40 protein-coding genes and 4 pseudogenes (1 of these 44 running past the window's edge) are annotated in these 51,343 nt (G+C 40.4%); 32 read left to right on the forward strand and 12 right to left on the reverse strand.

Going from position 1 to position 51,343, the window contains the following annotated elements; translation table 11 throughout:
• The 6 genes in view from purL to purD are tightly spaced (at most 45 nt apart) and all read left to right on the forward strand, a layout consistent with a single transcriptional unit that may run on beyond the window.
• Positions 1-1,552 carry the 3' portion of a phosphoribosylformylglycinamidine synthase subunit PurL gene (purL, locus tag AC0KTX_RS05870; RefSeq protein ID WP_474251304.1) on the forward strand. It extends 665 nt beyond the left edge of the window, so 1,552 of the gene's 2,217 nt are visible here — the last part of the coding sequence; its start codon lies beyond the left edge, outside the window; it ends in the stop codon at positions 1,550-1,552.
• Positions 1,537-2,946 (forward strand): amidophosphoribosyltransferase, encoded by a 1,410-nt coding sequence (gene purF, locus AC0KTX_RS05875; protein ID WP_474251305.1) that lies wholly within the window; start codon positions 1,537-1,539, stop codon positions 2,944-2,946. Before purL ends, purF begins: the two co-directional genes overlap by 16 nt.
• A gap of 45 nt (positions 2,947-2,991) precedes the next feature.
• On the forward strand, positions 2,992-4,032 hold the full coding sequence (gene purM, locus AC0KTX_RS05880) for a phosphoribosylformylglycinamidine cyclo-ligase (protein WP_474251306.1): 1,041 nt from the start codon (positions 2,992-2,994) through the stop codon (positions 4,030-4,032).
• Entirely contained in the window at positions 4,029-4,610 is a 582-nt protein-coding gene (gene purN, locus AC0KTX_RS05885) for a phosphoribosylglycinamide formyltransferase (RefSeq protein ID WP_474251307.1), read from the forward strand. The genes purM and purN overlap by 4 nt, the downstream gene beginning before the upstream one ends.
• On the forward strand, positions 4,607-6,145 hold the full coding sequence (gene purH / locus AC0KTX_RS05890; RefSeq protein WP_474251308.1) for a bifunctional phosphoribosylaminoimidazolecarboxamide formyltransferase/IMP cyclohydrolase: 1,539 nt from the start codon (positions 4,607-4,609) through the stop codon (positions 6,143-6,145). The genes purN and purH overlap by 4 nt, the downstream gene beginning before the upstream one ends.
• A gap of 17 nt (positions 6,146-6,162) precedes the next feature.
• Positions 6,163-7,422 carry a phosphoribosylamine--glycine ligase gene (gene purD, locus AC0KTX_RS05895; RefSeq protein ID WP_474251309.1) on the forward strand — a complete coding sequence of 420 codons (1,260 nt, stop codon included), beginning with the start codon at positions 6,163-6,165 and terminating at the stop codon, positions 7,420-7,422.
• Here purD and AC0KTX_RS05900 read toward each other — a convergent pair.
• The gene (locus AC0KTX_RS05900) at positions 7,419-7,529 is read right to left on the reverse strand and encodes an EYxxD motif small membrane protein (protein WP_474251310.1); all 111 of its coding nucleotides are present in this window, start codon (positions 7,527-7,529) and stop codon (positions 7,419-7,421) included. The genes purD and AC0KTX_RS05900 overlap by 4 nt on opposite strands.
• A gap of 278 nt (positions 7,530-7,807) precedes the next feature.
• On the opposite strand from AC0KTX_RS05900, the gene AC0KTX_RS05905 reads away from it, so the two are divergent.
• The 5 genes from AC0KTX_RS05905 to AC0KTX_RS05925 all read left to right on the forward strand — a co-directional run bounded on the left by AC0KTX_RS05905 (position 7,808) and on the right by AC0KTX_RS05925 (position 12,788).
• Positions 7,808-9,547 carry an adenine deaminase C-terminal domain-containing protein gene (locus AC0KTX_RS05905; RefSeq protein ID WP_474251311.1) on the forward strand — a complete coding sequence of 580 codons (1,740 nt, stop codon included), beginning with the start codon at positions 7,808-7,810 and terminating at the stop codon, positions 9,545-9,547.
• A gap of 40 nt (positions 9,548-9,587) precedes the next feature.
• Positions 9,588-10,622: a DUF3048 domain-containing protein gene (locus AC0KTX_RS05910; RefSeq protein ID WP_474251312.1), complete on the forward strand. Its 1,035-nt coding sequence runs from the start codon at positions 9,588-9,590 to the stop codon at positions 10,620-10,622.
• A 4-nt stretch (positions 10,623-10,626) separates the two neighbouring features.
• On the forward strand, positions 10,627-10,932 hold the full coding sequence (locus AC0KTX_RS05915) for a YerC/YecD family TrpR-related protein (RefSeq protein WP_474251313.1): 306 nt from the start codon (positions 10,627-10,629) through the stop codon (positions 10,930-10,932).
• Between the two features lie 85 nt (positions 10,933-11,017).
• Complete coding sequence (locus AC0KTX_RS05920; protein ID WP_474251341.1) at positions 11,018-11,149, forward strand: HEPN domain-containing protein; 132 nt, start codon at positions 11,018-11,020, stop codon at positions 11,147-11,149.
• 340 nt (positions 11,150-11,489) lie between these two features.
• Positions 11,490-12,788 carry a DNA cytosine methyltransferase gene (locus AC0KTX_RS05925; RefSeq protein ID WP_474251314.1) on the forward strand — a complete coding sequence of 433 codons (1,299 nt, stop codon included), beginning with the start codon at positions 11,490-11,492 and terminating at the stop codon, positions 12,786-12,788.
• Between the two features lie 15 nt (positions 12,789-12,803).
• Here the strand turns inward: AC0KTX_RS05925 and AC0KTX_RS05930 are convergent, their stop codons facing one another.
• A complete protein-coding gene (locus tag AC0KTX_RS05930) occupies positions 12,804-13,520 on the reverse strand; it encodes a PmeII family type II restriction endonuclease (RefSeq protein ID WP_474251315.1) in 717 nt (238 codons plus the stop codon).
• Positions 13,521-13,653: 133 nt separating this feature from the next.
• Between AC0KTX_RS05930 and AC0KTX_RS05935 the strand changes: the two are divergent.
• The 8 genes and pseudogenes from AC0KTX_RS05935 to map form a co-directional block, all read left to right on the forward strand.
• Positions 13,654-14,089: pseudogene (locus tag AC0KTX_RS05935) on the forward strand (transposase); the annotation flags it as partial.
• Positions 14,090-14,922: 833 nt separating this feature from the next.
• Complete coding sequence (gene pcrB, locus AC0KTX_RS05940; RefSeq protein ID WP_474251316.1) at positions 14,923-15,609, forward strand: heptaprenylglyceryl phosphate synthase; 687 nt, start codon at positions 14,923-14,925, stop codon at positions 15,607-15,609.
• 37 nt (positions 15,610-15,646) lie between these two features.
• A pseudogene (locus tag AC0KTX_RS05945) lies at positions 15,647-16,330 on the forward strand (UvrD-helicase domain-containing protein); the annotation flags it as partial.
• Positions 16,331-17,028: 698 nt separating this feature from the next.
• Positions 17,029-18,899 (forward strand): annotated as a pseudogene (gene ltrA, locus AC0KTX_RS05950) (group II intron reverse transcriptase/maturase).
• 101 nt (positions 18,900-19,000) lie between these two features.
• Positions 19,001-20,503: pseudogene (locus tag AC0KTX_RS05955) on the forward strand (3'-5' exonuclease); the annotation flags it as partial.
• A 27-nt stretch (positions 20,504-20,530) separates the two neighbouring features.
• The gene (gene ligA, locus AC0KTX_RS05960; protein WP_474251317.1) at positions 20,531-22,534 is read left to right on the forward strand and encodes an NAD-dependent DNA ligase LigA; all 2,004 of its coding nucleotides are present in this window, start codon (positions 20,531-20,533) and stop codon (positions 22,532-22,534) included.
• Positions 22,535-22,549: 15 nt separating this feature from the next.
• Positions 22,550-23,725 carry a CamS family sex pheromone protein gene (locus AC0KTX_RS05965; protein ID WP_474251318.1) on the forward strand — a complete coding sequence of 392 codons (1,176 nt, stop codon included), beginning with the start codon at positions 22,550-22,552 and terminating at the stop codon, positions 23,723-23,725.
• 305 nt (positions 23,726-24,030) lie between these two features.
• Positions 24,031-24,780: a type I methionyl aminopeptidase gene (map, locus tag AC0KTX_RS05970; RefSeq protein ID WP_474251319.1), complete on the forward strand. Its 750-nt coding sequence runs from the start codon at positions 24,031-24,033 to the stop codon at positions 24,778-24,780.
• A gap of 150 nt (positions 24,781-24,930) precedes the next feature.
• On the opposite strand, the gene AC0KTX_RS05975 is transcribed toward map, so the two are convergent.
• On the reverse strand, positions 24,931-25,065 hold the full coding sequence (locus tag AC0KTX_RS05975; protein WP_474251320.1) for a YjcZ family sporulation protein: 135 nt from the start codon (positions 25,063-25,065) through the stop codon (positions 24,931-24,933).
• A gap of 170 nt (positions 25,066-25,235) precedes the next feature.
• Here AC0KTX_RS05975 and AC0KTX_RS05980 point away from each other — a divergent pair, with 170 nt between their 5' ends.
• The 5 genes from AC0KTX_RS05980 (at position 25,236) to AC0KTX_RS06000 (ending at position 30,119) form a co-directional block, all read left to right on the forward strand.
• Positions 25,236-25,646, forward strand: a complete 411-nt coding sequence (locus tag AC0KTX_RS05980; RefSeq protein WP_474251321.1) for an Hsp20/alpha crystallin family protein — start codon at positions 25,236-25,238, stop codon at positions 25,644-25,646.
• A 141-nt stretch (positions 25,647-25,787) separates the two neighbouring features.
• A complete protein-coding gene (gene gatC / locus AC0KTX_RS05985; RefSeq protein ID WP_474251322.1) occupies positions 25,788-26,078 on the forward strand; it encodes an Asp-tRNA(Asn)/Glu-tRNA(Gln) amidotransferase subunit GatC in 291 nt (96 codons plus the stop codon).
• Positions 26,079-26,095: 17 nt separating this feature from the next.
• Positions 26,096-27,553 carry an Asp-tRNA(Asn)/Glu-tRNA(Gln) amidotransferase subunit GatA gene (gatA, locus tag AC0KTX_RS05990; protein ID WP_474251323.1) on the forward strand — a complete coding sequence of 486 codons (1,458 nt, stop codon included), beginning with the start codon at positions 26,096-26,098 and terminating at the stop codon, positions 27,551-27,553.
• Between the two features lie 13 nt (positions 27,554-27,566).
• The gene (gene gatB, locus AC0KTX_RS05995; protein ID WP_474251324.1) at positions 27,567-28,997 is read left to right on the forward strand and encodes an Asp-tRNA(Asn)/Glu-tRNA(Gln) amidotransferase subunit GatB; all 1,431 of its coding nucleotides are present in this window, start codon (positions 27,567-27,569) and stop codon (positions 28,995-28,997) included.
• A gap of 192 nt (positions 28,998-29,189) precedes the next feature.
• Complete coding sequence (locus AC0KTX_RS06000) at positions 29,190-30,119, forward strand: diacylglycerol kinase (RefSeq protein ID WP_474251325.1); 930 nt, start codon at positions 29,190-29,192, stop codon at positions 30,117-30,119.
• A 267-nt stretch (positions 30,120-30,386) separates the two neighbouring features.
• Here the strand turns inward: AC0KTX_RS06000 and AC0KTX_RS06005 are convergent, their stop codons facing one another.
• Positions 30,387-30,542: a Fur-regulated basic protein FbpA gene (locus AC0KTX_RS06005; RefSeq protein ID WP_474251326.1), complete on the reverse strand. Its 156-nt coding sequence runs from the start codon at positions 30,540-30,542 to the stop codon at positions 30,387-30,389.
• Positions 30,543-30,710: 168 nt separating this feature from the next.
• On the opposite strand from AC0KTX_RS06005, the gene rlmD reads away from it, so the two are divergent.
• Complete coding sequence (gene rlmD / locus AC0KTX_RS06010; protein WP_474251342.1) at positions 30,711-32,087, forward strand: 23S rRNA (uracil(1939)-C(5))-methyltransferase RlmD; 1,377 nt, start codon at positions 30,711-30,713, stop codon at positions 32,085-32,087.
• Positions 32,088-32,142: 55 nt separating this feature from the next.
• Here rlmD and AC0KTX_RS06015 read toward each other — a convergent pair whose 3' ends face one another.
• From AC0KTX_RS06015 to AC0KTX_RS06025, 3 genes are all read right to left on the reverse strand, one after another.
• A complete protein-coding gene (locus AC0KTX_RS06015) occupies positions 32,143-33,699 on the reverse strand; it encodes a recombinase family protein (protein ID WP_474251327.1) in 1,557 nt (518 codons plus the stop codon).
• The gene (locus AC0KTX_RS06020; RefSeq protein ID WP_008881298.1) at positions 33,696-33,845 is read right to left on the reverse strand and encodes a hypothetical protein; all 150 of its coding nucleotides are present in this window, start codon (positions 33,843-33,845) and stop codon (positions 33,696-33,698) included. Before AC0KTX_RS06020 ends, AC0KTX_RS06015 begins: the two co-directional genes overlap by 4 nt.
• A 526-nt stretch (positions 33,846-34,371) precedes the next feature.
• A complete protein-coding gene (locus AC0KTX_RS06025; RefSeq protein WP_327862854.1) occupies positions 34,372-35,316 on the reverse strand; it encodes an SDR family oxidoreductase in 945 nt (314 codons plus the stop codon).
• Between the two features lie 604 nt (positions 35,317-35,920).
• Here AC0KTX_RS06025 and AC0KTX_RS06030 point away from each other — a divergent pair.
• Positions 35,921-36,100 (forward strand): hypothetical protein, encoded by a 180-nt coding sequence (locus AC0KTX_RS06030; RefSeq protein WP_327862853.1) that lies wholly within the window; start codon positions 35,921-35,923, stop codon positions 36,098-36,100.
• A gap of 129 nt (positions 36,101-36,229) precedes the next feature.
• On the opposite strand, the gene AC0KTX_RS06035 is transcribed toward AC0KTX_RS06030, so the two are convergent.
• From AC0KTX_RS06035 to AC0KTX_RS06055, 5 genes are all read right to left on the reverse strand, one after another.
• On the reverse strand, positions 36,230-37,708 hold the full coding sequence (locus tag AC0KTX_RS06035; protein WP_474251328.1) for a recombinase family protein: 1,479 nt from the start codon (positions 37,706-37,708) through the stop codon (positions 36,230-36,232).
• Positions 37,705-37,875, reverse strand: coding sequence for a hypothetical protein (locus tag AC0KTX_RS06040; protein ID WP_474251329.1), 171 nt, complete (start codon positions 37,873-37,875; stop codon positions 37,705-37,707). The genes AC0KTX_RS06035 and AC0KTX_RS06040 overlap by 4 nt, the downstream gene beginning before the upstream one ends.
• A 178-nt stretch (positions 37,876-38,053) precedes the next feature.
• A complete protein-coding gene (locus AC0KTX_RS06045; RefSeq protein WP_474251330.1) occupies positions 38,054-39,565 on the reverse strand; it encodes a recombinase family protein in 1,512 nt (503 codons plus the stop codon).
• Complete coding sequence (locus AC0KTX_RS06050; protein WP_474251331.1) at positions 39,562-40,950, reverse strand: recombinase family protein; 1,389 nt, start codon at positions 40,948-40,950, stop codon at positions 39,562-39,564. The genes AC0KTX_RS06045 and AC0KTX_RS06050 overlap by 4 nt, the downstream gene beginning before the upstream one ends.
• A gap of 3 nt (positions 40,951-40,953) precedes the next feature.
• The gene (locus AC0KTX_RS06055) at positions 40,954-41,142 is read right to left on the reverse strand and encodes a hypothetical protein (RefSeq protein ID WP_285756242.1); all 189 of its coding nucleotides are present in this window, start codon (positions 41,140-41,142) and stop codon (positions 40,954-40,956) included.
• Between the two features lie 817 nt (positions 41,143-41,959).
• Between AC0KTX_RS06055 and AC0KTX_RS06060 the strand changes: the two genes are divergently transcribed.
• The 6 genes from AC0KTX_RS06060 (at position 41,960) to AC0KTX_RS06085 (ending at position 51,271) form a co-directional block, all read left to right on the forward strand.
• Positions 41,960-42,151, forward strand: a complete 192-nt coding sequence (locus AC0KTX_RS06060; protein ID WP_474251332.1) for a hypothetical protein — start codon at positions 41,960-41,962, stop codon at positions 42,149-42,151.
• 314 nt (positions 42,152-42,465) lie between these two features.
• A complete protein-coding gene (locus AC0KTX_RS06065; RefSeq protein ID WP_474251333.1) occupies positions 42,466-43,923 on the forward strand; it encodes a type I restriction-modification system subunit M in 1,458 nt (485 codons plus the stop codon).
• A gap of 8 nt (positions 43,924-43,931) precedes the next feature.
• Entirely contained in the window at positions 43,932-45,125 is a 1,194-nt protein-coding gene (locus AC0KTX_RS06070) for a restriction endonuclease subunit S (protein ID WP_474251334.1), read from the forward strand.
• A 42-nt stretch (positions 45,126-45,167) separates the two neighbouring features.
• Entirely contained in the window at positions 45,168-48,509 is a 3,342-nt protein-coding gene (locus tag AC0KTX_RS06075) for a DEAD/DEAH box helicase family protein (RefSeq protein WP_474251335.1), read from the forward strand.
• Between the two features lie 402 nt (positions 48,510-48,911).
• On the forward strand, positions 48,912-50,375 hold the full coding sequence (locus tag AC0KTX_RS06080; RefSeq protein WP_474251336.1) for a DUF5677 domain-containing protein: 1,464 nt from the start codon (positions 48,912-48,914) through the stop codon (positions 50,373-50,375).
• Positions 50,372-51,271 (forward strand): hypothetical protein, encoded by a 900-nt coding sequence (locus AC0KTX_RS06085; RefSeq protein WP_474251337.1) that lies wholly within the window; start codon positions 50,372-50,374, stop codon positions 51,269-51,271. The genes AC0KTX_RS06080 and AC0KTX_RS06085 overlap by 4 nt, the downstream gene beginning before the upstream one ends.
• Positions 51,272-51,343 lie beyond the last annotated feature (72 nt).

The following is a 51,343-nucleotide window of genomic DNA, read 5'->3' on the forward strand; positions in this document are numbered from 1 at the left end:
AATTCACGGCGCCACATTTGCTTCTGAAGAGCTGACAGAAGCCTCTGATGAAAAACGGCCGGCTGTTCAAGTCGGAGATCCTTTCATGGAAAAGCTTCTTTTGGAGGCTTGTTTAGAAGTGATTAAGTCAGATGCCCTTGTGGGTATCCAAGACATGGGGGCAGCGGGGCTTACAAGTTCTGCTGCGGAAATGGCGAGCAAAGCCGGTTCAGGCATTGAAATGAATCTGGATCTTGTTCCGCAGCGGGAATCAGGGATGACTCCATATGAAATGATGTTGTCCGAATCGCAGGAAAGAATGCTGCTCGTCATTCAAAAAGGCCGGGAGCAGGAAATCATTGACTTGTTTAAAAAATACGGGCTTGAGGCGGCGCCAGTCGGCCGGGTAACGGATGACAAGATGCTTCGTCTGTACCATAAAGGCGAGGTTGTAGCGGAAATTCCTGTCGATGCGCTTGCAGAGGATGCGCCCGTTTATCATAAACCGTCTAAAGAACCTGAATATTACCGCCAGTTCCAAAACATGGCGCCATATGTTCCGGATGTAAAAGATTATAAGCAAACTCTTTTGACGCTGTTGAAGCAGCCGACAATCGCCAGCAAAGAATGGGTATATGACCAATACGACTACATGGTGCGGACAAACACTGTCGTGGCTCCGGGTTCTGATGCGGCTGTTTTAAGAATCAGAGGAACGAGAAAGGCGCTTGCGATGACAACTGATTGCAACTCTCGCTATTTATATTTGGATCCGGAAGTAGGGGGGAAAATTGCCGTTGCCGAAGCGGCAAGAAATATCGTTTGTTCCGGAGCCGTTCCGCTGGCCATCACCGATTGTTTAAATTTCGGCAGTCCAGAAAAACCGGAGATCTTTTGGCAGCTTGAAAAAGCGGTGGATGGCATGAGTGAAGCCTGTCTAGTTCTCAATACACCTGTCATTGGCGGAAATGTTTCCTTGTACAATGAAACGAACGGCATGGCCATTTACCCAACTCCGGTAGTCGGCATGGTTGGTCTTATTGAAGATACCGATCATATTACGACCCAATCATTTAAGGAAGCGGGAAGCATTATTTATTTACTTGGAAAAACGAAGCCGGAATTCTCTGGAAGCGAATTGCAAAAATTGCTGGAAGGGAGAATTTTCGGAAAAGCGCCGGAAATTGACCTTGAGGAGGAGAAGGAGCGCTTGGAACAGCTGCTTGCCGCTATTCGCAGCGGGCTTGTACAATCGGCGCATGATGTTTCGGAAGGCGGTCTGGCAGTCGCTATTAGCGAATGTTTGATGGGAACAGACTTGGGAGCGGACATTTCAGTAAGCGGAGATGCCGCGGTGGAGCTTTTTAGTGAATCCCAGTCAAGAATCATTGTTTCTGTTAAACCGGAACATCAAGAGGCGTTTGAAAAAATCGTTCAAGCATCCATCATCGGAACGGTGACAAGCACAGGAATTTTGAAAATTACACACGAGAACGGGGAAGAGCTTGTTCAAGCTTCCGTTCAAGAACTTGAACAAGCATGGAAAGGAGCTATCCCATGCTTGCTGAAATAAAAGGCTTAAATGAAGAATGCGGAGTTTTCGGCATATGGGGGCATAAGGACGCCGCTCAAATTACTTATTACGGCTTGCACAGCCTTCAGCACCGAGGACAAGAAGGTGCGGGAATTGTCGTTACTGATGGCGAAAAACTGACTGGTTACAAAGGTGAAGGGCTTGTAACAGAAGTATTTGCTCAAGGTTTGGGAAATTTAAAGGGAAAAGGAGCTATTGGCCATGTCCGCTATGCAACGGCCGGCGGCGGCGGTTATGAAAACGTCCAGCCGTTCCTTTTCCGCTCCAGTCAAGGCGGACTTGCTTTGGCTCATAACGGAAATTTAGTCAATGCCGGCGGATTGAAGCATCAGCTGGAAAGCCAAGGGAGCATCTTTCAAACAACATCAGATACTGAAGTTCTTGCCCACTTGATTAAAAGAAGCGGGTACCAACAACTAAAAGATAAAGTGAAAAATGCTTTGACCATGATTAAAGGCGCCTACGCTTTCCTCATCATGACGGAAACAGAGCTGATGATTGCGCTGGATCCCCATGGACTTCGTCCTTTGTCGCTTGGCCGTCTCGGCGAAGCTTATGTTGTTGCTTCGGAAACTTGCGCCTTCGATGTGGTTGGTGCGGTGTTTGAAAGAGACATTGAACCGGGTGAGCTTTTAATCATCAATGACGAAGGATTAAAAAGCGAGCGTTTTTCCAAAACGATCAACCGCGCCATCTGTACAATGGAGTATGTTTATTTTTCACGCCCCGATAGCAATTTAGAGGGCATAAATGTTCATACGGCCAGAAAAAATCTCGGCAAACAGCTTGCACTGGAATCCCCTATAGAAGCCGATGTTGTGACAGGGGTGCCGGATTCAAGCATTTCAGCAGCAATCGGCTATGCAGAAGAATCAGGCATTCCGTATGAGCTTGGATTGATCAAAAACCGCTACGTCGGTCGTACGTTTATTCAGCCTTCTCAGTCACTGCGCGAGCAAGGGGTGAAAATGAAGCTGTCCCCTGTTCGCGGTGTCGTCGAAGGAAAACGTGTTGTGATGGTTGATGATTCGATTGTGCGTGGGACAACTTCAAGACGTATTGTCAATATGCTTCGTGAAGCAGGGGCGGCAGAAGTGCATGTCCGCATCAGCTCGCCGCCAATTGTGAACCCGTGCTACTATGGAATCGATACGTCGACGCACGAGGAACTGATCGCTTCCTCTCACACTGTTGAAGAGATTCGCGAGATTATTGGCGCCGACACTCTGGCTTTCTTAAGTCCAGAAGGAATGTTAAAGGCAATCGGCCGCAAATATGAAGGAGAATATCACGGACAATGCATGGCATGTTTTACAGGGAAATATCCGACGGACATCTACGAAGATACGATTCTCCCTCATGAGAAATGTTAAGCTAACATGCCGTACAATATTCAAAAAACTGAAGGAGGATTATGCATGTCCAAAGCGTATAAAGATGCAGGTGTTGATATTCATGCTGGATATGAAGCTGTCCGCCGCATGAAAAAGCATGTGGAGAAGACGAAGCGGCCGGGTGTTCTAGGGGGAATCGGAAGTTTTGGCGGCATGTTTGATTTGGCAAGTTTAGGCTATAAAGAGCCGGTTCTCGTTTCAGGAACGGATGGCGTTGGCACCAAATTGAAACTTGCCTTTATGATGAAAAAGCATGATACCATTGGAATAGATGCGGTGGCCATGTGTGTGAACGATATTTTGGCGCAAGGCGCCGAACCCCTTTTCTTTTTGGATTATATAGCCTTGGGAAAAGCTGATCCGGTAAAAATTGAAGAGATTGTAAAAGGAGTTGCCGATGGCTGCGCTCAGGCCGGCTGTGCTTTGATTGGCGGAGAAACAGCAGAAATGCCCGGAGTTTACGATGAAGAGGAATACGATATTGCCGGTTTTGCTGTAGGTGTAGTTGAAAAAGATCGGATCGTCACGGGAGATCGGATTCAACCCGGACATCTTCTGATCGGTCTTCCATCCAGCGGCATTCATTCAAACGGTTATTCTTTAGTCCGTAAAGCGCTTTTAGAGGACAAAAAGCTTGATTTGAACGAAATTTATCAACCTCTTACAGAAAAGCTTGGCGAAGAATTATTAAAACCGACGAAAATCTATGTTTCATCCGTCATGCCGCTTTTGAAAACTTATGAAATTGACGGCATGGCTCACATTACAGGAGGAGGGTTTGTCGAAAACATCCCGAGAATGCTTCCTGAAGGGCTGGGGGCGGAAATTGATCTAGGGTCGTGGCCAATCCACCCGATTTTTACCTTTCTTCAAGAAGAAGGAAAGATAAATTCATATGACATGTTTGAAGTATTCAACATGGGAATCGGATATGTTTTGGCTGTAAAAGAGGACGATGTTCAGACGTGCCTCGACGAGCTGGAAAAAAACGGGGAGAAAGCTTTTCTGATTGGTCGTGTGAAAGAAGGAAGCGGAATCAGCTTTAGAGGGGGATCTTTTTCATGAAGCGGATTGCGGTGTTTGCATCAGGGAACGGATCCAATTTCCAATCAATCGTCGACCATGTGAAAAGCGGCCGGTTAAAAGCGGAAGTGGTTTTGCTTGTTTGCGACAAACCTGGTGCGAAGGTGGTGGAGCGTGCTCTGAAGGAGCAAATTCCAACGTTTGTATTTAACCCGAAGGAATATGAATCAAAAGAAAAATTTGAAAAAGAGATTTTAATGCAGTTAACGCTCCATCAAGTTGATTTTATTGTTCTGGCAGGTTATATGAGGCTCATCGGCAGCACCCTGCTTGGAGCATTTGCGGGAAAAATCATCAATATTCATCCTTCCTTGCTTCCTGCTTTTCCAGGTAAACAGGCAATTGAACAAGCTCTTCATGCTGGAGTCAAGATTACAGGGGTGACCATTCATTTTGTTGATGAAGGAATGGATACAGGTCCGATCATTGCCCAACGGGCGGTTGAAATCAGAGAAGAGGATGATCTTCAATCACTTTCAGAAAAAATCCATAAAATTGAGCATACCTTTTATCCGGAGACGATCGGGCGCATTTTAGAAAAGTTAGAGGTGAAAGCATGATGATAAATCGAGCAATTATCAGTGTATCCAATAAAGACCATATTGTTTCTTTTGCACAAGAGCTTGTTGGCCTTGGAGTGGAAATTATCTCAACCGGTGGAACAAAAAAACTGCTGCAAGAACACGGGGTTGATGTCATTGGAATTTCAGATGTCACAGGATTTCCGGAAATTATGGACGGACGCGTTAAAACACTTCATCCAGCCATTCACGGAGGTCTTTTGGCCGTTCGCAGCAATGAAGCACATATAAAACAAATGGAGGAAAACGGCATAAAGCCGATTGACCTTGTGGTTGTCAATTTATATCCTTTTAAAGAAACAATTGCCAAAGAAGGCGTTTCTTTTGCAGAGGCGATCGAAAACATCGATATCGGCGGTCCAACCATGCTCAGGGCAGCTGCAAAAAACCACCAAGATGTTGCAGTTGTTGTCGATCCGGCCGATTATGAGACGATTTTAGAGGAACTAAAAGCGAATGGGGAAGTAAGCCAAGAAACGAAACGGAAGCTGGCAGCCAAAGTGTTCCGCCATACAGCCGCCTATGATGCGCTTATCGCTGAATATTTGACAAAGCAGGCGGGAGAGGAAGACCCCGAATCGATTACGTTGACATATGAGAAAAAACAATCCCTTCGTTACGGGGAAAATCCTCATCAGCGGGCGACGTTCTATAAAAAGCCGATTACACCTCCTTCTTCAATAGCAGAAGCGCTTCAACTCCATGGAAAAGAATTGTCGTACAACAATATTAAAGATGCTGATGCAGCGCTCGGCATCGTCAAAGAATTTGCCGATCCTGCGGCGGTTGCCGTAAAGCATATGAATCCGTGCGGAGTTGGGACAGGAGCTACCATTTTGGAAGCTTATGAGCGAGCGTATGAAGCGGATCCGACTTCAATCTTCGGCGGCATTGTCGCACTGAACCGCGAAGTGGATCGGGAAACAGCGGAAAAAATGAGCCAAATTTTTTTAGAAATCATCATAGCTCCTTCCTTCAGTCAAGAAGCATTGGATATATTGACGAAAAAGAAAAACATCCGCCTGTTGACAGTTGATTTAGTGAAAAAGGCGGAGCCGGAGAAGCAGCTTGCGTCCATTTACGGAGGACTGCTTGTTCAAGATCAGGATCTTTATTCGCTTGATGATGCCAATATTTCGATTCCGACGAAAAGAAAACCGACGGAACAAGAATGGGAAGACTTGAAGTTGGGCTGGAAAGTCGTGAAGCACGTGAAATCAAACGCCATTGTTTTAGCGAAAGATGGAATGACCATTGGCGTTGGTGCAGGGCAGATGAACAGGGTAGGAGCGGCGAAAATTGCCATCGACCAAGCAGGAGAAAAAGCGAAAGGAAGCGCACTTGCTTCCGATGCATTCTTCCCGATGCCGGATACGGTTGAGGAAGCGGCAAAGGCTGGAGTTACGGCGATCATTCAGCCGGGCGGATCGATTCGTGATCAAGATTCCATTCAAAAAGCAGATGAATACGGCATCGCCATGGTCTTTACGGGCGTTCGCCATTTCAAACATTAAGAAGGGAGACCGCGACGATGAAAGTGCTGATTATTGGAAAAGGAGGGCGGGAGCATGCCATCGCATGGAAAGCGGCTCAAAGCCCTCTTGTGGAAAAAGTCTATGCCGCGCCTGGAAACGACGGCATGAAAGATGTGGCTCAAACAGTTCCAATTTCAGAAGAGAACACAAGTGAGCTGATCCAATTTGCCAAAACTGAAAAAATTGATTTAACGATCGTTGGCCCGGAAGCCCCGTTAATGAACGGCATTGTCGATGAATTTCAAAAGGCAGGCTTGCTGGTGTTCGGGCCGACAAAACATGCGGCATTGGTTGAAGGAAGCAAATCTTTTGCCAAAAACATTATGAAGCGCTACGGCATCCCGACGGCGGATTATGAAATCTTTACGGATTTCCGCAAAGCGAAACAATATGTAGAAGAAAAAGGTGCGCCAATTGTCATTAAGGCAGATGGACTTGCGGCAGGAAAAGGTGTAGTTGTTGCGATGTCGCAAGAAGAAGCGATTGAAACTCTCTCTGACTACTTAGAGCGCGATCGGCTTGGGGAAGCCGGAAAATCAGTGGTCATCGAACAATTTCTAACTGGGGAAGAATTTTCGCTCATGGCCTTTGTAAACGGGGAACATGTTTATCCGATGGTTATTGCCCAAGATCATAAGCGCGCCTATGATGGAGACAAAGGGCCGAACACAGGGGGGATGGGTGCATATTCCCCTGTTCCACAAATCTCTGATGAGGTGGTTCTTGAGTCAATCGAAACGATAGTAAAACCAATGGCTAGAGCATTAAAGGAGGAAGGTGCGCCGTTCACCGGCGTTCTTTATGCCGGTTTGATGTTGACAAAAGACGGTCCTAGAGTGATTGAATTCAACGCCCGTTTTGGCGATCCGGAAACGCAGGTCGTCCTTCCTCGGTTAAAATCAGACCTTGTCGACGTGATTTTAAAAGTATTAAAAGCGGAGCCGGCTGAACTTGAATGGACAGATCAAGCATTGCTTGGCGTTGTGGTGGCGGCGGAAGGATATCCTAGAAATTATCAAAAAGGAACGCCAATCGGTTCATTAACTGTTGGGGAGGATACCCTTCTGTTCCATGCGGGAACAAAAGAGGAAGGCGGCCAATTTGTAACAGACGGGGGCCGTGTATATCTTGTTGCATCTTTTGGGAAAAATTTGCAAGAAGCGCAAGAAAAAGTTTACAAGCAATTAAAGGAGCTTGACACAGAAGGATTGTTTTATCGGAAAGATATTGGCTACCGAGCTTTAATAAAATATTAGCTCTGAGACCTTCTTTTTTTTCTGACAAACACATACAACAAGGCAATAATGCTTCCGATCATGACAAATAATACAAATGACATATCCGTGAAGTATTCCATCATCATTTTGCATCTCTCCTTAAAAAATAGGGCAGCTTTGGCTGCTCTTTTTTATTTGGCAGTTTATGATGGCAAAAACTGCCGCGGAATCCAAACCGGTTTGTGCAGGCGGCAATCGAAAGGAACAGAAGGTTTGATCGTGTTAGGCCTCCTGTACCCTTCAAAATACGTTCCGCCAACGAATTCAAAATTTTGTAAAAAACTTTAGTGCTTTAACATTTTTCATATGTTAAAATGTAAAGCAAAAGAGTATTTTAAGTTTCTTTGAGGAGGACTGATGGATCATGCGCTGCCGTGCTTTTTGGAAAGCGAACGAATTACGCGAACATGTCGATGTCGCTTCAAATAGATTGTCACCTACTTTGCTTTTGAAAAACGCGAAATTTTTGCAGCCTTATTTAAATCAATGGGTAAAGGCCAATATTTGGATTTACGAAGATCGCATTGTTTATGTTGGCAGTGAAGAGCCTGAACAAACAACAAATACAGAAATATTTGATTGTAAAGGACTTTATTTAGTTCCGGGATATATTGAACCGCATGCTCACCCGTTTCAGTTATATAATCCCCACTCGCTTGCCCAATATGTATCGAAAACTGGAACAACAACCTTGATTTGCGATAACTTATATTTCCTTTTACAATTCGACAAAAAGAAAGCGTTTTCTTTTGTGGAGGATTTGCAATCTTTCCCTGTTCAATTTTTCTGGTGGGCGCGATATGACTTGCAAACAGAATCGAAAGAGGAAGTTCGGCTGCTGCCTCCTGATATAGTCAAACAATGGATTGAACATCCTGCCGTTATTCAAGGAGGAGAGTTGACAGGATGGCCGAAGCTGATCGGTGGGGACGATTTGTTTTTGCATTGGATCCATGAAACAAAAAAGGTTGGCAAGCGGGTTGAAGGGCATTTTCCAGGAGCGTCTTTAAACACATTAACGAAAATGAAATTGTTTGGAGCGGATTCAGACCATGAAGCCATTAATGGGCAGGAAGTATACAACCGTTTATTATGCGGCTATACCGTTCCGCTCCGCCATTCTTCCATTCGCCCGGATTTGCCACAGTTATTGAAAGAAATGAAGGAGTTGGGGATCGGTCGATTCGATGAGATGTTTTTTACAACTGATGGTTCAGCACCTTCGTTTTATGAGGAAGGTATGATCAACCGAACGATTCAAATTGCACTTGAAGCCGGAATTTCTGAGTTTGAAGCGTATAAAATGGCAACATATAATGTTGCACGTTATTACATGCTTGATTCGAAATTGGGTGTTATTGGACCCGGCCGCCTAGCTTCCATTAATTTCTTGGAGTCGGTAAACAATCCAAATCCCGTCCATGTTTTGGCGAAAGGGAAATGGATTCGCAAACATAATCAATGGTTCAATCATTTTCCGAATCTCGATTGGACCAAGTACGGGTTGAAGCCCCTTGAAATTGATTGGGATTTAACCATCGATGACCTGCAATTTTCCATGCCATTGGGGTTGAAAATGAGAAATGCCGTGATTATTGAGCCGTATTCGATTACGATTGATAATTCGGTCGACGAGCTTTCCGCTGAACATGATGAAAGCTTTCTCGTGATGATCGATCAAAACGGGGAATGGCGGATTAACACGATGCTGAAAGGTTTTGCAAATCGCATAAAAGGATTTGCCAGCACCTATACAACAACGGGAGACATTGTGTTAATCGGAAAAAACAAGCAAGATATCATGAAAGCGTTCTCTAAATTAAAGGAGATCGGCGGAGGAATGGTTGTTGCGGAAAACGGCAAGGTTATTTTTGAGATGCCTCTTCATATCAATGGAACGGCCTCAGGAAAACCGTTTGAAGAGGTCATGAAGGAAGAAAAGGAATTGGTTGGCTTGTTGAGGGAAAGGGGCTATCGATATTTAGATCCGATTTACAGCCTTTTGTTTTTATCATCTACCCATTTGCCTTATATCCGTATCACACCGGAAGGAATTTATGATGTGATGAAAAAAACAATACTCTTTCCGTCAATAATACGTTAAAATATAAAAGGGATCATGATCAAGTTAAGGTTGTGAATGAATGAAAAAATTACTCTTAATATCATCTCTCCTGCTCTTTTTCACAACAGCCTGTTCGCAAGGAACCGAAAAAGAAGAAACAAAAGATAAGACGCTTCCGGCAAAGGAACCGGTAGCTGAGGAGCCGGCGGCAACAAGCCCATTGACGGGAATGCCGGTTTCAGGCGGGATTGATAATAGGCCGATTGCCGTCATGATTAATAATCATCCGCAAGCGAGGCCTCAATCAGGTTTGTCCAAAGCGGATATCGTATATGAGGTTTTGGCGGAGGGAATGATTACCCGTTTTTTGGCCATTTACCAGAGCGAAAAGCCTGAGGTGATCGGCCCTGTCCGCAGCGCACGCGAATATTTTGTCGATTTAAGCAAAGGTTACGGGGCGCTTTACATTAGCCATGGCTGGAGTCCGACTGCCAAAGAAAAGTTGGAGTCGGAACATCTCGATTATTTAAACGGCCTGTTTTACGATGGCACGCTTTTTTGGCGGGATCAGACAAGAAAGGCGCCCCACAATTCCTATATTTCTTATGAAAATATCGTAAAAGGTGCTGACGAAAACGGCTATTTATTAAAGATGGAAGTCGAACCTTTGCCTTTTCTTTCAAAAGAAGAACTGAACAGCATTACAGGAGAAGAACTTTCGGAAGGCGTCGTCTCTTACGGTTCCACACAACAATGGCAAATTAAATACGTATATGATAAGGATTTGGGATGCTATCGGCGGTTTTCCGGAGATGAATTGACGGTGGATCGGGAAACGAAAGAACCCGTTCTGTTAGACAATGTGTTTATTGTGCAAATGGATCATGAATTTCTTGACAATTATGGCCGCAGGAAAATCGATTTAAATTCCGGCGGCGAGGCGATCCTTTTGCAAAAAGGAATCATGAAACGAGTCGAGTGGCAAAACGTGGACGGGCGCATCCTTCCTTATGAAAACGGAGTACCGGTAAAACTTGTTCCCGGACACACTTGGATCAACATAGTCCCGGATTTAAATGAAGCTTTTCAATATGAAGAAGAGAAAGGAGAATAAAATCATGCAAATCGACAAGTTGCGGGGAAGAGAACTTGACCAATTGTTCCGAGCGATCCTTTCTTTAAGAGATTTAGAAGAATGCTACCGTTTTTTTGATGACCTTTGCACTGTCAATGAAATTCAATCGCTTTCCCAGCGATTTGAGGTAGCCCGAATGCTTCGGGAAGGTTATACTTATCACAAAATTGAAACAGAGACTGGTGCGTCAACGGCAACGATCTCCCGTGTCAAGCGCTGCTTGAATTACGGAAATGATGCTTATGCCATGGCGCTTGATCGGATTAAAAACGATGAGGCCTCTTCGTAAACGGAGCTGCAACTGAACCGGGCAGCTCTTTATTTTTTGTCCCAAAAGTTATTTACTCAACTTTCGCAGCTATTTTCCAAGGGTAATATCACAAACCAGAAACTATTATACGCATTATAATGAACGGAAAAAAGATAAGGCACTTAAAGGTGCTGAGTTAAGCGAAGCGTACCATATACTTCAAAATATGCTTGAATATTATCTATTAAAAGAGTGAGATTCAATGAAGACTTTATACAAGAAAGAATAAGAGAAAGGATAAAACCTATCGTAATTAGTAATGACTTAAGAAAAGCAGAAGCCGACAAATATAATAATTAATAGTCATAAAAGGGTTGATCCAGATTTTATGTTATTTAAAGTTGCATAATGAAAAAGATTCATTTTACAGTACACGAGAATAATTATTGGCTGAAATTGTTTTTGGCAATTATGAATCTATGGGAATTTGTATTCATTACTTATTAAATATCATTGACTATTGGACAAGTGTTCTATAAAATAACCCTATAAAAAGTTAAAGTATTTATTTAACTTATGATGGGGGTTTATCATTAATGTACACAATAAGCAAGGAAAAAGTAAGAAAACACATGAAAAAATCAGGAATAAAAACACAAAAGGAACTAGCTGAAAAAATGAACATTACTAAAAATCAATTATCTATGGTACTTAGTCCAAAATACAACCCTATTAAGTCTAATGTAAGCCTTCTTTGTGAAACATTGGGTGTTTCTTTTAATGATATTATTGAAACTGAACAAATGGAACTAGACTTAGATGTTGATAAAAATGATAGATTTATAGAAGTTAGAGAAATTAAACCCCTTAGAGAATATAACGATGTTGAATTCTTTGCAGGGGCAGGGGGGCTTGCATTAGGTCTTGAAATGGCAGGTTTTAATACTTTAGGTGCCGTAGAGATAGATAAATATGCCTGTCAAACATTAAGGAAAAATAGACCTGAATGGAACATTATTGAAGATGATATTTTTAAGGTTGCCGAACAAGGAATAAAGAATTTTATAGACACTTCCAAAGAAATAGACCTTGTTTCAGGAGGGTATCCTTGTCAGGCTTTTAGTTATGCAGGCATGAAGAAAGGGCTTCAAGACACGAGGGGCACATTATTTTATCCATTTGCAAAAATCATTGAAGAACTACAACCAAAAATGTTTCTTGCTGAAAATGTAAAGGGTCTTGTAAATCATGATGGTGGAAAAACATTAGAAACAATGCTTAATGCATTTTCTGAAATTGGTTATAAGGTTGATTGGGAAGTATTAAATGCATTGAATTATGATGTTGCCCAAAAGAGAGAAAGAATTGTAATTGTAGGAATTAGAAATGACTTAGTTGAAAAATATAATGTATCTTATAAGTTTCCAAAACCTTATGGTTATAAATTAACATTAAAAGATGTTCTTAAAGATGTCCCTAAATCTGAAGGAGCCAAATATCCAGAATCTAAAAGAAAAGTATTAGAATTGGTTCCACCAGGTGGGTATTGGAGAGATTTGCCTGAAGATATAGCAAAAGAGTATATGGGCAAAAGCTATTATTCAAGTGGAGGTAGAACAGGAATGGCAAGAAGATTGTCATGGGATGAACCTTCATTAACACTAACATGTTCCCCTGCACAAAAACAAACTGAACGTTGCCACCCTGAAGAAACTAGACCGTTTACTGTTAGGGAATATGCAAGAATTCAAAGCTTTCCTGATGATTGGGAATTTGAGGGATCAATGAATAATGCTTATAAGCAAATAGGTAATGCGGTTCCAGTGAATATGGCAAAGGCTATTGGACTTTCAATCATTCACACATTGAACCAAATAGAAAATGGGGGTGCTTAATAGCCACCTCCCCCTTTAATATTCCATATCCATGGCTTCTCTTATTTGTGGTGTAAGTGCTTTAATTGCATTGTTAATAAGTTCAGTTCCATCATATTCTTTTGCAACTTCACCAATACCTTTAATTAGCTTTTCATAAAAGTCTTCTTCACCAGTAAGTCTATGCCAAAACTCTGCTCCTACAATTACTGGATATTGTTCATTTATTTTTTTATAACTGCTATTTAGTTCTTCAGGTGTACCATAGAAAACACCAACTACTAGGTCATTTAACCCAATATCCAAATGGTTTGTTCTTGCAAGATTTTTAATACCTTTAAAGTGCCCAATTATGGTTTCAATATCATCTTTGTTTATTGTATTTGGACCGGATTTTATTTGACAATACTTCTTTCTACCGTCCAGTTGGTCTATGTATTCAATATCAATACCTGATGTAGTAGAAGCAAACCCTTCCAATACAGTGCTGCAAAATTTTTGCATCTGATTACCAAAGGTTGTATCAATTGATGAACCTAATGCCCTGGCATAAACCAAAGCTTTAGCAACACTTTCAGGATTGCCATTTCCAGTTAGAAAATGGGCTTTATAAGACGCTAGAAATGGATTCAAATTAAATTCTTTTAACCTAACTAATTTTGCAGTATTTCTTGCATGGTTCTTTGCAATTTCATTTCTGAAAAAATCTTTTGCCTTTTCAATAATTACATTAGGTCGAGTTTCATTTGCCATAAATCTAAAAGCCCCCTTTACTATATAGTCTATAACAATATTTCTTTATTTTCTATAAAAACAAAAATAGTAGATTATGTGGAAACGCTCAAAAATTGCAGGATATGCCCGTATAAGTACGAGATGAAAAGTTGTCCGTAACACGCTCGCATCTTGTGCGGAAAAAAGACCAGTTGGACGTAGCAGAGGATTGAAAACGGATATATCGTGAACCATACAAGGATTAGGCGTTGTTACTGATGTTTGAAGGGTTTCGAAACATGTGGTCAAGCAAGTACCCGAGAGAAGTGCAATCGTGGGAGAACGACTTGGATGTCCTCCTGACGTTGATGGTCTATCCAAGCAATATTCGGAGTGTGATTAATACGACCAATGCAATCGAGCGGACGATCAAGGAGATTCGGTAACATTTGAAGCCGATTAGCAGTTTAAGCAGCTTAGAAGTCGCAGAAAAAACGTGTATTGAACAATTAAGGATTTTAATGAGAAATAGGTCGGAAAGGAGGCTGCGAGGATTTGTCGAGGCGCATGAAGCCCTTCAACGAATGTTTAAAGAACGTTATCATTAACTTAGTGATCCAATGCGATGACTAATACAATGTCACTTTTGATAGTGGATCTGACTGTTCAATTTGTAGTGCCATTTATTTTAAAACAGTTGAGAATGAAACTAGTATAGACTAATTTAAAAATGTATATCCACGGAAGTTACAATAAGAAAAGAATAAACTGAATCTAGTAGTCTTTGTGATGGAGGAAAGGATTGAATAACGTTAATACCTAATTCAGTCCTTTTGTTACTTTTATAGTGAAACTGTTACCATTCTCCATGATGGATGACTGGGTAAATTATAACGCCTAAAATGAGTTTTCCATTTTAAATTAATTCATGTAAAACAAGAAAAGAGGATGACAAAATGATAACGCAATCTCGTAAAAGGTCATAATTTTTTGTGTTGTACAGTTAAGGCTGAAGATGTCGATATATAGATCTTTCAGGCACTAATGTGAAATATGTTCCAGTCAATTAGAATATTGTGTTGACAGGGACTAGGGCTCTGTTGTTAATGATTCCAACGTGAATTGAACACGTTTATACAAATGATGTCCTCACACCTAAGTTAAAAAATTTTAAAACATTAATTTCGATATTTTCCCCTAAATAATAGGATAAATAAATTCAGCCTCTGTCCGCCATTTATTTTCCAAAAAAGTTGTCCCAAAAGTTGCCCCACTTTCTTCAAGGAAACGTTTTTACATTATTTTTCAACACAGAAGATAGTAAACAAACTTCAAAAACTTTATTTATCAAGAATTTCAGGGTTTTAGTATACTGCGTTTTACGTAACAGTTCTATTATTTGATATAATAAGGAAATGGTATATGGAATGGAGGCTACTGTATGTATGATGTGAACGAGTGGAAACATGTGTTTAAACTTGATCCCGATAAATCGATTTCTGATGAACAGCTTGAGAAAATTTGCGAATCAAAGACAGATGCCATTATTGTCGGCGGCAGCGACAATGTAACGGAGGATAATGTTCTATCTCTTCTATCGCGAATCCGCCGCTATCTCGTTCCATGCGTTTTGGAAGTGTCCAATTTGGAATCTATTGTGCCGGGGTTTGATTTGTATTTCATCCCGACGGTTCTTAACAGCCGAAACACAACATGGATTACTGATCTGCACCACAAGGCCATTAAAGAGTTCGGCGAGATCATGAACTGGGATGAAATCATAGCAGAAGGCTACTGTATTTTAAATCCTGAGTGCAAAGCAGCTAAATTGACAGAAGCAAAAACGGATCTCAATTTGGAAGATATCAAAGCATATGCGAGAATGGCGGAAAAACTGTTTCGCCTCCCTCTCTTTTATTTAGAGTATAGCGGTGCATTCGGTGACCCGGAGATCGTGAAAGCGGCTAAGTCGGTGTTAACGAATACAAGGATTATCTATGGAGGCGGCATTCAAAATGGCAAACAAGCCGAAGAAATGGCGCAATACGCCGATATTATCGTTGTTGGCAATGTGATTTATGAAAACCTCGAGGCAGCCCTTGAAACGGTTGCTGCTGTCAAAGGCTAAAGATCAAATCAAACGTGAAAATGAGGTGAGCGATGCAATGCATTTTTTGACAGAGCAGCTGCTGTCAGGATTAAATGAGCAGCAACAAAAAGCGGCAAAAACGACGGAAGGCCCGCTTTTGATTATGGCTGGTGCAGGGAGCGGGAAAACGCGCGTCCTCACCCACCGAATTGCCTATTTAATGGCGGAAAAGGGAGTGGCGCCTTGGAATATACTGGCCATTACATTCACGAACAAAGCAGCAAGGGAAATGAAAGATCGGATCGAACAGCTGCTTGGGCCGGGCGCAGAAGAAATTTGGATTTCGACGTTTCACTCAATGTGTGTTCGGATACTGCGGCGGGATATTGAGCGAATCGGTATTCATCGAAACTTCACCATTTTGGACACATCTGATCAGCTGTCGGTGATAAAGAGTGTTTTAAAGGAGCGGAACATTGATCCGAAAAAATACGATCCCAGATCCATACTCGGCACGATCAGCAGTGCCAAAAACGAACTGATTTCCCCCGAAGAGTTTGCGCAAAGCGCCGGCAGCGTGTGGGAGCAGATGGTCAGCGATATTTACACCGATTATCAGAAAAAATTATTAAAAAACCAGGCTCTTGATTTTGATGACCTTATCATGTCAACCATTCAGTTGTTCCGGCGCGTTCCGGAAGTCCTTGAATATTATCAGAGGAAATTTCAATATATTCATGTTGATGAATATCAAGATAGTGCGACACGTTCCTAACTGAAAAGGTTAGGCACTAGCTTTGAAGCTAGGAGAACTGATGGTTCGAAGAGTCGAATGAGAGGGTAACGCCTCGAAAGGCTCTCCCTAATACTCCGAATAGCGACAAGATGGGTAAGCATCTTGTGGTTATAAGCTCGGTGAAGTCGGCTGAACGCTGCCGTAACAAGTAAGGTTGACGAAAGCTCTCCAGAGGTGGAGGGTGCAGCGGATAGGCCGGGGGTCTATAAAGCACTCATGGTGAGAATGTTGGTGCACAAAAACCAACTGACGAAAATCCGAATGTACGGCTCTAGAGGTATAGGTACCAGAAATGGTATCGCCACGGTTCGTGGTGCTGGTGAGGTGGAGTAAGAATTGTCTTTATGAAACACCTTACAGCGTTACAGGCGCTGTCCAGCCAGCAGGGCCAGAGGATTCACCTAAAAGTGCATATGTACAGATAGAACCATCGGAACGTGGAAAGCTGGCAACGTGGAGGTCTTACCCACCAATGAAACGGTGATGAGGAAAGGCGGAAAGCTATAACTCATCTTTATGCCAGTGAGAGCGGTGGCACAGTACCGAAGAAGTGATGGAAACATCATGGAGGGATAGCCACTAGTCAATCGGTTGCCATAGCTACATTCATCGTCTTATCAGGTTCGAGTATGACTAAGAGAAACGAAACCTACCATTTTATCATGAATGGTGGTGATTCGTTGACTGATAACAACCAACGTAGGAAGAAGAAACAGAAACTAAGGAACAATGAATATTATGACTTTCAAGAAGTATTAGATACTTTGTATGCCCGAAGTAAAAGCGGTTATCGATTTCACCGTTTATATGAACTCATCATCGACGAAAGGAACATAAAGTTAGCTTATCGAAATATCAAGAAAAACCATGGAAGTAAAACGAGTGGAACAAATGGAAATACCATTCTTGATATGGCAGAAAGGAATCCACAACATCTTATTAACTACGTAAGATATAGACTAGCTAACTTTCAACCACATTCCATTCGTCGTGTGGAAATTCCAAAACAAGATGGTTCGATGAGACCTCTAGGAATACCAACCATCGAAGACCGAATCATACAACAATGCATAAAGCAAATTTTAGAGCCAATTTGCGAAGCAAAGTTTCATAAACATAGTTACGGTTTTCGTCCTAACAGAAGTGCAAGTCATGCATTATCAAGAGCCGTTAGCCTAGTGAATAAAAACAAACTACATTACGTTGTTGATATTGATATTAAAGGCTTCTTTGACAATGTGAATCATGGTAAACTGCTCAAGCAGATGTGGACACTAGGTATACGGGATAAGAGAGTATTAAGTATCATATCAAAAATGCTTAAAGCAGAAATTAAGGGTGTTGGTATTCCACAAAGAGGAACTCCACAAGGCGGAATTATCTCGCCATTGTTATCTAATATCGTTCTAAACGAATTGGATTGGTGGATTAGTAGTCAATGGGAGACTTTCAAGACAAAAAAGAACTATAACCGTGAGAGGCTCATTGGTGGAAGGTTAGTCTACGACCAAAGCGCAAAATACAGAGCACTAAAACAGACAAAACTAAAAGAAATGTTTATTGTAAGATATGCCGATGATTTTAAAATCTTCTGCCGAAATCATAAAGACGCCTTTTTGATATTCGAAGCCGTTAAGAAATGGTTAAAAGAACGACTAGGTCTTGAAATTAACCATGAAAAATCAAAAGTCATCAACTTACGAAAAAGACACTCAGAATTTCTCGGTTTTAAAATAAAGCAATAGCCAAGAAGAAAAAATTTGTCGCCAAAACCAACATAAGCGACAAAGCGAAAAAGAAAGCCGTTCAAAAACTGCGGGAACAAATCAAGAAATTAGAACATGGGCAAAACGAAGTATCTAAACTCAATGCCATGATTGTCGGTATTCAAAATTACTACCAATACGCAACGCATGTTCAGCTAGATTTTAGACAAATCGGTTTCTCGGTCAGAAGAACCTTATATAACCGAACAAAAACCATCCTGAGCTATAAAGGTACAAAATCAACCACTTTTAAAAGATTATATCCTAAATACACAGGAAAAGTGGTTTTTATACATGGAATTAATGTATTTCCTATTGACCATATAAGAACAAAGCCACCGTCGAATTTTAGTCAAAATATTTGTCCTTATACGTCAGAAGGAAGAAAGCAAGTTCATGATGCATTAAAAGGATATAATCAGACCGTTATGTACCATCTCATACGCAACCCTGTACCTAATCAAAGTATGGAATACAACGACAATCGAATTTCGTTGTACGTGGGGCAGTATGGGCGATGTGGAGTAACAAATGTACCATTAGAAATTGGAGATATGGAGGTTCACCATAAAATCCCGAAAAAACTAGGCGGGAGCGATGAATACAACAATCTAATCTTTGTGAGGAAAGATGTTCACAAGTTGATTCACGCAGTAGAAGAACAAACCATTCAGACATATCTCCAAAAATTGAATTTAGATAAGGATGGTTTAGATAAAATCAACAAACTTCGCAAGTTGGTTGGAAACGATGAAATAGTAGCTTAGATGACAACCGATTGATGGAACGCCGTATGAGGGGAAACTCTCACGTACGGTGTGAATGGGGGGAAAAGCTGGAGATAACTTCAAAGGCTTACCTATCCATATCAAACCGCGCCCAATATATGCTTGTAAAGATGCTTGCTGCCCGTTTTCAAAACATCTGCGTTGTGGGGGATTCGGATCAATCCATTTATCGTTGGCGCGGAGCGGATATTTCAAACATTCTGTCTTTTGAAAAAGACTATCCGAGTGCTAAGGTCATTCTGCTTGAACAAAACTATCGATCAACGAAACGAATTTTGCAGGCGGCCAATGAAGTGATCAAGAACAATATCAACCGGAAGCCGAAAAACTTATGGACAGAAAACGCTGAAGGGCAAAAAATCGTTTACTACCGAGCAGAGAACGAAACGGGAGAGGCGCAATTTGTTGCAAAGAAAATTCAAGAACTCGTCCAATCCGGGAAAAGAAAGCTGTCCGATATTGCCATTTTATACCGGACGAATGCCCAGTCCCGCGTCATGGAAGAAGTGCTGATCAAGTCAAATATCGATTATGTCATTGTCGGCGGGATCAAGTTCTACGAACGTAAAGAAATTAAAGATCTCTTGGCTTACATGCGGCTTGTGGCGAACCCTGACGATGATATTAGCTTAATGAGGATTATTAATGTGCCAAAGCGGGGAATCGGTGCTTCAACGGTTGAAAAAATGGAGCGTTTTGCAGCACAACAAGGGATTTCGATGTTTGCCGCCCTCGATGAAATCGAACATATTGGTGTCAGCGCCCGCGCCGCCAAACTCTTGATCGAATTTCGCGCAATGATTGACCAACTGTCACAAATGCAAGATTATTTGTCCGTAACCGAGCTTGTGGAAGAAATTTTAAAGCGGACAGGCTACAGGGAAATGCTTCACCGGGAGAAAACGCTGGAAGCGCAAAGTCGTCTGGAAAATATTGATGAATTTTTATCCGTTACGCAAAATTTTGAAAAGCAAAATGAGGATAAAAGCTTAATTGCTTTCTTAACCGATTTGGCATTGATCGCCGACATTGACCGCTTAGATGAGGATGATGCCAAACCGGACGACTCTGTCCTTTTAATGACGCTGCATTCCGCCAAAGGTTTAGAATTTCCGGTTGTGTTTATCATAGGAATGGAAGAAGGTGTTTTTCCACATAGCCGGTCGCTGATGGAAGAAGCGGAAATGGAAGAAGAGCGCCGTCTTGCCTATGTCGGCATTACAAGAGCTGAGGAAGAATTATATGTTACGAATGCGAAAATGCGAACCCTTTTTGGACGGACGAACTTAAACCCTGAATCACGGTTTATAGAAGAAATTCCGCAGGAGCTTTTGGAGAAAGTCCATGAGCAAAATACCCCGTTTAGGAAGCCAAATAGATCTTTTAAAGAGCTTTCTTCAACGGGAGGAGGTACAAAAAGCTATTCAGTCGGAGAGAAAGTCCGGCACGGAAAATGGGGAGTCGGCGTGGTCGTCCGCGTGAAAGGCGATGGGGAAGACCAAGAGATTGATATTGCTTTCCCGAGTCCAACCGGCATTAAACGATTGCTGGCCAAATTTGCGCCAATCGAAAAAGTTCAATAATGATTGAAAAGAAAGGGTTTGACAGATATGGACAAACAATCGGCGGAAAAACGTGTGCAGGAATTGCATGAACTTTTGAACCAATATAATTATGAATACCATGTCCTTGACAATCCGTCTGTCCCTGATGCTGAATATGACCGTCTCATGAGGGAACTGATCGAGCTGGAGGAGCAATTTCCGGAGCTGAAAACAGCAGACTCCCCGTCCCAACGGGTGGGGGGCGCTGTATTGGAAGCTTTTGAGAAAGTCGAACATCGCGTGCCGATGCTCAGTTTAGCCAATGCTTTTAATGAGCAGGATTTACGCGATTTTGACAGGAGGGTTCGGCAGGCGGTCGGTGATGTCGAATATGTCGTCGAACTGAAAATTGACGGACTAGCCGTTTCCCTTCGCTACGAAAACGGTTTGTTTGTGCAAGGATCGACAAGAGGCGATGGCGTCACCGGCGAGGACATTACCGAAAATTTAAAAACGATCCGCTCCATCCCGCTTCGCCTAAAGAAAAATTTATCAATGGAAGTTCGCGGAGAGGCTTATATGCCGAAAGCTTCTTTTGAACAATTAAATAAGAAACGGATGGAAAAAGGGGAGGTGCCATTTGCCAACCCCCGCAATGCCGCTGCCGGCTCTTTGCGGCAGCTTGACCCAAAAATTGCCGCGAAACGAAATCTCGATATTTTCGTCTATAGTATTGCGGAGTTAGGCGAGACAGGGGTGACGTCGCATAGCGAAGGCTTAGACTTGCTTGATCAGCTTGGTTTTAAAACAAATCATGAACGAAAGAAATGCCGCAATATCGACGAGGTCATTCAGTTGCTCGATCAGCTTTTGGCAAAGCGCCCGCATCTTCCTTACGATATTGACGGTGTCGTCATAAAAGTAGACAATTTACGGCAGCAAGAAATACTGGGAGCAACTGCGAAGAGCCCGAGATGGGCGATCGCCTACAAATTTCCGGCTGAAGAAGTATTGACAAAGCTTTTGGATATTGAACTGACGGTGGGAAGAACAGGGGTCATTACACCAACAGCTATTCTCGAGCCGGTTAAAGTGGCGGGAACGACGGTCAAGAGAGCCTCTTTGCACAATGAAGACTTAATTCGCGAGAAAGATATTAAGCTCGGGGATTTTGTTGTTGTAAAAAAAGCAGGAGACATCATTCCGGAAATTGTGAATGTGCTTGTCGATAAAAGAACGGGTGAAGAAAAAGATTTCCAAATGCCTTCACATTGTCCTGAGTGCGGAAGCGAGCTTGTTCGCTTGGAAGGGGAGGTTGCTCTCCGCTGCATCAACCCGAAATGTCCGGCGCAAATCCGCGAAGGCCTCATCCATTTTGTTTCCCGCAATGCCATGAATATTGACGGGTTGGGGGAACGGGTGATTACCCAGCTGTTTACAGAAGGATTGGTGGAAGACGTTGCCGACTTGTATAAATTGACAAAGGAACAGCTTCTTCAGCTTGAGCGAATGGGTGAAAAATCAACCGAAAATTTGCTGAAGGCGATCGAGCGGTCAAAGGATAACTCTTTAGAGCGTCTTTTGTTCGGACTCGGCATAAGATATGTTGGCGAAAAAGCCGCCAAAATTCTCTCACAGCACTTTGAAACGATGGAACGCCTGCAAAGGGCGACAAAAGAAGAGCTGATGGCCGTGCCTGAAATTGGCGAAAAAATGGCTGATTCCATTGCAACATACTTTGAACAGCCGGAAGTAAAAGAATTGATCAAGGAGCTGGAAACATTTGGAGTTAATATGACATATAAAGGTCCGAAACGCGCCGATCCGGAAGAAAGCGACTCATATTTTGCAGGAAAAACAATCGTTCTGACCGGCAAGTTAACCGAAATGTCCCGCAATGAAGCGAAAGAACTCATTGAAGCAAGGGGCGGAAAAGTGACCGGAAGCGTCAGCAAAAAAACAGATCTTGTCATTGCCGGTGAGGATGCCGGAAGCAAGCTGGAAAAAGCGCAGCAATTGAATATCGAAATTTGGGATGAGTCCCGCTTCCTTGAAAAATTACGAAAATAAGAGAGGGAAGATGCCTTGAAAAAAATTTTCATGTTCATAGCAGCGTGCGCAGTGATATTAAGCGCATGTTCGCAAAATATCGGAGAACCGGAGGAAATTGTTCAAGAGACGGAGGAATCCTCACAGGAAAAAGCCATTATTCCAAAATACAGCATATCGGATGAATATTATAAAATGCTCATTCCTTTTAAAACGAGCGAAGCAAGAGGGCTTGTCGCAAGCAACTTAAATACAAGATTTGATATTGATGAATTTGAAACAGGTTTAATGAGAATGGCAAGCGACAAGTTTCCAACAGATAAATATGTGTTCCAAGAAGGGCAATATTTGGATAAGGAAACCGTTCAGAACTGGCTAAGACGCAAACTGGCAGGAAAGGATTTAGAAGAAGCAAGAAAACAAAATAAATCTTTTAAAAATGAAGGGTTGAACCCTCCAAAATCAAATGAAGGTTCTGAACAAGAGCAAAATGAAAAAAGCCCGATTTATTTGGTCCATATTCAGGAACATGATTATTTGGTGAAAAAAGATGAAAAAACGCTTGAGCTTGGAGGAATATCCATCGGATTAGCGCTCAATTCCGTTCATTATTACCGGACGGAAGACGGAATTCAACAGGAAGTGAAATTAAAGAAAAGCGACATTGAGGCAAAGGGGAAGGAAATGGCCCAAGAAATTGTCAACAGGCTGCGGAAAATGGATGGGCTGGGAAGCGTTCCGATTGTCGTTTCCCTTTATGTTCAAGCACCGAAAAATTCGATAGTCCCCGGCCATTTTTTTGCTAGGGCGTTCGTAGATAACGGCAGTTCCCAAATCGGAAAATGGGAAGCGGTCGATGAAGCGTATTACTTTTTCCCGTCTGAAGAAGCATCAAAGGAAAAACAAGACGATGCCAACAACTTTAATCGGCTGAAAGCCGATATAGAAGACTTTTTCCCGAATTACACAGGAATTATCGGCAAAGCTTTTTACCAAAACGGTGAAATGAAACAGATGAGAATTGAAATTCCCATGCAATTCTATGGAAAAACGGAAGTGATTGCCTTTACGCAATTTTTAACTGGAAAAGTGCTGGAATACTATAAAGATTACATTTCGGTTGAAGTGAACATTACATCGTCAAGAGGCCAAGAAGCGCTGATTGTGAGAAAACCTGGGCAGGACGAGCCGACTGTTCATATTTATCAATAAAATCTAATATTTATTAAAAAAACAAACGTTCTTGCGAATGAAAAGAACGTTTGTTTTGATTTTTTTAGAAATGCGAATGGCAGATGTTTGCAGACTTGCCGATTCCCGATATAGGCTCACTTGTTGATAATGGCGCAATAGAATATATAAACATTTCTTGAGCCAATAAAATAGAATCCCTTTCTCAAAGAATACGATATGAAAAAATAAGGAAAAAACAAACGTTTAAAGGAAGGCTTGCGAATATCGGCAAATGCTGTTGGGAGGTTCAGTTCATAACGTTATTTTATGAAAGGGAGATGACAATGGTTACTTTAAAATCGGAAAGAGAAATTCAACAGATGCACGAAGCAGGAAAATTGCTGGCTTCTTGCCACAAAGAAATTGCGAAAATTATCAAACCGGGCATTACAACATTGCAAATCGATCGATTTGTTGAAAATTATTTGAGCAAACACGGGGCAACGCCAGAACAGAAAGGGTACAACGGTTATCAATATGCTACTTGCGCCTCCGTAAATGATGAAATTTGCCATGGTTTTCCCCGAAACACCCCTTTAAAAAACGGCGATATCGTTACCATTGATATGGTTGTGAATTTAAACGGCAGTTTGGCAGATTCCGCCTGGACTTATGCAGTAGGAAACGTTTCCGATAAAACAAAGCGTTTATTGGAAGTGACGCTCAACTCCCTATATAAAGGGATTGAAATGGCTTGTGTCGGAAATAGAATCGGAGATATCGGGCATGCTATTCAGTCATATGCCGAATCGGAAGGTTTTTCAGTAGTTCGTGACTTTACAGGTCATGGTATCGGCCCAAGAATACATGAGGAACCGCAAATTCCTCATTTCGGTTCTCCGGGAAAAGGTCCTAGATTAAAAGAGGGCATGGTAATAACGATAGAACCGATGATCAATGAGGGAACGTGGTTAAGCCAAATGGATGCAAATGGGTGGACAGCAAGAACTGTCGACGGCAAGTTGTCAGCGCAGTACGAACATACAGTGGCCATCACCAAAAATGGACCATTGATTTTAACGGAACAGTCATAACAATTGAAAAAAAGAAATACGGAATCGGATGGCTGATGATCATCGCAAAACAAAGCCGCTAAGACAAAAAGGCGATTTCAAAGCTAACCTTTGAAACCGCCTTTTTGTTTTAAATCCTTGAAAACCGGACGTTTTTTCGCCCGGTTTTTCTTACCATCCGACAAATGCAGTACCAACAATAATCAGCAATATAAACAACACAACGATGAGCGCAAAACCAGCGCCGTATCCGTAGCCCCCATATCCGTAGCCGCCGTAAAATGGAGAATGGCAACCGAAGCCCATGTATTTCACCTCCAAAATTGTGACATTCATTAATGTTATATTCATGAAAAAAATTGACGTTTGGACGATTGTGGCATTTATAAAATATTTAGGCACAAGTCCAATAACTTTTTCAGCAGCGGTCATAGGATGCGAATGGGGCTGATCTCAGGAAGGGGGAGAAAAAAATAATGGAAGGAGACAACCAAAAGAAATATTCCGAAAAGCCTTTGGACGGACCGATGAAATTGATTAATGAATTTTTTGAACGGCATCCCAAACAGTCCATATTTGACAGCATGGATGATTTTTTTCGCAAAACGTTCATCATGCCGGCGTTCCGCATCTATACCGAAGAAAAAGGCGATACTTTCATCATCTATGCCGAGCTGCCGGGTGTGGAAAAAGAAGCAATTCGCTTGAAGCTTTCCGGCGACGATCTGATCATCTCGGTCAAACAAAAGGAAAATGCGCCTGACAGATCCCGCACTGTCCGTCTTCCATCTTATGTCATCAAAAGAAATATGAAAGCGTCTTTCCAAAACGGCTTGTTAACGGTTCGTCTGCCGAAACAAAAAGAAGAATGGATTGAAATTGAATAACCGCTCTATGCGGTTTTGTTTTTTATCCAGAATATCACGAACCCCCTTAGCAAATAGTGCCAAGAAGGTTGCTTTATCAGGCTAAATTTTGATATTATCAGAGTATTGTGGTGTGTTCGAAAATAGTGGAGGTGAATTGGGATGTCACGTATTTCGAAAGAACAAGTAAAACATGTTGCTCATCTTGCCCGCTTGGCGATAACGGAAGAAGAGGCAGAAATGTTTACCAATCAGCTTGATGCAATCATCACTTTCGCTGAGCAGTTGAATGAACTGAATACTGATAACGTACAGCCGACTTCCCACGTATTGGACATGAAAAACGTGATGCGCGAAGATCAACCGGAACCAGGGCTTCCGCGGGAAGTTGTGTTGAAAAATGCTCCTGACCAAAAAGACGGACTATTCCGTGTACCTGCCATTCTTGATTAAGGAGGAAATGAGACAACATGGCTTTATTTGATCATAAAATATCCGAATTAAAGCAAATGCTCCATCAAAAGGAAATATCCGTATCCGACTTGGTCGATGAGGCTTATAAACGGATACAAGAGGTTGATGGAAAAGTAGAGGCTTTTTTAGCCCTCGATGAGGAACGGGCTCGGGCAAAAGCGAAGCAAATGGATGAAGAAATCGGCCAAAAGGATGAATTCGGCCTATTATTCGGCATGCCGATTGGGATTAAAGACAACATTGTAACGAAAGATTTGCGGACAACTTGTGCGAGCAAAATATTGGAAAATTTTGATCCGATTTATGATGCCACAGTGATGAAAAAGCTTCAAGAAGCGGAAGCAATTACGATTGGCAAATTAAATATGGACGAGTTTGCCATGGGTTCTTCAACCGAAACATCGGCATTTAAAAAGACGAAAAACCCTTGGAATTTAGAAATGGTTCCCGGAGGTTCCAGCGGCGGAAGCGCGGCTGCTGTCAGCGCAGGGGAAGTACCGTTTGCATTAGGTTCAGACACAGGGGGATCCATTCGCCAGCCGGCGGCATTTTGCGGAGTGGTCGGCTTAAAACCTACATATGGACGAGTTTCCCGTTTCGGTTTAGTAGCGTTCGCTTCTTCTCTCGACCAAATCGGACCGATTACAAGAACAGTAGAAGACAATGCTTATCTTCTCCAAGTTCTTGCAGGTGTGGACCCAATGGATTCGACAAGTGCCAACGTGGACGTTCCGGATTATATATCCGCATTAACCGGAGATGTAAAAGGGCTCAAAATCGCCGTTCCGAAAGAATATTTAGGCGAAGGTGTGAGCAAAGAGGCGAGAGAGTCGGTTCTTGCTGCACTCAAAGTGCTCGAACAGTTAGGCGCAACTTGGGAAGAAGTATCCCTGCCGCATTCGAAATACGGCATTGCCACTTATTATTTGCTGGCTTCATCGGAAGCATCTGCAAACCTCGCCCGCTTTGACGGAGTCCGCTACGGCTACCGTTCCGATAATGCCGATAACCTGATCGATATGTATAAACAAACTCGGGCGGAAGGGTTTGGCAATGAAGTGAAGCGGCGCATCATGCTCGGCACCTTTGCTTTAAGTTCAGGCTACTATGATGCTTACTACAAAAAAGCGCAGCAAGTCCGCACGCTCATCAAGAAAGATTTTGAAGATGTTTTTGAAAAGTACGATGTCATCATTGGGCCGACAACCCCAACGCCTGCATTTAAAATCGGCGAAAAAATCGATGATCCGCTCACAATGTATGCGAACGATATTTTAACGATCAACGTGAACCTTGCCGGAGTTCCTGCGATTTCGGTTCCGTGCGGGTTTGCCGACGGACTTCCGCTTGGTTTGCAAATCATCGGCAAGCATTTTGACGAGAGCACCGTTTATCGTGTGGCTCATGCATACGAACAAGCGACAGACTTCCATAAACAAAAACCGGAACTGTAAGGGGTGAGAACAAATGAACTTTGAAACGGTCATCGGACTTGAAGTACATGTGGAATTGAAAACGAAATCGAAGATCTTTTCAAGTGCGCCAAATGCGTTCGGCGCCGAACCGAATACCAATACAACGGTCATTGACCTCGGCTACCCGGGCGTTTTGCCCGTTTTGAATAAAGAAGCCGTTGAATTCGCCATGAAAGCTGCGATGGCGCTTAACTGCGAAGTGGCTACCTATACAAAGTTTGACCGGAAAAACTATTTTTATCCGGATAATCCGAAAGCATACCAAATCTCCCAATATGATCAGCCGATCGGACAAAACGGCTGGATTGAAATCGAAGTAAACGGAAAGAAGAAAAAAATCGGGATCACGCGCCTCCATTTGGAAGAAGACGCCGGCAAATTGATGCACAGCGGTGATGGATATTCCCTTGTAGATTTTAACCGCCAAGGGACTCCATTAATTGAAATTGTATCAGAACCTGACATCCGTTCTCCGGAAGAAGCTTATGCCTATTTGGAAAAACTGAAATCGATCATCCAATACACGGGCGTATCGGATTGCAAAATGGAGGAAGGCTCCCTGCGCTGCGATGCCAACATTTCACTCCGTCCAGTAGGACAAAGGGAATTTGGCACAAAAACGGAGCTTAAAAATTTAAATTCCTTTGCCTTTGTGAAAAACGGGCTTGAATATGAACAAAAGCGGCAAGAGCAAATTTTGCTGTCCGGAGGCGTCATTCAACAGGAAACACGCCGTTATGACGAAGCGACTAAAACGACGATTTTAATGCGTGTGAAAGAAGGATCAGAAGATTACCGTTATTTCCCTGAACCCGATTTAGTGACACTGTATATAGATGATGAATGGAAAGAACGGGTTCGGTCATCCATCCCGGAACTTCCCGATGCCCGCCAAAAACGATATGTCGAAGAGCTGGGACTTCCTGCTTATGACGCCAAGGTGCTGACAATGACAAAAGAAATGTCCGATTTCTTTGAAGCAACAGTCAGCGCCGGAGCCGATGCCAAACAAGCTTCCAACTGGCTGATGGGGGAAGTGTCGGCCTATTTAAATGCAGAACAAAAAGAGCTGTCGGAAGTGGCGCTTACTCCGGAAAGTTTAGCAGGCATGATCAAACTGATCGAAAACGGAACCATTTCTTCTAAAATTGCCAAAAAAGTGTTTAAAGAACTGATTGAAAAAGGCGGAGACCCTGAAAAAATTGTAAAAGAAAAGGGACTCGTGCAAATCTCCGATGAAGGAACGATTTTGAAGCTTGTTACGGAAACATTGGATGAAAACAAGCAATCCGTCGAAGACTTTAAAAACGGAAAAGATAAAGCGATTGGCTTTTTGGTCGGCCAAATTATGAAGAAGACGAAAGGACAAGCCAATCCGCAATTGGTGAACAAATTATTATTGGAAGAAATCAAGAAGCGATAAGGGGCGATATCGAAACACTCAGCTTTTTAGCTGGGTGTTTTTCCATGAGGGAGACTTTATTAAAAAAAGAAATGACAAATTGGTGAAAAAAACTTGTTTGTTTGATTGAAAAAGCATAATCTATTATTGGTTCTACTTTTCATGTTCAACATAAGTTCGATAGATATTTCATGCTGGTATAGGATGATGTAGATGAAACGAGCAAGAATTATTTATAACCCGACATCTGGACGCGAAGCTTTTAAGAAGCAGCTTCCCGAAGTTTTAGCTAAGTTTGAACAGGCCGGGTACGAAACGTCGTGCCACGCAACAACAGGGGAAGGCGATGCGACGAATGCGGCGAAACAGGCGGCTGAACGGGGCTTCGATCTCATTGTAGCTGCGGGCGGCGATGGGACGGTTAATGAAGTGGTCAACGGTCTTGCGGTCATGGAAACCCGCCCGACCCTTGGGATTATCCCAGTTGGCACAACGAACGATTTCGCCCGTGCCATCGGCATTCCCCGCGATAATATTTTGAATGCGGTTGACACATTGCTGAACGGCGTGAAAAGAAAAATTGATATCGGCAAAGTCAACAATCAATTTTTTATCAATATTGCGGGCGGCGGAAAGTTGACCGAGTTGACGTATGACGTGCCAAGCAAATTAAAAACGGTTCTCGGACAACTCGCATACTATTTAAAGGGAATTGAAATGCTTCCTTCCATCCATCCGACAAAAGTGGAAATCGAATATGACGGAAAGCTGTTCCAAGGTGAAATTATGCTTTTTTTAGTCAGCTTGACGAACTCGGTCGGCGGGTTTGAAAAGCTTGCTCCAAACTCTATTTTAAATGACGGCATGTTTGATCTGCTGATTTTGAAAAAAGTCAATCTCGCTGAATTTATCAGGCTGGCTAGCTTGGCATTAAAGGGAGAGCATATTCACAGTGAACATGTCATCTATACGAAAGCGAACAGGGTCAAAGTCAGAACGGAAGACAAAATGCTGTTGAATTTAGACGGCGAGTACGGGGGAGAGCTTCCGGGCGAATTTGAAAACTTATATCAACATATAGAAGTTATCATGTCAAAAGAAAAAGCGGAAAAAAATGCGCCGATTGAAGGGACTGTCTCATAATTCCGGTTTTTGCGGCCGAGGCGAGAGCCGTTCCCTTTTTTATTTTATAAAATCCTCTTTTCGGACGGAGCATTTTAAAAGAGCAGCGAATCGGCTGCTCTTTTTCATAAGGCAAAGGAGGATGCGGCGGTTGATCAAGTCCTGAACTTTGTGTAAAAAGGAATCGTTTAAGTTTGCCAAGAATCTAGGTTTCTGGGCGGGGAGTGAGATTTTACACAATAATTAGGACTTGACCCGGCGGTTTCAACATTCTTTCCTCCTGTAGTTTCATTCCCCGTAATGGTATTTGTTGTTTTCCGTTTTATTCATAAGCTTTAACAGCTCAATAACGTTTAACTCATATAATTGTTGGCCTTCTTCTCCCTTATAGACACCTTTTGCAATAAGCTGTTCGATGAGTGAATCTTTAAAGCTTTGTTCCATTTTTTTCACTCCTTCAGCTAATACTGACGCTTTTTTGCATGCTCAAGTTACGAAAGTTTCTTTATATTTTCATTACAATAGTATTTCCCAATATGACATTTTCAATCTATTGGTACTTTTGGTTGGATATGATACAATCTTGTCAGCAAAAGACGAAAGGAAAGCGGCATAAAAATGGAAGCACCAGTGAAGAAAAATCACATTTACGATGTTGTCTTTGAAGATTTAACTCATGAGGGGGCGGGCGTTGCGAAAATCAACGGTTTCCCGCTGTTTGTCCCGAACGCATTGCCGGGGGAGCAAGGAACCGTTAAAGTTGTGAAAGTAAAGAAAGGCTACGGATACGGACGTTTAATGGAATTAACGAAAACAAGCCCCGATCGGACGGAGGCGCCATGCCCGATTTATAAGCAATGCGGGGGCTGCCAGCTTCAGCATTTAAGCTACGAAGGCCAGCTGCGTCATAAACAAAAAGTGGTCAAGGAAGCCCTAGCCCGCATTGGGAAAGTAGATGTAACAAAAACGACCATTCATCCGACGATTGGAATGAGCGATCCTTGGAATTACAGAAACAAAGCCCAAGTACCGGTTGGCGAACGTGAAGGCGGATTGATTGCCGGCTTTTTTCAGAAGCGCACACATGAGATCATCGATATGGAGCGATGCCTCATTCAACAGTCTGAAAATGATCAAATTGTCCAAGCGGTGAAGGCGATTTGCCGCCGCTACGGCATCCGTGCTTATGATGAACAAGCACATAAAGGCTGGCTTCGCCATATTGTCGTTCGATACGGGGACATGACGAAGCAGGCAATGGTTGTCTTTATTACCCGAACCGCTGATTTCCCGCATAAAAAGCGGATTTTAGCTGAAATCACCGCAAAATTTCCAAGCGTCCAATCGATTGTCCAAAACATAAACCCGAAGCGGACAAATGTCATTTTTGGCGATGAAACGAAAGTTCTATGGGGATCGGAATATATTTATGATTGCATCGGCTCCATTCAATTTGCTATTTCCGCCCGCTCCTTTTATCAAGTAAATCCCGTCCAAACGAAAGTGCTTTACGATAAAGCGCTTGAATATGCGAACCTTACCGGAGAAGAAACGGTGATTGACGCCTATTGCGGAATCGGCACCATTTCCCTGTTCCTTGCGCAAAAAGCGAAAAAAGTGTACGGCGTTGAAGTCGTTTCCGATGCGGTGGAAGATGCAAAAAGAAATGCAAAATTAAACGGAATGGAAAATGTTGAATTCGCTGTCGGCGAAGCGGAAACATTGATCCCGAAATGGCACGAACAAGGAATCAAAGCCGACATCATCGTCGTCGACCCGCCGCGCAAAGGCTGCGGCGAATCTCTGCTCCAGACGATCATCGCCATGAAACCGAAAAAAGTCGTCTACGTTTCCTGCAACCCGGCAACCCTTGCACGCGACATCGCCATCCTCGAACAAGGCGGCTACGAAACAAAAGAAGTCCAGCCAGTCGACATGTTCCCGCATACGATGCACGTTGAGTGTTGCGCGTTGCTTATAAAAAAATAAATATTTGGAAAAGCGCGTTTCTGAAAATCAATGAAACGGGCTTTTCCTATATCCTTTATTCATTTAAAAAATCATTTGCAAACCGATAATAAATTTTCGGTGAACCGTCTTCTTTTATTTCGATTCGATCAACCAAACGGTGAAGCATCTCAGGGGTTAATTTATTGAAATGTATATATTCTTTTAATTCATTTTTTAGTTGTTTCATATTCTTTCGTTCCCGTTTGGATTGATCTTTAGATTTTTCTAGCTTCAGTTTATCGGACATCAAATCATCAATTTTTTTATTGATTTCTTCAATTGTTAAGCGGTATTCTTCAATATCAATACTGTTATCTGCAAGCAATGAGGTTAACTGCACTTTCTGCTTTTTGAGCTTTTCAATATTTTGCTCAACTTGGCTTAAACGGTTTGTATTATTTTTTGTATTTGATTCTAGCTGCTTTATCACTCGGTCGATAAGGCCATCCAGATCCATCTGTTGCGCAATACTCTTTATATCATTCAGGATTATTTCTTCTAACTCTGTTTCTTTAATAAAATGGTCAGAACATGCTTTGCTGCCATGTTTGTTAAAGTTTCCGCATACATATCCTTTACGGTTCTTTTTAAAATGCATCCCCCGGCCACAATCTGCACAGAAAATGGTATTCGTAAAAAGATGAACCTCTGCTTGAGGACGAATTCTACTTCTTGAGATGATTAACTCCTGTACTGTATTAAACATTTCAATAGAAATAAGCGGCTCATGTGCATTTTCAATAATTACATATTCTGACTCAGGTAGAGGTTGTCGTTTGTCAGTAACTGAAGGTTTCGTATCCCGGCATTGTACCAATGTGCCGGTGTAATGCGGATTTGTTAATATAACCTTAATTGTTGAACCGTGCCATTTATCGCTTGCGTTGGATTTACGTTTAAGCTGTGCTGGTGTCGGGATGGATTCATTGTATAATTGCCGAGCGATTGCATCAAATCCTTTTCCCTGTAGATACATATTGAATATACGTTTGACCACTTCATAATCATCTCGTACATATAGCTTTTTATCTTTTAAATAATATCCGTACGGAGGCTCTGATCCGTTAAATTCTCCTTCTTTGGCTCTTGCTCTAAATGTTTGTTTGAGACGATTGCTTGTTTTTTGTGATTCCTGTTCGTATATCCACGCATATAAACCGAATTTGTCCAGATCACCGTTCAAAGTATCAATTGCCCCATCCAGCGTTTTTAAGTGGACTTTGTGCTTATTTAAAATTTCCCGTAATTGATACGCCAGCGGTACATTACGAGCAAGCCGGGATAATTCTTTTGCTAAAATTAGATTAAATTTACCTTCTTTAGCATCGTTAATCAACTGATTCAGACCTTTGCGGTTAGTGTGTGTCCCAGATTCTACTTCTTCGTAGATATCGTATATTTCCCAATTATTCTCTTCACACATGCGTGTGAATATTTTTTTCTGCGTATCTAAAGAAGATTTTTGCTCTTCTTTTGCGGTAGATACCCGAACGAGAATGGCAACTTTTAAATTTTTTGAACACCGTGTTTCAATGGATGAATTTTCGTTAGTCTTCTGTTTGTTCAAATTATTTGCAAATACCAATCTCATGATTTATCACCTTCATAATCATGAGATGCAGTGGTGTCATTATTAACATATACGCTTTTTAAGGCATCGTCAATTTGGTTTTTAAATAGCTCAGTTAAAATGTATTCTAGTTTAACTTCATTTAGATAAATTCTCTCAATTTTCATTTCCGTCGTTGCCTCCATTTAGTTTTTTACATTAATGGGGCTAGACGTTTCAGCCGGCTTACTAATCTAGCTGAAATATGATACTTTCGGATTCTTAATATTTTAATAGGGGTAAAAAAGTTTAAATTTTCTGATATCTAAAAAGAGAATTAGTGACATTCTTAAAATAATAACTGTAGTGAAAGGAATTTGACGCAATAATTATAGAGATAAGCTAACAGATACTAACCAAAAATACTCTTCTACCATTAAAATTCCCAACAACAGCGTAATTTCATTTTGGAAATCGTTCTTGAGGAAATATTTTTCTTTTTGTGTATTTGAAAAAATAAAAGAAGGAGCATTCCTGTTAGAAGTTTTTCCGGGGACTTGAATAAAAAAAGCCCTCTTGGTATGATTCGGGGGTGTCAATCTGTGAATTGACCCCTAATTTGAATACCAAGGAGGACTATACATGCATTCTATCTCAAACAAGAAGATTAATCAAGTCACCGATCAAAACTAATCTTACTGGTTGAATAGTTTCTTATGATGATGTCAGCTCTCCACCATTAACATGAATGGTTTGGCCAGTAACAAATCTGGAATCGTCAGAGGCAAGATAGACGTACGCTGGCGCAAGCTCAAATGGTTGGGCCATTCTCTGCATCGGATTACTGGAACCTAATATAGCGACCTGATCTGCAGAATATGTTGACGGCTGGAGCGGAGTCCAGGTTGATCCTGGTGCTACAGCATTGACCCGAATTCCCTTATCTATAAGATTATTGGCCAAAGCACGAGTAAAGCCAATATTCGCTGCCTTCGTTGTTGTGTAATCAATCAATTGTGAATGACCTTTAAAAGCCACAACCGAAGATGTATTAATAATTGAGCTACCTGGTTTCAAATAGGGAAGCGCCGCTCTAGTTGTGTAAAAATGAGAATAGATATTAACTTTCAAGGTGTCATCGAATTGCTCGTCTGTGATATCGAGTAAACTTGGCTGCTGGAACTGGATACCCACGTGGTTAACAAGAATATCCAATCGTCCGAACGATTGGATCGTTTGTTCCACGATGGAGATACATTGAATTTTGTCTCGGACATCACCTGGCAATAAAATGCTGCGCTGGCCGAGTTGTTCGATCCGTGCTTTTGTTCTGTTTGCATCTTCATGTTCATCCAAGTAGGAAATAGCAACACTAGCGCCTTCTTTAGCAAACGCAATCGCTACAGCTGCTCCGATCCCGCTGTCTCCACCTGTGATGAGGGCGACTTTCCCTGTTAATTTCCCGCTTCCCCTGTACTCTGGATTTTCAATAATAGGCCGGGGAACCATCAGTCTTTCCACGCCCGGTTGTCGAAGTTGACGTTGTTCAGGGACATTAATCGGAATTTCCTCATAGCGAGTTATTAACCCGTAATTTGGATATATTGGATAATTTCCATCGGTGATTCTCTTCTGATTTTTTTGCTCATCCTGTTGCATTTGGAGACCTCCCTGCATTAATAGAAAATACCCTTTTACATTATGTTGCATGGGCGTACCTAGTGCATGTTCCAATCCAAAATTGTTTAAAGCTTGATGAAAGAAGTACTTGCTCTTTATTAGAAGTTGCTGAATAAGGTGTATTAGGAAATGTAAGAGGAGGTTATTCGCTTGTTTCAATATAGTCCTGAAGTCAAATTATTACTAGTGAATTTTTCTGATGAAAAAGTAGAGATGCTCTATAATTACAACCCCTACACGTGGTCAATGCCGTTAATAGGACCTAGACCGCCCTATTATTGTAATCCTCGTTACGTACAAACCTATCCCATCCTCTAAAAAGATTGATGAAAAAGATGTAAAATACCAAAGGCTTTTGGTGATCGGGAAATAGATTATGGCGGTTTTGATGTTATATATTACACAGAAGATACAATAGAACTATTTTTAATTTGAGGCAAAGTGTTTCTCTGACTCATTAAACTCAAGCCGAATGGTTACAGATTATAAAAAGCTATTCGAGAAAGATGGGTATTATGATCGTTATAGGCGGAGATATGACCTTATACTTTCAGAACCTAAGAAAGTACAGGAATTTATCGGTGTGGATGAGGATATAAAAGTGCATTTGATTTTCCTTTCGTCAAAGTCAATAGAATTGGAAATTCAAGATAATGACGGAGTTGTTACATTTCTTTCTCTTGGAATATTTGATAAATATTTAGAAGGAAAATTGATTAATGATGGAGATGACAGTGTGGTTCGTCCAGTGAAGGAAATTTAACTGAGTGGATATGTTCCCGAGAACGGACACACTCAAATGACATTCGTTCTGTCCTCTCGAGCCACGTTGAGTGTGTCTCGCAGATCGTTTTGAGAAAAAATTAAGCAGGAAACGCTTTTGTTTCCTGCTTTATTCAATTTTTGGAGCGGAGAATCGATAAAAAATTTTTGGAGTTCCATCCGCTTTAATTTCAATACGATCAATGAGACGATGCAGAATTTCCGGTGTTAATTCATCAAAGTTTAAAAATTGGGCCAATTCCTGTTTCAACTTTTGGATGTTCTCGACAACTTTATGGCTTGATAACAAAGATTCAAGTTCTTTTTTTGAAACGACAAGCTCGTTAGTTTCTTTGCTATTTGTCTCAATCATATCTTGATAATCCTCTTGGGTGATTTTTTCATCGGCGAGCAGCTCGATATATTTGCGTTTTCGTGCTTTTAAAGCGTCAATTTTCTTGTTTATTTTATCCAGTTTCTTTTGGACGGAAAGTTGAGATTGTTTTGCTTTTTCTTCGAGTTGTTTTAAATAATATTCCTTATCAATTTGCTGCATGAGAGACTGGATGTCATGAATGATGGTTTGTTTAAGCACTTCCTCTTTGATGACATGGCTGCTGCAAGCTTTTTTGCCGAATCTGGCATATCCACCGCACACATAACCTTTACGATTTGAGCGATACCACATGCCTTTGCCGCAATCAGCGCAATAGGCAATATTCGTAAATAGGTGCCGTTTTGGAGCAGGAATGGTTTTTGAACGTAATTTCATCTGATGTTGTACAGCTTCAAATACGTCTCTTGGAATAATCGGCTCATGAGCGTTTGGAATAATAATTAGCTCCTCATCAGACGCCTTTTTCCGTTTGTTGCTTGTAACACTCACAGTCGTTGTACGTCCTTGGACCAAATCGCCTGTATAGTGCGGGTTGGTTAAAATGAGTTTGATGGTGGAATCGTTCCATTTGTCGCCCGCATTCTTTTTTCCAGCCACTTCAGATGGTGTTGGTATCCCTTCGTTATAGAGTCTTCTTGCTATTGAATCGCGTCCATAGCCTGCCAGATATTCATTGAAAATTCTGCGAACAATGTTTGGGGTTTCATCATCTCGTATGTGCAATTTTCCATCTTTGATTGTATATCCGTAAGGGGGCGTACTTCCTTTAAAAAGCCCTTTTTTAGCACGGGTCTTGAGAGTTTCTTTTACTCGTTCACTGGTGCGTTGAGCTTCTTGTTCATACATCCAAGCATAAAGACCGAACATGTGTGTATTTCCTTGTAAGGCGTTAATAGCTCCATCTAGCGTAATGATGTGAACCCCGTGATTTTCACAAAGATTTTTGATTTGATAAGATAGTTCTCCGTTTCTCGCTAAACGCGAAAGCTCTTTGGCTAGAATAACATCGATTTTTTTGTTCATTGCATCGTCAATTAATCGCTGCAGATTTTTGCGCTTTGCTGTAGTTCCTGATTCAACATCGATGTAAACTTCATACAAATCCCAGCCCTTATCTGCGATGTAGTTGTAGAACAATTCTTTTTGATACTGCAAAGAAGCTTGTTGTTCTAACTTATCAGAAGAAACTCGTACATAAACGCCACATCTCATTTCGCATTCAATCCTTCCTTGCTAAATTGAGATGTAGCAGTGTTCACCTTTTTATTATTATTGACAATTTCGTCAATTTTATTATTAATAATGGATTTAATAAGTTCAGAAAAGGTTACTTTAGGGTCACTGTAAATGCGTTCTATAGAATTTAATTGTTTCTTCATGATAGTTGGCTCCTTTCATTTAAAAGTAAGTCTAAAAATAAAAACCGCAGAGTACCCAGCCACATCCACATACATTAAGTGGCTTAGTAACCTCTGCGGTTTTCGCTTTTTGTCGGGTTACGGAGTCAGTATTTAATTTTTTGTTTGGAGATCTTTTTAAGGATTAATTTTGAATACATTATATCTTTGTTTTTTTATATTTTAAGGTTTTTCTAAAAAAATTGGTGGTTTCATTTTTCGGTTTTTTACCCATCAAGCAAATGGAGGGTTCGGTTAGTTCCCTGTCTAGGTATAGTGTCCGTTTCTCAATATCACTGAACTGGTCGAAAGAGGTTAAATATTCAAAGCGTTGAAATACCTTGTCAATCTCATCGTTATTCAACAGTAAATCAATTTGTTCCATAGCGGAATGTAGTTGTGCAAGTTTTTTCTGCATTGTTTCTTTTGCAGAAGAAATATGTTTTAAAAACGCGCGTTTCTCATTGTTCCCCTCAATCATTCGTTCATTGTATAATAGCATCTCTTTCTGTTTTTTTAACGACTCTTCCTCTGTACGTAAGATTTTTTTCCATTGAAGAAGTAGTCTCTGAGCATGGCTTCTCATCTTATAAAACTGTTGAGTCCATTGAGTAGAGAAGCGTTTAAATACAATTTCATGAACGGCATCCATATCGATTTTTTGTTTACAGTTCGGACAAACATATTTCATATATTTTTTAGCTGACTTGCTAGGTGTGTCAACTTTAGTCTTTAAAGAAATCCCACAATTTTTACAATAAGCAATCCCCCGTAAATAAAATGGCGTATCAAATTGTTTCGTTTGTTTTTTGAGTTTCCTCATTTCATTGACGAGATGCCAAAGATGGGGCGGCACAATAGGTTCATATACATTTTCAATGAAAGTGATTTCTTCTTTTGGTTTACGAGAACTGGAATGAGCGCTTTTTCGGACGTTCCAAGTTAAATGGCCAGCATAGATATAACGATGTAAGATTGCATCGATTGTATTTTCATGCCATCCATTTCCCGATGGCGAAGGAACATTGCATTCGTTTAGAAGGTTTGCGATTTTTTCATTGCTATACCCCCAAGAAGATAGATAAAAAATGAGCAAAACAATAGGGGCATTTTCGTCAGGAATCAATGTTTTGTAACCGGTTTGTTCGTCAACAGTGACTTTTTTATAACCAAACGGTGTTCGGCTGCCCGGACGGATTTTTTTAGCTAGCAAACCATCTTGGGTATCTTTAGTCCGTTTGGACTTAATGATAGATTCCTGTCCGGCAAATAACAATTTCATTTCCGTAATCGTATTGTGTGCGTCCCATTCGCCAGAAACGGTGGTGCAAAAGAACTTACAATTTGGTTTGAGAGACTTAATGGGGTTGTAAATTTGTGTTACAAAACTGTTGAATGTACGATCTATTCGGCTTTCTTCATAGAAGAACACAGCATCAGCTTCGTTATTGATAAAATACATAAAAAGCTCCCGCATGCCCGGTCGATCTGTAGCGGTTTTTCGATAGGCGCTGACTGCGTCATCAATACACCAGTGAATAATTTCGTAACCTTCCGCTTTTGCCTTTATTTCAATCTCGCGTTTTTGAATCTCAATTGAATGGTTATCCAGTTGCTTATGACTGGAGCGGCGAATATAACCGACTCCTTTATTTAATTTGGGTATTGTCATGTTAAAACCTCCGATTTGAAAAATTCGTGGAAAAATAACTCACAAATTACATAATCATGGTGGACAATTAAGTTTTTAATCATCATTTTTGCTAGTAAGCGGCGCTCATGGTCTTCTAGATTTTCCCGCAGCATTACTTGAATGAGCCGCACCAATTCATTGATCTCCCGTAAGCATTCATTTATTTTTTGTTCTTTTTGCACGATATTGTTCAATTTCGACTCTAATGCACGTATTTCTTCTAAAAGTTTTTGGGCTTCATTGCAAGGTTTGGATAGGTTGTATGTGGTGCATAGTTTGTATTCAATATGTCGAATGGCTTGTAAACAAGCTGTTTTATCTTGATCATTGGCTTTTTTTAATGAAGTGAGAAACGAAAGGCATTTCTTTTCCAATTCGTTTGTATTCAGGTTGTTTAATGCTTCTGTTACAATTTCATCAATCACTTTGTTAAGTTGTTGAATTGAAATATCGACCAATTCATGGTTTCTGTTGCATAAAAAGTATCCTTCAGTTCCCACTGTGTTCATTTTCAATGACATTTCGCTGTTACAGATGAAGCATATAGGTCGAATGAATACATTGTCTTGCGTTTTCGCTTTAAGTTCATAATATTGCTTTTCTAATTGTTCCAATTTTTTATTTGCACTCTTGTATTCATCGAGTGTGATAATTGCAGGAACATGCGGCAAACGATGATATTCGTTCTGAGTCATATAGTAACCGGCGTAGAATGGTTGTTTTAATATCTTTAGCACATCTTCCACTTTTCGTTTCATTAATTTTTTATATTTGGTCAATAAGGACAGAAATTCTTCAAGGGTTTCAACATTTGCAGCTTCAGAAAATAGCTGTTTAACCAGTTCGCCGCGCTGTTCATTGATTGAATAAGAACGACCATTCTCTGTTTTGGTAACATCGTATCCGAATATGCGATGGGGAGCTTGTTTTCTTGCGTCAGATGTGCGTTTATTAATCAGATGGCCCTCATGTTGGGCAAAAATAGCATATGCCCCTTCTAAAACAATATCTTTATTAAATTGTGGTGAATTAGAAGCTGTAAAAATCACATTTACGTCATGTTTGATTAGTTCTGAGATAATCGTTAAATACTCGTAGAAATCACGAGCTAAGCGATCACGTTGGTAAACAAGCAGTGTGTCCACTTTGTCCTCTCGTACTAAATCAAGCAATTTGACCAGTTGTGGACGTTTGTGGAGAGGAAGCTTGGTTGCTGATATACCGTGATCGCAAAGGATTAGCACCTCATCAGGGTTATATTGCTCTAAATAACGTTTTGCGGCATTGAGCTGCATTTCTTCACTCTGGTTCTCTGAACTAACGCGCATATATAACACTTTTAATTGTGCTGGTGAATCCGGCATGAATTAACTGCCCTCCTTCTCCAAAATTTTTTTGTTTTCCATGCTTCTTGACAACAAGGAAGCCTGTAATAGAACATCTGTGCTTATTTCATTTAAAAGAATCTTTTCGATTAAGCGTTCTAACCATAATCTCGACTCTTTCGGCAATTCCTCGCTAAACGTTACTTTCCCGATTTTTAAATCCGTTTTCATCAGAGATCCTCCCGTCAATTTTTGTTAACAATCATTGACGGGAGCATTCGGTTTTATACACTATTTCATATTTTTTGAGGCGTTATTTCCTTCTAAATGGAATTGCAGTTGTACACTGAGAGTTTTTTCTTTTGCATGTGGACGTTTCTTAATCATAATCCTTGTCTTATGCCCCGGAACTTTCAATTCAGTAAAAGATGGCTTCATTTGTCCTCCACCTCCAGATATAAAACTTTAAAAAGTTCTATGATCCTTTGGGAAAATCCATATTTTGTACAATTTTTCAGGCATTCTTCAAGCCAACTGTAACATTGATTTTCCTCATTCATTGATGCTTTTTACTCCTTTCGCCAATGTAAAGCATTAAAAATAAGAAATCCGCAGAACATGTGCATCAATAAATTGACAGCAACATGCAACCTGCGGATCTCGCTTGTTAGTGGTTAACATGTTATTTAGTTGCTAGGTTCTTTAACGATGTGATAACCATTTTGTCTTATAATTAAGTTGTCTTCATAGAGAATCATCCTTTCTAAGTGAGTGAAATGCTCGGGGTTTTAATCATTAATCATCCTACTTTTAAGAAATTAATATTCTTATAGGTAAAAAGAACTATTTCTGAATGCGAAAAAAAAGCGCTCTATTTAGAGCGATCTTATTGTTGTGTTATTTGTATTTTGCAGACGTTCTCTTCTTCTTTGGCGTTTTAATCGCTGGTTGTAGGTGTTTTCACAGGTACTGCGTTTTCTATTAGGAAGAAATGCCACTTCAAGAGACAAACCGAACCAAATCCAATAAGCGAAGGACGTGAACTAACATGGATGATCATAAAGAATACTGCCCGTATTGTGGCACAGATTTGCAAGGGGATCCGATTCCAAAAGAACTTCAGCATCATTATGGAAATGCCACACATTTCAGCAGAAAAATCGGCATATCCAGTTTGGAAGCAGACCGGGTCATTCGGTGGCAATGTCCTGATTGTAAGGGAGAATGGGAGCGGGAGTAATAGAGAATAAATATAAATCATATATAAGGCGTATTCGCTAGTCTGACATATGGAAGTAGTGATGGGACGAAAACGGAAAGTAGCTGCCCGGATTGCGGAGCTGGCTAACCATTTACCTTAATAACTTTTATTTTTTATACAACCCCTGTATTGAGTCTGAATTTGAATACAAGATGATGCATTAGCGTTATCATAATATCTTTGCAGTCATTATTTTTCTTTTTTGACAGTTGATTGAATCCAGCGAAATCAAAGTTTCTAACGCCGATAAAACTATGTATAATTAAGTTTGGAAATAATAAGGAGGCAGCTATATGATTACTGGAGAATTAAAGAACAAAGTCGACAAAATATGGGAAACGTTTTGGACGGGCGGAATTACGAACCCGCTGACGGTCATTGAACAATTTACATACCTTTTATTTATTAAAGGACTCGATGAAGCAGAAACTCAAAGAGAACAAGAGGCTGCTCTGTTAGGAATTGAGTTTGAACGAATCTTTCCTGAAGATAAACAACACTTGCGTTGGAGTAAGTTTAAAAATCTAGAAGCTTCACAAATGTATGAAATTGTATCTAAGGAAGTATTCCCTTTCATTAAAAGCTTGCATGGCAATAAAAAATCTGCATATGCAAAGTACATGAGCGATGCGATTTTTATGATTCCTACGCCGCAAATGCTTTCCAAAATTGTGGACGGTATTGATAAACTCCCAATGAAGGACCGCGATTTACAAGGGGATTTATATGAATATTTGTTATCCAAAATCGCGACTGCTGGAACAAATGGGCAATTCCGTACGCCGCGTCATATTATCAAGATGATGGTAGAGTTAGTCAAACCAACACCGGAAGATATTATTGTCGATCCGGCCGCCGGTTCCGCAGGTTTCTTAGTAGCGGCAGGAGAGTATTTGCGTAAACATCGCAGTGACTTGTTTTTAGTGCAAAGTTTAAAAGAACATTTTAATAACCATATGTTCTACGGTTTTGACATGGACCGCACGATGCTGCGGATTGGCGCGATGAACATGATGCTCCATGGCATTGAAAATCCGAATATCGAATATCGCGACTCCTTGTCGGAACAAAACAAAGATAAGGACAAATACACCCTTGTCCTTGCCAATCCGCCTTTTAAAGGTTCATTAGATTATGATGCAGTTTCAAATGATTTGTTAAAAGTTGTAAAGACAAAGAAAACCGAGCTTTTATTCTTGGCCTTATTCTTGCGAATTTTAAAAACGGGCGGACGCTGCGCCTGCATCGTTCCGGACGGGGTATTGTTCGGCAGCTCGAAGGCGCATAAAGATATCCGCAAAGAAATTGTGGAAAATCATAAGTTAGAAGCGATTATTTCCATGCCAAGCGGCGTATTTAAACCATATGCTGGGGTTTCTACGGCGATCATGATTTTTACAAAAACAGGCGTCGGCGGTACGGATCAAGTATGGTTTTATGACATGAAAGCCGATGGCTACTCTTTGGACGACAAGCGCACCCCGATTGAAGAAAACGATATTCCGGACATCATTGAACGATTCCATAACCGTGAAGCGGAAAAAGAACGGAAGCGCACGGAGCAGTCGTTCTTCGTGCCGGTGGAAGAAATTCGTGAAAACGACTATGACCTATCGATTAACAAGTACAAAGAGATTGAGTATGAAGAAGTGGAGTATGAAGCGCCAAGCGTGATTCTTGAAAAAGTGGAAGCGTTGGAAAAAGAGATTATGCAAGGATTACGAGAGTTGAAAGAAATGATTAGAGGGTAGTGAGAAGTATGTTATCTAAGTATAAGACTTATCCCTTAGGAAATTTTATAGAACAGATTAGGGGTGTATCTTATAAAAAAAGTGATGTGTCGGAAGTGCCGAAAGAAGGCTATATACCACTTTTAAGAGCAAATAATATTCAAGCAGGAAAATTAGTTTTTTCGGATGTAATCTATGTCAAAAAAGAATTAGTTAGGGATAGTCAATTAATTAAAAAAGGTGATATTGTAATTGCTGCATCTAGTGGAAGTAAAGAGGTAGTAGGTAAGTCAGGTCAAGCACACTCAGACTATGATTGTTCTTTCGGAGCTTTTTGCAAGTTGATACGAGCGAAAGAAAATATTAATCCGAGGTTTTTAGGGTATTTTTTTAAGACCGATTATTATTCTAGCTCTATTTCAAATAGCGTAAACGGCGCGAATATAAACAATCTTCGAAACGAACATATTGATAATTTATTAATTCCTATTCCTTCAGTCAGCACTCAGGAAAAAATAGCTAATGTATTAGACAAAGCCCAAGAACTTATCGACAAACGAAAAGCTCAAATTGAAGCGCTAGATCAGTTAACAAAAAGTGTGTTTTTGGAAATGTTTGGCGATCCTGTTGCCAATAAAACATGGGAAAGACGACCACTTAAAGACATTACAGATGTAAGGGATGGAACACACGATTCGCCTAAGTATGTTCCAAACGGTTATCCTTTAGTAACTTCTAAAAATATTAAAAACGGGAAAATAGATTTAAGTAATGTAAACTACATCTCGGAAGAAGACTTTATAAATATTAATAAGAGGTCTAAGGTTGATGTGGGAGATATTATTATGCCGATGATTGGTACAATTGGAAATCCAATTATTGTTGATGAACAGCCAAATTTTGCGATAAAGAATGTAGCATTAATAAAATTTAACAATCCTTGTGTAATCAATATATATATAAAATATTTATTGGATTCACATTATCTTGATTATATTCTCAATAAAAATAAACGCGGAGGAACACAAAAGTTCTTGTCTTTAACGGACATAAGAAACATGGAAATTCCGTTGCCGCCAAGAGATTTGCAAGCCAAATTTTCTGAAATAGTAAAAAAAGTTGATTCCCAGAAAGCAATTCTTCACAAAAGCTTGACAGAGCTTGAAAACAACTTTAACTCTCTCATGCAACGCGCATTTAAAGGAGAGTTATTCAACGACTAGCGAGCGATAAGAAGTTAGTTTCGGTTAAGGGAGGGGTGTTTGTTGTTATCCAACTTTCATTTTTTAGTAGGGAAGCCTCATTATGAGAGCTTTACGAATGCGTGTTTAGAAGCGGAGAAAAGTTTGGTTGTGAGTCCGGCGACGTGCGCGATTTTGACGCGCCGTGCGCTGGAGCTTGCCGTTAAGTGGGTGTACAGCTTTGACAGCGCTTTGAAAGTTCCGTATCAAGATAATCTTTCCAGTTTGATTCATGACAACGTCTTTTTGTCCATTATTGATGAAGACTTGTTGCCGTTGTTGCGTTACATTGTCAAACTGGGAAATGTTGCGGTTCATACGAACTCGATGATTACGAGGGAAGAAGCGATTCTTTCCCTGCATAATCTTCATCAGTTTGTGTCTTGGATTGATTATTGTTATTCAGATGAATATACGGCTACGGATTTTGATGAATCGTTGTTGCCAATTGGCGAGGAAAAGCGCGAGCGTCCAGAAGAATTAAAAGATTTATACGAACGATTAAGCTCCAAAGACAAGCGTCTTGAGGAAATGATGAAAGAAAATGAACAGCTCCGCGCTCTTCTCACCGCCAAACGGGAAGCGAATACAAAAGAATATCACTTCCAAGTGGATGAACTAAGCGAATGGGAAACAAGAAAGAAATATATTGATTTAGATTTGAAGCTGGCGGGTTGGGAATTTAAAAAGGACGTTATTGTTGAATACCCTGTCGTTGGCATGCCGAATCAAGAAGGAGTCGGCTATGTCGATTACGTTCTTTTTGGCGATAACGGAAAGCCGCTGGCGGTCGTGGAAGCGAAACGGACAACTGCTGATCCGAACAAAGGAAAGCAGCAGGCAAAGCTGTACGCCGACTGCATTGAGAAAATGCACGGTCAACGTCCAATCATTTTTTACACAAACGGTTTTGAAACGTATATTTGGGACGACCTTAACTATCCGGCACGGAGAGTTTCCGGCTTTTACAATAAGGAAGAATTAAGCTTGCTTATTGATCGTCGGACGATGAAGAAGCCGCTAAAAAATGTGCAAATCAATGACAACATAACGAATCGCTATTACCAAAAAGAAGCAGTTTTAGCCGTATGTGACGCGCTCGAGAACAAACGGCGCAAAGCGTTGCTTGTCATGGCGACGGGGAGCGGCAAAACCCGGACGGCGATTTCGATTGTCGATGTTCTCACTCGCCACAATTGGGTAAAAAATATTTTGTTTTTAGCAGACCGCAAAACGCTGGTAACGCAAGCCAAAAACAGCTTTAGCCATTTGCTGCCGAACTTGACACTTTGTAATTTGCTCGATAACAAAGACAATCCAGAGGAAAGCCGCATGGTGTTTTCGACGTACCCGACAATGATGAACGCGATTGACGAAGCGAAACGAAAAGACGGCAAACGCCTCTTTACCGTCGGGCATTTTGATTTAATTATCGTCGATGAATCCCACCGCAGTATTTATAAGAAGTACCGGGCAATTTTTGACTATTTTGACGCAATATTGCTTGGGCTTACCGCCACACCAAAGGACGAAATTGATCGCAATACATATGAAGTATTCGATTTAGAAAACGGTGTGCCGACCTATGCCTATGAGTTAGATCAAGCGGTTCAAGATGGCTATTTAGTGGATTATCGTACCATTGAAACAAAGCTTAAATTTCTTGAAGAGGGCATTCATTACGATGAGTTATCTGATGAAGAAAAAGAACGATATGAAGAAACATTTGATGATGAAGTAGGCGAGGATATTGACAGTGCCGCGTTAAACGAATGGCTGTTTAATGACGATACGATTGATACGGTACTGAGAGATTTAATGGAAAAAGGAATTTGCGTCGAAGGCGGAGACAAACTCGGCAAAACGATTATTTTTGCGAAAAATCATCGTCATGCGGAACGGATTGTGGAGCGCTTTGATCAGTTGTTTCCTGAGTATAAAGGCGGCTTTGCAAGGGTCATTGATTACAGTGTGAACTACTACCAAACATTAATCGATGATTTTTCCGACCGTAACAAATGGCCGCAGATTGCCGTATCGGTCGATATGCTCGATACTGGAGTGGATATTCCGGAAGTCGTCAATCTTGTGTTCTTCAAGAAAGTACGATCCAAATCAAAGTTTTGGCAAATGATCGGGCGCGGAACCCGTTTATGCAAAGACTTATTCGGAGCCGGGCAAGATAAAACGCATTTCCTTATTTTTGACTATTGCGGCAACTTTGAGTTTTTCCGTGAAAATCCAAAAGGAATCGAAGGAAAAGCGGTGGAAAGTTTAACGGAGCGTCTATTTAACGCTAAAGTCGAAATCATTAAAGAACTGCAACATTTACAGTACCAAGAAGAAGAGTATATTGCCTATCGCAATGAATTAATTGATGAGATACTAGCGGAAATCAATAAGTTAAACGAAGAAAACTTCCGTGTACGTCAACATATTCAATATGTGCATAAGTTTAAAAATCGAGCTAAATGGGATTCCTTAACGGCGATGGATGTCAATGAAATCAAAGAACATATTTCGTCGCTCATCGTTCCGCTAAACGATGATGAATTGGCGAAACGTTTTGATTTGCTTATGTATACGATTGAGCTGGCGAAGCTGCAAACGAAAAATGCCACAAAGCCGATCCGGAGTGTGATTCGCACCGCAGAGGCGTTATCTAAGCTCGGTTCGATTCCTCAAGTGGTGGAACAAAAATATATCATCGAAAAGGTGCAGACGGAAGAGTTTTGGAGCGAAGCCGATATTTTCGAATTGGAAGCCGTTCGCGAAGCGTTGCGTGATTTAGTGAAATTCCTTGAAAAAGAAACGCAAAAAATTTACTATACGAACTTTAAAGACCAAGTTTTAGAGGTCAAAGAAAACGGTCCGATGTTTAATGTCAATGATCTGAAAAATTATCGGAAAAAGGTTGAACATTATCTGCACGAACATCGCGACCAGATAGCCATTTACAAGTTGCGAAATAATAAAAAGCTAACCGTCCAAGACTTAAAAACGTTGGAGCATATTCTTTGGAATGAGCTTGGCACACAGGAAGATTATAAAAGAGAATTCGGAGACACGCCGATTACAAAGCTTGTCCGTCAAATTGTCGGCCTTGACCCGCAGGCCGCCAACGAGGCGTTTTCCGAATTTTTATCAAGCGAACGGTTGAACATCCAACAAAGCCGTTTTGTCAAATTGATCGTCGATTACTTTGTGAAAAATGGAGTCATGGACAAGCGGGTGCTGCAGGAAGAACCGTTCAAAACCGTCGGCAGCATTGTTGAACTCTTTAAAGACAACATGGATGACGCGCGGAGGATCATTAGCATTATCGATGAGATTAACAGAAATTCAGAAGATATTGTGGGGGCGTAGTAAAAGCGCTCTTTTAGTTAGCTGTTCGGTTTATTTAATGTTTCAATACATTTTGTTTTTCTTCGATGTTAAGGCATCTTTGAGGCTGAAAGTGTCTTGAAGATGCCTTATATTTCTTATAAATATGAAACGAGTACAAAAGTTGTCTAGATAGTTCATATCTCCTTTTGGTTCTACGGAGGTGTTCCAAATGAAAACAAGGATTGTAATTGGATTAATTGGGCTTTCTTATTATATTCGTTTACGGAGGGTATCGCTTATTTCTTAGTTTTCAATGAAAAAAATGCAACAATCCACTATAATTTAGGATATATAAGGTAAATTTTAGATAGGCAATTTTTTGAGTGTTGCTGTATTTTAAGTTAGGTATCTTATCATTATTTAAAATTTAAAGGTGAAAAAATGAAAGAAGGCTATAGTAAACTTACTGACCACAAATTTAAAAAGGGAATATTGTATACGCCTTTTAATAGTAATCTTGGCGAAACCCTCAAATTTTCGTCATGGGCATTAGAATGGTTACCAGAATATATATGGTTATCCTTGATTCTTGAACATTATGGAAGAGAAAGAGGTTTAGAGATTGTAGGAAGGATTATAAAAGACTTATCAGAGAAGGACGAGATGTTATGCACTCCTATGCTTTCAAAAATATTATTTTTAGAAACTGAAAAACAGCGTAGTTATTATCAAATAGTTTGTAAATGGATTAATCCAAATATTTTGTCTCCATTAACTTTAATTTTTCGTTTAGATAAACATGTAGTTTTTAATGAATATTTCTTAGATTATGAAACAACAATCGATCAAAAAATTACCGTCTTGCAAAATGTAATTAAAAAGAATCTTTTTCATCAAACAAATGAAGCTACCGATGTTAGGTTTCTTGTATTATGGTTTGGTATTTACTCTAGAAAAATCCATTTCCCGAGCGGAATGGAAATAACAAAAGCTTTGGTTGAATATCCTCGAATTACTCATGATGACCCCAAAATGAGTTTATATCGATCGTTAATTAGAGCATTTGAAATCGGAATGAGATTTGAAGAAAAAAATAGTGATTTGTCAAAACAATTTTGGGATACTGTCGGATTATTAACTCGATGTGAACCTTTGATAATAAACTATAGTGAAGGGGAAAGTGGAAACATGTCGTTTTTTGAGGATGCTACTAATGCAATTGAATATTTAGTAGCAAACAACAAAGAAAAATTACTATCGGATGAAAAATTTTCAGTTTGCCTAGGCTTAGCAACCTACGCTTTGAAAATTTATAAGGAAGTACTCGATAGTCAAATTAGTCAAGGAATTTTGGGTAGATGTGCTTTGCGCATTATAACAGAAGTATATGTGACATTAAAATACATGGCTTTAAGAGAACAAGACAAACCAGATATTTGGAATTTATTTAAAGAATACGGAATTGGCAAATATAAATATGTAGCACTTAGAGCTAGAGAAACATCACTAGATCTCAGCCAACATCATTTTTCTCTACCCGTTTTGGAAACTCTACTAAATGAAGATAAAAGTGAAGAATTTATAAATATGGATACAAGGTTATTTGATAATAAAAATGTTAGAAAGAAGTTTGAAGAGATAAACGAAAATGATTTGTATGATCTTTATTATGAGTACGATACAAACTATATTCATGGACTTTGGGGAGCAATTAGAGAAAGCGCCATGATATTTTGTAATAATCCAGCACATAAATACCATGCTGTACCCGATATTACTTTTGAACAAAAACTCAGAGACGTGAAACATGATTGTGAATATATTCTTAAAAAACTATTAAATCTAATTTCTTCGTTTTATGAGTTCCCTGACTTTTATTTAGATAAGTATGGTGAAGTAAAATGATTGAAATGAAGCCAATAAGAAGAATACAAGAAGAATATTTAAATTTATTAAAGGGCTATTACGGCCTTATTACTAATAATAGCGCTACAGATATTCAGTTAGCATACTTCTTTGAAGAAGTATCGATATTTTGGCAAAAAAATTACGAAATAATTAATTTCTTTTTGAACAAAATTGATATAAATGATAAATGTAGCTTTTTAGCTGGAGCAATGCATATAGATTTAACACAATATGGACATTATGAATTTGCTCTTTGTGGTAAATATCGTATTTTTACTGATCCTGTAACCAAAATGAGAACATTCTTTTCTAGAAGAGCTACAGGTGTAAATAGATTAAGAGCGAAGGAATACTTAAATAAAGTAGTTCTTGACTGTATTAATGTATTGTCAAGTTACTCAGATATTTTTATAGTCTTACCTTTAGATACAATCTTTTTTGAGGATCAAGAAGAACGTACGAACTTTTTAAAAAACAAATCTTTCGCTTTTATATCTAGTCTCTTTGTCAGTCCTTGTGCAACAGAAGATGAATTTCTTAATAAATATCATTCACTTAAGGAGATAGAGCAAGATATTAAGCCAGAATTACTTCCAAGATTAATTTTTAGCGATAGAAGCGATGTTAATATATCTTTGCAAGAACGTATTGAAAAAAATTTAAGTGATGTTCTATCCTTAGATGTCTTAAGGGAGAGACTGAGTGAAGCAGAAATTTTTTTGATGGCCATTGGTAAATTCTTTATGCAAATTATGGATATAATTCTCATAGCATATTCGTACAAATTAATACCCTTTATCAGATCAGAGGTTGTATTTAATTATTTGTTAATGATTTATCCGATTTTTTCAGATAATGATGATATTGTAAGACTTTTAGAACAAACATTGTAATGCACCCCTTTGTCAAGACACAAATTGATAATATTTAAGTTATCCATTCTCTCCTTTCGCTATGAATGTGGT

The organism is Aeribacillus sp. JST-2 (genome assembly GCF_056032925.1).

Coding starts and splice junctions, on each gene's coding strand:
- purF (WP_474251305.1), top strand. CDS start 1,537: ATGCTTGCTGAAATAAAAGGCTTAAATGAAGAATGCGGAGTTTTCGGC.
- purM (WP_474251306.1), top strand. CDS start 2,992: ATGTCCAAAGCGTATAAAGATGCAGGTGTTGATATTCATGCTGGATAT.
- purN (WP_474251307.1), top strand. CDS start 4,029: ATGAAGCGGATTGCGGTGTTTGCATCAGGGAACGGATCCAATTTCCAA.
- purH (WP_474251308.1), top strand. CDS start 4,607: ATGATGATAAATCGAGCAATTATCAGTGTATCCAATAAAGACCATATT.
- purD (WP_474251309.1), top strand. CDS start 6,163: ATGAAAGTGCTGATTATTGGAAAAGGAGGGCGGGAGCATGCCATCGCA.
- AC0KTX_RS05900 (WP_474251310.1), bottom strand. CDS start 7,529: ATGATGATGGAATACTTCACGGATATGTCATTTGTATTATTTGTCATG.
- AC0KTX_RS05905 (WP_474251311.1), top strand. CDS start 7,808: ATGCGCTGCCGTGCTTTTTGGAAAGCGAACGAATTACGCGAACATGTC.
- AC0KTX_RS05910 (WP_474251312.1), top strand. CDS start 9,588: ATGAAAAAATTACTCTTAATATCATCTCTCCTGCTCTTTTTCACAACA.
- AC0KTX_RS05915 (WP_474251313.1), top strand. CDS start 10,627: ATGCAAATCGACAAGTTGCGGGGAAGAGAACTTGACCAATTGTTCCGA.
- AC0KTX_RS05925 (WP_474251314.1), top strand. CDS start 11,490: ATGTACACAATAAGCAAGGAAAAAGTAAGAAAACACATGAAAAAATCA.
- AC0KTX_RS05930 (WP_474251315.1), bottom strand. CDS start 13,520: ATGGCAAATGAAACTCGACCTAATGTAATTATTGAAAAGGCAAAAGAT.
- pcrB (WP_474251316.1), top strand. CDS start 14,923: ATGTATGATGTGAACGAGTGGAAACATGTGTTTAAACTTGATCCCGAT.
- ligA (WP_474251317.1), top strand. CDS start 20,531: ATGGACAAACAATCGGCGGAAAAACGTGTGCAGGAATTGCATGAACTT.
- map (WP_474251319.1), top strand. CDS start 24,031: ATGGTTACTTTAAAATCGGAAAGAGAAATTCAACAGATGCACGAAGCA.
- AC0KTX_RS05975 (WP_474251320.1), bottom strand. CDS start 25,065: ATGGGCTTCGGTTGCCATTCTCCATTTTACGGCGGCTACGGATATGGG.
- AC0KTX_RS05980 (WP_474251321.1), top strand. CDS start 25,236: ATGGAAGGAGACAACCAAAAGAAATATTCCGAAAAGCCTTTGGACGGA.
- gatC (WP_474251322.1), top strand. CDS start 25,788: ATGTCACGTATTTCGAAAGAACAAGTAAAACATGTTGCTCATCTTGCC.
- gatA (WP_474251323.1), top strand. CDS start 26,096: ATGGCTTTATTTGATCATAAAATATCCGAATTAAAGCAAATGCTCCAT.
- gatB (WP_474251324.1), top strand. CDS start 27,567: ATGAACTTTGAAACGGTCATCGGACTTGAAGTACATGTGGAATTGAAA.
- AC0KTX_RS06000 (WP_474251325.1), top strand. CDS start 29,190: ATGAAACGAGCAAGAATTATTTATAACCCGACATCTGGACGCGAAGCT.
- AC0KTX_RS06005 (WP_474251326.1), bottom strand. CDS start 30,542: ATGGAACAAAGCTTTAAAGATTCACTCATCGAACAGCTTATTGCAAAA.
- AC0KTX_RS06015 (WP_474251327.1), bottom strand. CDS start 33,699: ATGAGATTGGTATTTGCAAATAATTTGAACAAACAGAAGACTAACGAA.
- AC0KTX_RS06020 (WP_008881298.1), bottom strand. CDS start 33,845: ATGAAAATTGAGAGAATTTATCTAAATGAAGTTAAACTAGAATACATT.
- AC0KTX_RS06025 (WP_327862854.1), bottom strand. CDS start 35,316: ATGCAACAGGATGAGCAAAAAAATCAGAAGAGAATCACCGATGGAAAT.
- AC0KTX_RS06035 (WP_474251328.1), bottom strand. CDS start 37,708: ATGAGATGTGGCGTTTATGTACGAGTTTCTTCTGATAAGTTAGAACAA.
- AC0KTX_RS06040 (WP_474251329.1), bottom strand. CDS start 37,875: ATGAAGAAACAATTAAATTCTATAGAACGCATTTACAGTGACCCTAAA.
- AC0KTX_RS06045 (WP_474251330.1), bottom strand. CDS start 39,565: ATGACAATACCCAAATTAAATAAAGGAGTCGGTTATATTCGCCGCTCC.
- AC0KTX_RS06050 (WP_474251331.1), bottom strand. CDS start 40,950: ATGCCGGATTCACCAGCACAATTAAAAGTGTTATATATGCGCGTTAGT.
- AC0KTX_RS06055 (WP_285756242.1), bottom strand. CDS start 41,142: ATGAAAACGGATTTAAAAATCGGGAAAGTAACGTTTAGCGAGGAATTG.
- AC0KTX_RS06060 (WP_474251332.1), top strand. CDS start 41,960: ATGGATGATCATAAAGAATACTGCCCGTATTGTGGCACAGATTTGCAA.
- AC0KTX_RS06065 (WP_474251333.1), top strand. CDS start 42,466: ATGATTACTGGAGAATTAAAGAACAAAGTCGACAAAATATGGGAAACG.
- AC0KTX_RS06070 (WP_474251334.1), top strand. CDS start 43,932: ATGTTATCTAAGTATAAGACTTATCCCTTAGGAAATTTTATAGAACAG.
- AC0KTX_RS06080 (WP_474251336.1), top strand. CDS start 48,912: ATGAAAGAAGGCTATAGTAAACTTACTGACCACAAATTTAAAAAGGGA.
- AC0KTX_RS06085 (WP_474251337.1), top strand. CDS start 50,372: ATGATTGAAATGAAGCCAATAAGAAGAATACAAGAAGAATATTTAAAT.